The 57,073-nt window shown below is 63.7% G+C and carries 57 protein-coding genes and 1 tRNA gene (1 of these 58 only partly in view); 25 read left to right on the top strand and 33 right to left on the bottom strand.

The genetic code is table 11. From position 1 onward, the window contains the following. The 9 genes from AC6H0W_RS11135 to nth form a co-directional block, all read left to right on the top strand. Positions 1-360 carry the 3' portion of an arginyltransferase gene (locus AC6H0W_RS11135; RefSeq protein WP_497577224.1) on the top strand. It extends 372 nt beyond the left edge of the window, so 360 of the gene's 732 nt are visible here — the last part of the coding sequence; its start codon lies beyond the left edge, outside the window; it ends in the stop codon at positions 358-360. Positions 361-402: 42 nt separating this feature from the next. Further along, positions 403-1,440: a quinone-dependent dihydroorotate dehydrogenase gene (locus AC6H0W_RS11140; RefSeq protein ID WP_497577225.1), complete on the top strand. Its 1,038-nt coding sequence runs from the start codon at positions 403-405 to the stop codon at positions 1,438-1,440. 132 nt (positions 1,441-1,572) lie between these two features. After that, positions 1,573-2,157 carry an electron transport complex subunit RsxA gene (gene rsxA, locus AC6H0W_RS11145; protein WP_497577226.1) on the top strand — a complete coding sequence of 195 codons (585 nt, stop codon included), beginning with the start codon at positions 1,573-1,575 and terminating at the stop codon, positions 2,155-2,157. 10 nt (positions 2,158-2,167) lie between these two features. Beyond that, complete coding sequence (gene rsxB / locus AC6H0W_RS11150; protein WP_497577227.1) at positions 2,168-2,719, top strand: electron transport complex subunit RsxB; 552 nt, start codon at positions 2,168-2,170, stop codon at positions 2,717-2,719. Further along, complete coding sequence (gene rsxC, locus AC6H0W_RS11155) at positions 2,716-4,503, top strand: electron transport complex subunit RsxC (protein ID WP_497577228.1); 1,788 nt, start codon at positions 2,716-2,718, stop codon at positions 4,501-4,503. The genes rsxB and rsxC overlap by 4 nt, the downstream gene beginning before the upstream one ends. Then, entirely contained in the window at positions 4,500-5,504 is a 1,005-nt protein-coding gene (locus AC6H0W_RS11160) for an RnfABCDGE type electron transport complex subunit D (RefSeq protein WP_497577229.1), read from the top strand. Before rsxC ends, AC6H0W_RS11160 begins: the two co-directional genes overlap by 4 nt. Beyond that, the gene (locus tag AC6H0W_RS11165) at positions 5,501-6,169 is read left to right on the top strand and encodes an RnfABCDGE type electron transport complex subunit G (RefSeq protein WP_497577230.1); all 669 of its coding nucleotides are present in this window, start codon (positions 5,501-5,503) and stop codon (positions 6,167-6,169) included. Before AC6H0W_RS11160 ends, AC6H0W_RS11165 begins: the two co-directional genes overlap by 4 nt. A gap of 13 nt (positions 6,170-6,182) precedes the next feature. Further along, complete coding sequence (locus AC6H0W_RS11170; RefSeq protein ID WP_497577231.1) at positions 6,183-6,887, top strand: electron transport complex subunit E; 705 nt, start codon at positions 6,183-6,185, stop codon at positions 6,885-6,887. 9 nt (positions 6,888-6,896) lie between these two features. Continuing rightward, positions 6,897-7,529, top strand: a complete 633-nt coding sequence (gene nth / locus AC6H0W_RS11175; RefSeq protein WP_497577232.1) for an endonuclease III — start codon at positions 6,897-6,899, stop codon at positions 7,527-7,529. A gap of 788 nt (positions 7,530-8,317) precedes the next feature. Here nth and thpR read toward each other — a convergent pair. Genes thpR through ispD form a run of 3 tightly spaced genes read right to left on the bottom strand, consistent with a single transcriptional unit; the run spans position 8,318 to position 10,048 of the window. Then, complete coding sequence (gene thpR, locus AC6H0W_RS11180) at positions 8,318-8,857, bottom strand: RNA 2',3'-cyclic phosphodiesterase (RefSeq protein ID WP_497577233.1); 540 nt, start codon at positions 8,855-8,857, stop codon at positions 8,318-8,320. Beyond that, positions 8,850-9,338 carry a 2-C-methyl-D-erythritol 2,4-cyclodiphosphate synthase gene (ispF, locus tag AC6H0W_RS11185; RefSeq protein WP_497577234.1) on the bottom strand — a complete coding sequence of 163 codons (489 nt, stop codon included), beginning with the start codon at positions 9,336-9,338 and terminating at the stop codon, positions 8,850-8,852. Before ispF ends, thpR begins: the two co-directional genes overlap by 8 nt. Next, the gene (gene ispD, locus AC6H0W_RS11190) at positions 9,335-10,048 is read right to left on the bottom strand and encodes a 2-C-methyl-D-erythritol 4-phosphate cytidylyltransferase (RefSeq protein WP_497577235.1); all 714 of its coding nucleotides are present in this window, start codon (positions 10,046-10,048) and stop codon (positions 9,335-9,337) included. The genes ispF and ispD overlap by 4 nt, the downstream gene beginning before the upstream one ends. A gap of 179 nt (positions 10,049-10,227) precedes the next feature. On the opposite strand from ispD, the gene amrB reads away from it, so the two are divergent. The 6 genes from amrB to serB all read left to right on the top strand — a co-directional run bounded on the left by amrB (position 10,228) and on the right by serB (position 18,114). Beyond that, positions 10,228-11,061, top strand: a complete 834-nt coding sequence (amrB, locus tag AC6H0W_RS11195) for an AmmeMemoRadiSam system protein B (RefSeq protein ID WP_497577236.1) — start codon at positions 10,228-10,230, stop codon at positions 11,059-11,061. A gap of 17 nt (positions 11,062-11,078) precedes the next feature. Next, the gene (locus AC6H0W_RS11200) at positions 11,079-11,726 is read left to right on the top strand and encodes a dienelactone hydrolase family protein (protein ID WP_497577237.1); all 648 of its coding nucleotides are present in this window, start codon (positions 11,079-11,081) and stop codon (positions 11,724-11,726) included. After that, a complete protein-coding gene (locus AC6H0W_RS11205; protein WP_497577238.1) occupies positions 11,713-12,297 on the top strand; it encodes a hypothetical protein in 585 nt (194 codons plus the stop codon). Before AC6H0W_RS11200 ends, AC6H0W_RS11205 begins: the two co-directional genes overlap by 14 nt. A 55-nt stretch (positions 12,298-12,352) precedes the next feature. Beyond that, a complete protein-coding gene (mfd, locus tag AC6H0W_RS11210) occupies positions 12,353-15,817 on the top strand; it encodes a transcription-repair coupling factor (protein ID WP_497577239.1) in 3,465 nt (1,154 codons plus the stop codon). 393 nt (positions 15,818-16,210) lie between these two features. Next, entirely contained in the window at positions 16,211-17,290 is a 1,080-nt protein-coding gene (locus AC6H0W_RS11215; RefSeq protein ID WP_497577240.1) for a 3-deoxy-7-phosphoheptulonate synthase, read from the top strand. Further along, entirely contained in the window at positions 17,287-18,114 is an 828-nt protein-coding gene (gene serB, locus AC6H0W_RS11220; RefSeq protein ID WP_497577241.1) for a phosphoserine phosphatase SerB, read from the top strand. Before AC6H0W_RS11215 ends, serB begins: the two co-directional genes overlap by 4 nt. 138 nt (positions 18,115-18,252) lie before the next feature. Here serB and AC6H0W_RS11225 read toward each other — a convergent pair whose 3' ends face one another. From AC6H0W_RS11225 to AC6H0W_RS11240, 4 genes are all read right to left on the bottom strand, one after another. Next, on the bottom strand, positions 18,253-19,374 hold the full coding sequence (locus AC6H0W_RS11225) for a M14 family metallopeptidase (protein ID WP_497577352.1): 1,122 nt from the start codon (positions 19,372-19,374) through the stop codon (positions 18,253-18,255). A gap of 13 nt (positions 19,375-19,387) precedes the next feature. After that, the gene (gene yaaA, locus AC6H0W_RS11230; RefSeq protein WP_497577242.1) at positions 19,388-20,173 is read right to left on the bottom strand and encodes a peroxide stress protein YaaA; all 786 of its coding nucleotides are present in this window, start codon (positions 20,171-20,173) and stop codon (positions 19,388-19,390) included. A gap of 204 nt (positions 20,174-20,377) precedes the next feature. Further along, positions 20,378-20,704 carry a nuclear transport factor 2 family protein gene (locus AC6H0W_RS11235; protein ID WP_497577243.1) on the bottom strand — a complete coding sequence of 109 codons (327 nt, stop codon included), beginning with the start codon at positions 20,702-20,704 and terminating at the stop codon, positions 20,378-20,380. Positions 20,705-20,827: 123 nt separating this feature from the next. Next, positions 20,828-21,634, bottom strand: coding sequence for a Stf0 family sulfotransferase (locus tag AC6H0W_RS11240; protein WP_497577244.1), 807 nt, complete (start codon positions 21,632-21,634; stop codon positions 20,828-20,830). 271 nt (positions 21,635-21,905) lie between these two features. Here AC6H0W_RS11240 and bioA point away from each other — a divergent pair, with 271 nt between their 5' ends. The 8 genes from bioA to bioD all read left to right on the top strand — a co-directional run bounded on the left by bioA (position 21,906) and on the right by bioD (position 30,589). Then, a complete protein-coding gene (gene bioA / locus AC6H0W_RS11245) occupies positions 21,906-23,219 on the top strand; it encodes an adenosylmethionine--8-amino-7-oxononanoate transaminase (protein WP_497577245.1) in 1,314 nt (437 codons plus the stop codon). Continuing rightward, positions 23,216-24,376: an 8-amino-7-oxononanoate synthase gene (gene bioF, locus AC6H0W_RS11250; protein WP_497577246.1), complete on the top strand. Its 1,161-nt coding sequence runs from the start codon at positions 23,216-23,218 to the stop codon at positions 24,374-24,376. Before bioA ends, bioF begins: the two co-directional genes overlap by 4 nt. Next, the gene (locus tag AC6H0W_RS11255) at positions 24,376-25,119 is read left to right on the top strand and encodes an alpha/beta fold hydrolase (protein WP_497577247.1); all 744 of its coding nucleotides are present in this window, start codon (positions 24,376-24,378) and stop codon (positions 25,117-25,119) included. Before bioF ends, AC6H0W_RS11255 begins: the two co-directional genes overlap by 1 nt. Continuing rightward, a complete protein-coding gene (bioC, locus tag AC6H0W_RS11260) occupies positions 25,112-25,900 on the top strand; it encodes a malonyl-ACP O-methyltransferase BioC (protein ID WP_497577248.1) in 789 nt (262 codons plus the stop codon). Before AC6H0W_RS11255 ends, bioC begins: the two co-directional genes overlap by 8 nt. A 97-nt stretch (positions 25,901-25,997) precedes the next feature. After that, complete coding sequence (locus tag AC6H0W_RS11265; RefSeq protein WP_497577249.1) at positions 25,998-27,530, top strand: glucan biosynthesis protein G; 1,533 nt, start codon at positions 25,998-26,000, stop codon at positions 27,528-27,530. Between the two features lie 2 nt (positions 27,531-27,532). Further along, positions 27,533-27,805, top strand: coding sequence for a hypothetical protein (locus tag AC6H0W_RS11270; RefSeq protein WP_497577250.1), 273 nt, complete (start codon positions 27,533-27,535; stop codon positions 27,803-27,805). Beyond that, a complete protein-coding gene (gene mdoH, locus AC6H0W_RS11275) occupies positions 27,805-29,928 on the top strand; it encodes a glucans biosynthesis glucosyltransferase MdoH (RefSeq protein ID WP_497577251.1) in 2,124 nt (707 codons plus the stop codon). The genes AC6H0W_RS11270 and mdoH overlap by 1 nt, the downstream gene beginning before the upstream one ends. A gap of 10 nt (positions 29,929-29,938) precedes the next feature. Then, entirely contained in the window at positions 29,939-30,589 is a 651-nt protein-coding gene (bioD, locus tag AC6H0W_RS11280; protein ID WP_497577252.1) for a dethiobiotin synthase, read from the top strand. Here the strand turns inward: bioD and AC6H0W_RS11285 are convergent. From AC6H0W_RS11285 to rpsB, 17 genes are all read right to left on the bottom strand, one after another. Continuing rightward, complete coding sequence (locus tag AC6H0W_RS11285; RefSeq protein ID WP_497577253.1) at positions 30,586-31,371, bottom strand: TrmH family RNA methyltransferase; 786 nt, start codon at positions 31,369-31,371, stop codon at positions 30,586-30,588. The genes bioD and AC6H0W_RS11285 overlap by 4 nt on opposite strands. Further along, the gene (locus AC6H0W_RS11290; protein ID WP_497577254.1) at positions 31,368-31,823 is read right to left on the bottom strand and encodes a CopD family protein; all 456 of its coding nucleotides are present in this window, start codon (positions 31,821-31,823) and stop codon (positions 31,368-31,370) included. Before AC6H0W_RS11290 ends, AC6H0W_RS11285 begins: the two co-directional genes overlap by 4 nt. 1 nt (position 31,824) lies before the next feature. Continuing rightward, positions 31,825-32,412: a ribonuclease HII gene (gene rnhB / locus AC6H0W_RS11295; RefSeq protein WP_497577255.1), complete on the bottom strand. Its 588-nt coding sequence runs from the start codon at positions 32,410-32,412 to the stop codon at positions 31,825-31,827. Further along, entirely contained in the window at positions 32,409-33,566 is a 1,158-nt protein-coding gene (gene lpxB / locus AC6H0W_RS11300; protein WP_497577256.1) for a lipid-A-disaccharide synthase, read from the bottom strand. Before lpxB ends, rnhB begins: the two co-directional genes overlap by 4 nt. 4 nt (positions 33,567-33,570) lie before the next feature. After that, positions 33,571-34,341 carry an acyl-ACP--UDP-N-acetylglucosamine O-acyltransferase gene (gene lpxA, locus AC6H0W_RS11305; protein WP_497577257.1) on the bottom strand — a complete coding sequence of 257 codons (771 nt, stop codon included), beginning with the start codon at positions 34,339-34,341 and terminating at the stop codon, positions 33,571-33,573. Continuing rightward, positions 34,341-34,775: a 3-hydroxyacyl-ACP dehydratase FabZ gene (gene fabZ, locus AC6H0W_RS11310; RefSeq protein ID WP_497577353.1), complete on the bottom strand. Its 435-nt coding sequence runs from the start codon at positions 34,773-34,775 to the stop codon at positions 34,341-34,343. Before fabZ ends, lpxA begins: the two co-directional genes overlap by 1 nt. Positions 34,776-34,782: 7 nt before the next feature. Then, positions 34,783-35,805, bottom strand: coding sequence for a UDP-3-O-(3-hydroxymyristoyl)glucosamine N-acyltransferase (lpxD, locus tag AC6H0W_RS11315; protein WP_497577258.1), 1,023 nt, complete (start codon positions 35,803-35,805; stop codon positions 34,783-34,785). Between the two features lie 10 nt (positions 35,806-35,815). After that, positions 35,816-36,319 carry an OmpH/Skp family outer membrane protein gene (locus AC6H0W_RS11320; protein WP_497577259.1) on the bottom strand — a complete coding sequence of 168 codons (504 nt, stop codon included), beginning with the start codon at positions 36,317-36,319 and terminating at the stop codon, positions 35,816-35,818. A 31-nt stretch (positions 36,320-36,350) separates the two neighbouring features. Next, positions 36,351-38,660 (bottom strand): outer membrane protein assembly factor BamA, encoded by a 2,310-nt coding sequence (gene bamA, locus AC6H0W_RS11325; RefSeq protein ID WP_497577260.1) that lies wholly within the window; start codon positions 38,658-38,660, stop codon positions 36,351-36,353. A gap of 7 nt (positions 38,661-38,667) precedes the next feature. After that, positions 38,668-40,035, bottom strand: coding sequence for an RIP metalloprotease RseP (rseP, locus tag AC6H0W_RS11330; RefSeq protein WP_497577261.1), 1,368 nt, complete (start codon positions 40,033-40,035; stop codon positions 38,668-38,670). Then, complete coding sequence (gene ispC / locus AC6H0W_RS11335; RefSeq protein WP_497577262.1) at positions 40,032-41,228, bottom strand: 1-deoxy-D-xylulose-5-phosphate reductoisomerase; 1,197 nt, start codon at positions 41,226-41,228, stop codon at positions 40,032-40,034. The genes rseP and ispC overlap by 4 nt, the downstream gene beginning before the upstream one ends. Position 41,229: 1 nt before the next feature. Next, a complete protein-coding gene (locus AC6H0W_RS11340; protein ID WP_497577263.1) occupies positions 41,230-42,039 on the bottom strand; it encodes a phosphatidate cytidylyltransferase in 810 nt (269 codons plus the stop codon). Continuing rightward, positions 42,032-42,793 (bottom strand): polyprenyl diphosphate synthase, encoded by a 762-nt coding sequence (uppS, locus tag AC6H0W_RS11345; RefSeq protein ID WP_497577264.1) that lies wholly within the window; start codon positions 42,791-42,793, stop codon positions 42,032-42,034. Before uppS ends, AC6H0W_RS11340 begins: the two co-directional genes overlap by 8 nt. Before the next feature lie 36 nt (positions 42,794-42,829). After that, entirely contained in the window at positions 42,830-43,387 is a 558-nt protein-coding gene (gene frr, locus AC6H0W_RS11350) for a ribosome recycling factor (protein ID WP_497577265.1), read from the bottom strand. A 10-nt stretch (positions 43,388-43,397) separates the two neighbouring features. Further along, positions 43,398-44,114: a UMP kinase gene (pyrH, locus tag AC6H0W_RS11355; protein WP_497577266.1), complete on the bottom strand. Its 717-nt coding sequence runs from the start codon at positions 44,112-44,114 to the stop codon at positions 43,398-43,400. A 10-nt stretch (positions 44,115-44,124) separates the two neighbouring features. Then, a complete protein-coding gene (gene tsf / locus AC6H0W_RS11360; protein WP_497577267.1) occupies positions 44,125-45,018 on the bottom strand; it encodes a translation elongation factor Ts in 894 nt (297 codons plus the stop codon). An 87-nt stretch (positions 45,019-45,105) separates the two neighbouring features. After that, positions 45,106-45,867: a 30S ribosomal protein S2 gene (rpsB, locus tag AC6H0W_RS11365; protein ID WP_497577268.1), complete on the bottom strand. Its 762-nt coding sequence runs from the start codon at positions 45,865-45,867 to the stop codon at positions 45,106-45,108. A 357-nt stretch (positions 45,868-46,224) separates the two neighbouring features. On the opposite strand from rpsB, the gene map reads away from it, so the two are divergent. Next, positions 46,225-47,049, top strand: a complete 825-nt coding sequence (map, locus tag AC6H0W_RS11370) for a type I methionyl aminopeptidase (protein ID WP_497577269.1) — start codon at positions 46,225-46,227, stop codon at positions 47,047-47,049. 4 nt (positions 47,050-47,053) lie between these two features. Continuing rightward, positions 47,054-49,636 (top strand): [protein-PII] uridylyltransferase, encoded by a 2,583-nt coding sequence (locus AC6H0W_RS11375; protein ID WP_497577270.1) that lies wholly within the window; start codon positions 47,054-47,056, stop codon positions 49,634-49,636. On the opposite strand, the gene AC6H0W_RS11380 is transcribed toward AC6H0W_RS11375, so the two are convergent. The 9 genes from AC6H0W_RS11380 to AC6H0W_RS11420 form a co-directional block, all read right to left on the bottom strand. Continuing rightward, positions 49,633-50,226, bottom strand: a complete 594-nt coding sequence (locus AC6H0W_RS11380; protein ID WP_497577271.1) for an IMPACT family protein — start codon at positions 50,224-50,226, stop codon at positions 49,633-49,635. The genes AC6H0W_RS11375 and AC6H0W_RS11380 overlap by 4 nt on opposite strands. Further along, positions 50,226-50,783, bottom strand: coding sequence for an NUDIX domain-containing protein (locus AC6H0W_RS11385; protein ID WP_497577272.1), 558 nt, complete (start codon positions 50,781-50,783; stop codon positions 50,226-50,228). Before AC6H0W_RS11385 ends, AC6H0W_RS11380 begins: the two co-directional genes overlap by 1 nt. 66 nt (positions 50,784-50,849) lie before the next feature. After that, a tRNA-Leu gene (locus tag AC6H0W_RS11390) sits at positions 50,850-50,934 on the bottom strand. 60 nt (positions 50,935-50,994) lie between these two features. Beyond that, positions 50,995-51,378 (bottom strand): preprotein translocase subunit SecG, encoded by a 384-nt coding sequence (secG, locus tag AC6H0W_RS11395; protein WP_497577273.1) that lies wholly within the window; start codon positions 51,376-51,378, stop codon positions 50,995-50,997. A gap of 20 nt (positions 51,379-51,398) precedes the next feature. Beyond that, positions 51,399-52,154 carry a triose-phosphate isomerase gene (tpiA, locus tag AC6H0W_RS11400; RefSeq protein ID WP_497577274.1) on the bottom strand — a complete coding sequence of 252 codons (756 nt, stop codon included), beginning with the start codon at positions 52,152-52,154 and terminating at the stop codon, positions 51,399-51,401. A 209-nt stretch (positions 52,155-52,363) separates the two neighbouring features. Beyond that, entirely contained in the window at positions 52,364-53,185 is an 822-nt protein-coding gene (gene pstB, locus AC6H0W_RS11405) for a phosphate ABC transporter ATP-binding protein PstB (RefSeq protein WP_497577354.1), read from the bottom strand. Between the two features lie 8 nt (positions 53,186-53,193). Further along, complete coding sequence (gene pstA, locus AC6H0W_RS11410) at positions 53,194-54,561, bottom strand: phosphate ABC transporter permease PstA (RefSeq protein WP_497577275.1); 1,368 nt, start codon at positions 54,559-54,561, stop codon at positions 53,194-53,196. Positions 54,562-54,579: 18 nt separating this feature from the next. Next, the gene (gene pstC / locus AC6H0W_RS11415; protein ID WP_497577276.1) at positions 54,580-55,956 is read right to left on the bottom strand and encodes a phosphate ABC transporter permease subunit PstC; all 1,377 of its coding nucleotides are present in this window, start codon (positions 55,954-55,956) and stop codon (positions 54,580-54,582) included. Between the two features lie 85 nt (positions 55,957-56,041). Further along, entirely contained in the window at positions 56,042-57,073 is a 1,032-nt protein-coding gene (locus AC6H0W_RS11420) for a substrate-binding domain-containing protein (RefSeq protein WP_497577277.1), read from the bottom strand.

Raw genomic sequence — 57,073 nt, forward strand, 5'->3', positions numbered from 1 at the left:
GGCATGGATCAGGACAACCGCGAGCAATACACGCAGTTCCTGTTGCAGAGCCATGTTGATACGCATCTGGTGGAATTTCGCGAAGATGGCGAACTGCGCATGGTGTGCGTGATCGACCGTCTGATCGACGGTCTTTCCGGTGTGTATACCTTCTATGATCCGGATATAACGCACGCCAGCTATGGAACCTATGGCATTCTCTGGCAAGTCGAAGCTTGTCGCCGTCTCGATTTGCCCTATCTGTATCTCGGCTACTGGATTCGCGAAAGCCCCAAAATGACTTATAAAAGCCGTTTTCGCCCACTTGAAGGGCGAGTTGACGGTTATTGGATTCCGCTCGGAGACATTCCTGAAGACTGACTGGCCTCAAGCCATTCGGCGCCTAGTTGAAGTGATTTGCTCATGTGCTACCCCCTCGTTCGCCCCCTGCTCTTCTCCCTTGATCCCGAAACCGCGCACGATTTCACGATGAAATCACTGCGCACGCTCGGCCGCGTGCTGCCGGTAGCGCGTACGCCCGACGCCGGCCCGGTCCGCGTCATGGGCATCCGTTTTCCGAACCGCGTCGGGCTGGCGGCTGGCCTGGACAAGAACGGCGCGGCCATAGACGGCTTGGCACGCCTGGGCTTCGGCTTCATCGAGATCGGCACCATCACGCCGCGCCCGCAGCCCGGCAACCCCAAGCCGCGCATGTTTCGCGTTGCGCCGGCGCACGGCATCATCAACCGCATGGGCTTCAACAACGAGGGCGTGGATGCCCTGCTCGAGAATGTGCTGAGCTCACGTTACAGCGGGGTGCTGGGCATCAACATCGGCAAGAACTTCGACACCCCCATCGAGCGAGCCGCCGATGACTACCTCGCCTGTCTGGACAAGGTCTATCCGCACGCAAGCTACGTGACGGTGAATATCTCGTCGCCGAACACGCAGAACCTGCGTCAGCTTCAAGACGCCGACGAGCTTGACGAACTGCTCGGACGTCTCAAGGAACGCCAACAAGAGCTGGCCGAAGGCCACGGTCGTTACGTGCCGCTGGCGCTCAAGATCGCACCGGACCTCAATCGGGAACAGATCGAAACCATCGCTGAAGCGCTGCGCAGTCACGCCATCGATGGCGTGATCGCCACCAACACCACCACCTCGCGCGAGCGTGTGCTCGGCCTGCCGCACGCCAACGAGCAAGGCGGTCTGTCAGGCGCGCCGGTGTTCGACGCGTCGACCGAAGTCGTGCGCCAGCTCTCGAATTTGCTGGCAGGGGAAGTTCCGATCATCGCCGCGGGCGGCATCATGAGTGGCGATGATGCGCGCGCCAAACTCGATGCCGGCGCGCAGCTGGTTCAGGTGTATAGCGGCCTGATCTATCGCGGCCCGGGCCTGGTGCGTGAATGCATCCGGCGCACCCAGGACATCTCGGACTCCGCCGCCCTGGAGTCTGCCTGACGGCCCCCTCCGATGCCCTTTCATTCCCTTGAGCGCGCCAATCTGCGCTCAAGGGAATATTCCTATAACTGCGACAGGGTTGAGTGCCTAATTCCGTCGCGGGATAATCCGGCCTGATCTCCGGCCTTCAAAATGACCAGCTATTTCTTCCTCGTCGTCGGCGCGGTCCTCGTGAACAACGTGGTTCTCGTGCGAATGCTCGGGCTGTGCCCGTTCATGGGGGTTTCGAAGAAACTCGAAACCGCCATCGGCATGGGTGCCGCCACGACCTTCGTACTCACGCTGGGCGCCGGCAGCAGCTACCTGATTGATCAATACCTGCTGCAGCCCAACGATTTGTCTTACCTGCGCACGTTGTGCTTCATCGTGGTGATCGCCGCCATCGTGCAGCTCACCGAACTCGCCATCGAGAAGACCAGCCCGCTGCTGCACCGTGTGCTCGGCATCTACCTGCCGCTGATCACTACCAATTGCGCAGTGCTCGGCGTGCCGCTGCTCAACGTCGGCATGTCCAACAACTTCCTCGAATCGCTGCTGTTCGGCTTCGGTTCTTCGGTGGGCTTCACGCTGGCGCTGGTACTGTTTGCCGGCATCCGTGAGCGCCTGGACGGGGCCGATGTGCCGCTGCCGTTCCGCGGCACCGCCATCGCCATGATCACGGCCGGCCTCATGAGCCTTGCGTTCATGGGTTTCGCTGGCTTGGATCGTTTCCAGTGAGGGCGCCGCCATGCTGACAGCCATCCTGGTCATGACCGGCCTTGCCCTGCTGATCGGTGCCGCCTTGGGCTGGGCCTCGATCCGCTTCAAGGTCGAGGGCGACCCCCTGGTCGACCAGATCGACTCCATCCTGCCGCAAACACAGTGCGGCCAGTGCGGCTACCCCGGTTGCCGGCCCTACGCCACGGCCATCGCCAATGGCGAAGCCGACATTAACCAGTGCCCGCCGGGCGGCGAAGAAGGCATCCGCCATCTGGCCGATCTGCTGGGGCGCGAATTCAAGCCGCTGGACGAAACCCACGGCGTCGAGAAACCCAAAGCCGTTGCCGTCATCGACGAGCAGACCTGCATTGGCTGCACGCTGTGCATCCAGGCCTGCCCGGTGGATGCCATCGTCGGCGCCGCCAAGCAGATGCACACCGTGGTCGATCCGCTGTGCACCGGCTGCGAGCTGTGCGTGGCGCCCTGCCCGGTCGATTGCATCACGATGGAAACCATCCCCGAAACCGTGGAAACCTGGAAATGGCGCTACCCGGTGTTCAAGCTGGAGCACGCGGCATGATCGGCAAGCTCTTCGGCTTCAACGGCGGCGTAAAGCCCGACACCCACAAGAATGAATCCGCGCGTACCCCGATCGCGCGCGCGCCGCTGCCTGCACGCCTGATCGTGCCGCTGCGCCACAACACACGGGCGATTGCACGCTGCATCGTCGAACCCGGGCAGAAGGTCCTCAAAGGCGAGCGCATCGGCATCGCCGAGGGCGTACTGGGCACGGCCGTGCATGCGCCCACCTCGGGCACCGTGCTGGAAGTCACCGACCACGTCATGCCGCACCCCTCGGGCCTGCCGACCGGCTGCGTGGTGATCGAGCCCGACGGCGAAGAGCGCTGGATCGAGCGCGAGCCCTTCGATTACCGCAACGCCAACCGCCAGACCATGCTCGACCGCCTGCGTGACGCAGGCATCGTTGGCATGGGCGGCGCGGCCTTCCCGAGCCACATCAAGGTCGGCACCGAGAAGCACATCAAGACGTTGATCCTTAACGGCGCCGAGTGCGAGCCGTGGATCACCTCCGACGACCGCCTGATGCGCGAGCGCGCTCCGGCCATCCTGCGCGGCGCTGAGATCCTGCGCGAGCTGGTGGGTGCGGAGCGCATCCTGATCGGCATTGAAGACAACAAACCCGAAGCGCTCGCCGCCATGCGCGAAGCCGCCTCACAGCTGCAACCGGTGCCCGACATCGTCGCCGTGCCCACGCTGTACCCGGCAGGCGGCGAGAAGCAACTCATCCGTGTGCTCACCGGCATCGAAATTCCGCACGGCAAGCTCGGCACTGAGTTCGGCGTGCAGTGCTTCAACGTCGGCACGGCCGAGGCCGTGCATCACGCCTTCGACCTCGGCGAGCCGCTGATTTCACGCGTCGTCACACTCACCGGCAACGTCGCCACGCCCGGCAACTGGGAAGTACTGATCGGCACGCCGGTGGAAGACCTGTTGCCGCTGGTCGAACCGCGTACCGACACCGACCGCTATCTGCTCGGCGGGCCGATGATGGGCTTCGCCATGCCCGATCTGTCGGTGCCGGTGGTGAAAGGCACCAACTGCATCATTGCCGCCTCGCCGACCCTGTTCCCGCCGCCACCGCCCGAACAGCCGTGCATTCGTTGCGGCGCCTGCGCCGAAGTGTGCCCGGCGGATCTGCAGCCCTTCGAGCTTTACTGGTTCTCGCGCTCGCGCAACTTCGGCAAGGCGCAGGAATATCACCTGTTCGATTGCATCGAGTGCGGCTGTTGCGCCTACGTGTGCCCCTCGCACATTCCGCTGGTCGACTACTACCGCTTCTCCAAGAGCGAGATCTGGGCGCGCGAGCGTGAAAGCCGCGCAGCCGATCAGGCACGTGACCGCTTCGAGTTCCGCAACTACCGTCAGGAACGCGAAAAGGCCGAGAAAGCCGCCAAGCTCGCCGCCAAGGCCGCCGAGACCAAAGCCAAGCTCGCCGCTGCAGCCAGCAGTGAAGCGGCCGCGCCCGCCGCCGAAGCAACGGCCGAAGACGACCCCAAGAAAGCGCTGGTGGCCGCAGCCCTTGCGCGTGCCAAGGCACAAAAGGCTGAAGTCGCACCGCGCAACACCGAAAACCTGCCGCCGGCGACAGCCGCGGAAATTGCCGAGATCGACGCTCTGCGCCAGGCCACCGGCATCGAAACGCCTGCCCCCGAGGAAGTGGCCAAAGCCCGGCCTGAAGGCGTGCCCCCGCCCACCAGTGACGACGACAAGAAGGCCTTGATTGCCGCCGCGCTGGAACGCGCGGCACAACGCAAGGCCGCACGGGAGCAGGAAGAGCAATGATCCACTCCCCCTATATCCGCAGCAACGCCAGCGTTCAGCGCGTGATGCTGAAAGTGCTGCTGGCCTTGGTGCCCGGCATCGCGCTGTATGTGTGGCAGATCGGCGCCGGCATTCTGGTCAATCTGGCGATTGCCACCGTGGTGGCCGTGGGTGCCGAGGCGCTGGTGCTGAAGCTGCGTCGTCGCCCCTTGCTGCCCTCGGTCACGGATCTGTCTGCGGTGGTCACCGCATGGCTGATGGTGCTGTGCTTCCCACCCATCGTGCCGTGGTGGATGACCGCGCTGGGTGCCTTGCTCGCCATCGTCGCGGTCAAGCACCTGTACGGCGGCCTCGGGCAGAACCCGTTCAACCCGGCGATGGTGGCCTATTGCGTGATGATCGTCGCGCACCCATCGCTGATGTCGCAGTGGCCGCCGGCCGGCGGGCTGGATTTCGCCGCGCAACTGAACCTCATCCTGGGCGGCGCCCGCGAAATCGACGCCATCACCAGCGCCACCGCGCTGGACGCCCTGCGCACCGGCCTGCGTGCGGCCGACGCCACTGTTGCCGGCGTCACGCAGGGCGGCGCGTTCGGTGTGTTCGGCGGTCAGGGCTGGGAATGGATCGGCCTGGGCTACCTCATCGGCGGCCTGTGGCTGATGCAGCAGCGCATCATCACCTGGCACATGCCGGTGGCCTTTCTCGGCACGTTGGCGCTGATTTCCGGTGCCCTGTGGGCACTCGATGCCAGCCGCTTCGCCGACCCGCTGTTCCATCTGGCAACCGGTGGCGCGCTGCTCGCGGCCTTTTTCATCGTCACCGATCCGGTGTCGGCTGCCACCACGCCGCGCGGCAAGCTGCTGTTCGCCGCAGGCATCGCCATCATCGCTTACCTGATTCGCAACTTCGGCGCTTTCCCCGAAGGGATCGCCTTTGCGGTGCTGCTGATGAACATGTGCGTCCCGCTGATCGACATGAAGACGCAGCCGCCGGTGTTCGGCCACAAAGGGAGCCAGCGATGAGTGCAGACCCGCGCTACGGCGCCACGCGCACGGCTCTGCGCACCGCCGGCATCATGCTGGTGTTCACGATTGCCTTCACCGCCGTGATGGCGCTCACGCACGACGCCACCGCACCGACCATCGCGGCCTCTCGGCAAGCCGAGAAGATGCGCCTGATCGACGAGATCCTGCCGCGCGCAAGCTACGACAACGACTTGCTCGCAGACGACCTGCATCTCGGCCCCACACCCGCGCTCGGCCTCGACCGTGGCGGCCAGGTATGGCGCGCGCGCATGGCTGGTGAGCCGCTGGCCGTCGTGGTCGAAGCCGTCGCTCCGGACGGCTACGCTGGCCGCATCCAGCTTGCCATTGCAGTAATGGCCGACGGCCGGATCTCGGGCGTGCGAGTGATCGCCCATGCCGAGACGCCGGGCCTCGGCGATTACATCGACCCGAAGAAGGACCGCAACCGCCAGCGCCCGTGGATCACCCAGTTCGACAGGCTCGGCCTGAACGAAGTGCCGCTGGACCGCTGGCGCGTCGCACGTGACGGCGGCGAATTCGAGTACCGCACCGGCGCGACCATCAGCGCCCGCGCGGTGACCGATGCCACCGGCCGTGCCTTGGCGTGGGTACAGTCCAACCGCGACCGGCTGTTCGCTGCGCAGGCCGGCAGCGCGTTTTGAGCAAGGAAGCTCCATGAACTGGCAACGATTTCGCGAAACCAGCTACAACGGCCTTTGGAAACAGAACCCCGGCCTCGTGCAGCTGCTCGGGCTGTGCCCGATCCTCGCGGTCAGCACCACGCTGGTGAACGCCGTAAGCCTGGGGCTTGCCACCGTGCTGGTCATGGCCGTAGCCAACCTGGCCATTGCCAGCCTGCGCAACTTCATCCCCTACGAAATCCGCATCCCGGTGTTCATTCTGGTCATCGCCGCGCTGGTGACGGTGGTCGACCTCACGTTCAACGCCTACTTCCATGAGTTGTATCTGGTGCTTGGCATCTTCATCCCGCTGATCGTCACCAACTGCATCGTGCTGGCGCGCGTCGAGGCCTATGCCGCCAAGAATGACGCCATCTCTTCCACCATCGACGGCGTTGTCATGGGCTTCGGCCTGGTCTGGGTGCTGGCCGTGCTCGGCGGCGTGCGCGAGATCATCGGCGCCGGCACGCTGTTCGCCGGCATCGAGATGATCTTCCCGTCGCTGTCACACATCGACGTGTTCGGTCAGGACTACGGCGGCTTCCTCATCACCATCCTGCCGCCCGGCGCATTCTTCACGCTTGGCGTGCTGATCGCACTGTTCAACTGGATCAATTCGCGCGCCGCCGCGCGGGCCGCACGCCGACCCAAACCGGCCGCCCCTGAGCCCGCCCCCGACGCCGAACCGGCCGCCCACTGACGGCCAGCGATGAAGCGCGACGCAATACGCGAATTCTTCCGGCGCCTCGCCGAGGCCAACCCGAACCCGACGACCGAGCTGGAATTCGGCTCGCCCTTCCAGCTTCTGGTCGCCGTGGTGCTGTCGGCCCAGGCCACGGATCGCAGCGTAAACATCTGTACACGCAAGCTTTTCGCACTGGCACCGACCCCCGAAGACATGCTGACGCTGGGCGAGGAAGGCGTGGCCGAATGCATCCGCACGATTGGCCTGTTCCGCAACAAGGCCAAGAATACGGTGGCGCTGTCGCGCTTGCTGCTTGAGCGCCACGGCGGCGAAGTGCCACGCAACCGCGAAGCACTGGAAGCACTGCCCGGCGTCGGCCGCAAGACCGCAAACGTCGTGCTGAACACCATCTTCGGCGACCCGGTTATGGCGGTCGACACCCACATTTTCCGCCTCTCCAACCGCACCGGCCTCGCACCCGGCAAGGATGTGCGCGCGGTTGAAGACGCCTTGATGCGCCGTATCCCCAAGGAGTACCTGAAAGACGCGCACCACTGGCTGATCCTGCATGGGCGCTACGTGTGCACCGCACGCAAGCCGACCTGTGGCGCCTGTATCGTGCGGGACCTCTGTGATTATCGAGACAAGATCGATTGATGGTCGTGGTGCGGTGCTTTATGAGGCCGCGGACGCTGGGGTTTTTTTGCCTGTCGCTTCGGGAGTTCGTTGAGTTGAGCTTGACCGGCCGGGATTTCGCCCCGGCGGGCGACCTTCTTTCTTGTAGTGCAACAAGAAAGAAGGCGAAGAAGTGCACCCTCCTCACCGCCCCTTCGGGGTCCCTTCGCTTCGAGCACTCCCGGCGGCCGGCCTTGCAAACTCGCGTTCCGCTCAAACAGCAAGGCCGGACATCCCCGCCGTGAGCACTCTACGCTCAGCGGCTTAGAAGGGGTTTGAACACACGACGTGCGTTGGGGCAGCGGCTTTCGTAGTTGGCGCTTCGCCTCTACCCGTCATTGCGAGCGAAGCGCGGCAATCTGGTGACTGTGCAATCTGGATACGCTGCGAGATTGCCGCGTCGCTGCGCTCCTCGCAATGACGGTAGAACCGGTGTGCCCGCGGCACACCCGGCACTCCAACTCCGAGCACCCGAGCAATCCGAACCAAAAAAACGTGCCTCACAGCGCGCACCCATCCTCCCCTCAGAAGCGCCGAGCGCAGGGGGATTTCGCCGGGGCAGTCCGGTCCTGCTGTCCGAGCGAAGCGAGTTCAGGACCGGCCGGCGAAATCCCACGGAGCGAGGGAACCCCGAAGGGGCGCGGATGCGGGGCACGTTTCTTTGCCTTCTTTCTTGTCGTGTACCAAGAAAGAAGGTCGCCCGCCGGGGCGAGTCCCGGCCGGTCAAGGCCAATACAACGAACTAGCCTTAAAACAACGAACCCAAAAAATCACCACCGCCCCACCACCTCATACCTTGCCCCCGAAGCCAGCAGCTTCGACTCCACCAGCACAAACCCCTCCGACCGCCAGCGAATAACCTCGCCCAAAGAGGTCCGTTGCGTCACACACGCCGCATTGCGCAACAGGGTCACATGCGGCACGAACGGCCGCGACTCCATCGGAAAGCCAGCATCAACGAGACGCTGATGAAGCTCCTCCGCCAGCGCAGCCAAGGGCTCTGGGGTGGTGCCCGGCCCGACCCATACGAGGTGCTTGCGAGCCCACTCGCCCAGCACATCCAACGTGAGATCAAACGCCCGCGGGGCCACCGAGGCGCCAATGGCCAGCAGATCGAAGATACGCTCACGCGGCACGCTGCCGACAAACGCCAGGGTCAGGTGAAGCGAATCCAGGCGCATCACACGGCCACAGAAGCGCGACTTCAGTGATTCAGCCAACCGGTGCAGTGAATGCGCCGTAGCGGCATCGGGCCACAGCGCAAAGAAGACGCGGGCGTTCTCTTCGCCGCGACGGGCGGGATCAGCCACCACGCTGTTCGAGCAGCGCCACCACCTGCGCGGCAATGCCTTCGCCACGGCCGGTGAAACCAAGGTTTTCAGTGGTCTTGCCCTTGATGTTGATGCGCTCGGCCGACATGCCGAGATCGGCCGCGATGTTGGCGACCATGGCGGGCGCGTACGGCAGGATCTTCGGTGCGCCGCAGATCACCGTGGCGTCGATGTTCACCACATCAAAGCCCGCAGCGCGCACACGCGCAAAAGCCTCGCGCAGCAGCACGCGGCTGTCCGCACCGGCATGCTGCGGATCGGTGTCGGGAAACAGCCGGCCGATGTCGCCCAGGCCGGCGGCGCCCAGCAGCGCATCGGTCAATGCATGCAGCAGCACATCGGCGTCGGAGTGGCCCAGCAAACCCTGCGGAAACGGAATGGTCACGCCGCCGATGATCAGCGGCCGCCCCGGCACCAGTGCATGTACGTCGAAGCCCTGGCCGATGCGCAGATTCGTCATTGCCCTTCTCCCTCGCGACGGCTCGCGAGTATCCACTCGGCCATGTGCAGATCCACCGGCCAGGTCACTTTCAGATTGGTCGCGTCGCCCTGCACCAGCTTCGGATGCAGGCCGGCCGCCTCGATGGCGCTGGCTTCGTCGGTGACGTTGTGGGCGTCTTCGAGCGCCCGGCGCAGCATGATGTAGCGGAACATCTGCGGCGTCTGGGCCTGCCACAACGCATCACGTGAAACCGTCTCTGCCACACGCCCATGGCCGTCCGCCCGTTTGAGCGTGTCAGCCACTGGCACGGCGAGCAGGCCGCCCACTTCATCTCCCGCCAGCTCGGCCATCAGCCGCGCCACATGCCAAGGCGCGATGCACGGCCGAGCGGCATCATGCACCAGCACCCAATCGTGTTGCTCGACCTCGCCGGCAATCGCACGCAAGCCACCGAGCACGCTGGCCGCGCGCGTAGCGCCACCGCAGAACAGCGGCACGAGCTTGGGCCCGAGATACGACCAGTCGTGCGCACCCCACTCGGGGTCACTCACCGACAGCGCCACGAACACCTTCTCGATGCCCTCGACCGCACACAGCGCTTCCAGGGTATGGCCAATCAGCGGTCGGCCGGCCAGCGGCAGGTACTGTTTGGGGCGTTCGGCGCCCATGCGGCTACCGACACCGGCAGCGGGAACGAGCGCGAAATGGCGGGCAGTTGTGCGTTGCATGGGGCGGATTCTAAAGCACGGCGCGGCCTCCCGGCAGGCCGAATGCAAAGCACATGAATCGGCCAAGGCACCCGCAAGATGCGTTTGCGCAGCGCACAAAGCAGGTGCCAAACGGCCTCCTATAATGAGTTTCTCCCCGGGTTTTGCCGCGCATCCGACCCGCTTGTGCAAGGAACGCCATGGCCATCACCGCGATACGCCCGGCAGCCGTTGCCGGGCATCTGTACCCGTCCGACCCCGAACTGCTGCGCAACCAGATCAGCGAAATGCTGGCAGCCGCCATGCCGGCCGAAGACCTCATGACTGCCCCGAAGGCCTTGATCGCGCCACACGCGGGCTACATGTACTCCGGCGCCATCGCGGCCAACGGATACGCCTCCGTGCAGCGCTTGAGCCGGCAGATTCGCCGCGTCGTGCTGCTCGGGCCGGCGCACCGCAGCGCCGTGCGCGGCTTTGTGCTGCCGGCAGCGCAGGGCTTTGCAACGCCGTTGGGCGTCGTGCCGGTAGACCTGCAATGTGGCGCGATGCTGCAGACCCTGCCCGACATCCGCGCCGACGATCACCCGCACGCGCAGGAGCACTGCCTCGAGGTGCATCTGCCGTTTCTGCAGATGCTGTTCGAGCAGTTCCAGATCGTTCCCTTGCTGGTGGGCGAAGCAACGCCCGAAGAAGTGGCGAACGTGCTCGAGCTGCTATGGGGCGGGCCGGAAACGCTGATCGTGGTCAGCTCGGATTTGTCGCATTACCTCGGCTATGACGACTCGCGCGCGCTCGATCGCTCCACCGCGCGCCAGATACTTGCGCTCAACCCGCGACTGCGTGGCGAACAAGCCTGCGGCGCCTGTGCGGTGAACGGCTTGCTGAGCCTTGCCAGCCGCCGCGGCCTGGAACCCTATCTGCTCGATCTGCGCAGTTCCGGCGATACCGCGGGCGACCGCAAGCGCGTGGTGGGTTACGCCAGCGTGGCCTTCGTGGAATTTCACGCCGAATCCATGCATGCTGTGTTGCACTGACCTCAGGACGCCCTGCCGTGAAACTGCGCGACTCCCGCCTCGCCCTGCCCGCCGATGGCCATTGGCTGACCGCCCGCCTCCAGCATTCGCCGGACGTGCAGGGCCTGGTCATCGTCATCGGTGGCGACGACGCGCACGAGCCGCCGGAGGCGCCCGGCCTGCTCGACACCTTGCACCAACACGACTTCGCCAGCCTGCTGCTCGAATTGCTCAGCGATGCCGAAATTGCGCGAGATGCCGACACCCCGTTCAACATCCCGATGCTCGCCGGGCGCCTGCAAGCCGCCGCCGAATGGTCACGTCACCAGCCCGACCTGAAAACCCTGCCGCTGTTCATCGTGGCGCGCGGCACGGCCTGCGGCGCAGCCGTGCGAGCCGCCAGCCGCAACCCGCAGGATTTTCGCGCCATCGTGTGTCTGGGGGGGCGCATGGACCTGGCCGGCGCGCGGCCGCTGGCCACCTTGCAGGCCCCGACGCGCATCATCGTGTCGGCGGACAACCCCGAGCTTGCCATCCTCCAACGTGCGGCCGAAGCCCTGCCAGCCGGTCACGACATGCGCCTGCTGCCGGCCGACGACGCCCCGGCCCACGCCGCCACCCTGACACTTGAATGGATCGCCCACTGGCGGCACGCGCCTCCCGCGCCCAACGATGCTGAGGAATGATTTCGCCCGCATCCTGCTGTTGCTTGGCGTGGCGCTGCTCGTCGGGTGTTCGGCGCGTATCGTGCCGCCACCTGCACCGGAGCAGCCCGTCAGCGTTTTCGTGCTGGATCACGGCCGTCACTCCAGCCTGCTACTTCCTGTGCACGACGGCATGGCGCGCTATTCGGGGGGCGACCGCGACTACTACGCGCTCAGCCGCACTGACCTCGGCACCGGCTTTCGCGCCGTGTTTCTCGAAACGCCGTCGGTGATCGGCCGCCAGTCGCTCCCCGGCGCGCACGATCTTGCCAGCGCGCAGGCGCAGTTCAGCGTGGAAGTGGTCGAAGCCATCGAGATCCGCGTCGAGGCACTCAAGGCGCGGCAACTCGTGGCCTCGCTCGATGCCCACTTCGACAACCCTCCTGAGGTGCTGCGCAACGAGGCTTACCGCGTCGACTTCGTACCCGACACTCGTCCCTACACCTTCGGCGACAACTCCAACCACCGCGTGGGTGACTGGCTCGAAGCGCTTGGCTGCGAAATACGTGGCCACCCCTGGCTGTCGGCCTGGCGCATGGCCGAGCCCCGCTGAGGCACCCCGCTTCGCCTATAATTGGCGGTTTGCCTCCCGGCCCACCTTCCCGCTGATGTCGCTCAAGCCCGAATCGCTGCTCCCCGAGCTCGCCGCCCTGTCATTCCCGAAGGCCGGCGTGCGCCATACCTTGCCGCTGCTCGCCGGCTCGTCCGACGCACTGGCGGTGGCGCATTTCGCCGCGCGCGGGCGCACGCTGCTGCTGATATGCGCCAACCCGCCCGAAGCGCAGCGGCTGCATGACGAACTTGCCTGGGTGGCGCCGGAACTGCGCGCGCATCTTTTCCCAGACTGGGAAACCCTGCCCTACGACAGCTTCTCGCCGCACCAGGATCTGATCTCAGAGCGTCTGGCCACGCTGTATTCGCTCACCCGCGGCGAGGCCGACGTGGTGATCGTGCCAGCCTCCACGGCGCTGCATCGCATGGCGCCGCCGAGCTTTCTGGCGGCCTACACTTTCTTCCTCAAGCAAGGTGAGCGGCTCGACGTCGACAAGCTGCGCGCGCAGATGGCCACTGCGGGTTACGCGCATGTCACGCAGGTGGTCAGCCCGGGCGAATTTTCGGTACGCGGCGGCCTGATCGATCTGTATCCGATGGGTTCGAGCCTGCCGCTGCGCATCGACCTGTTCGACGACGAAATCGAAAGCATCAAGACCTTCGACCCCGACACGCAGCGCACGGTGTTCCCGGTACCGGAAATCCGTTTGTTGCCGGCGCGCGAATTCCCGCTCGACGAGAAATCGCGTACTGCCTTCCGCAGCCGCTTCCGCGAAACCTTCGAGGGTGACCCCTCGCGCGTGCAGCTTTACAAAGACGTCTCCAACGGCGTCGCGCCGGCAGGCATCGAATACTTCCTGCCGCTGTTCCACGACGAAGTCTCGACCCTGCTCGACTACCTGCCCAAAGACGCCGTGGTGATGCTGCACCACGATGTGCCCGCAGCCATCGACGAATTCTGGCGCGACACGCGCTCGCGCTACGACTTCTTCAAGGGTGATCGCAGCCGCCCGGTGATGAAGCCCGAGGCGCTGTTCCTGGGACAGGAAGAGTTTTTCACTGCCCTCAAAGCGCTCCCCGGCCTGACGCTGCCGGCCAACGAGAATGCAGCCGCCGAGGCTGAGTGTGCGTCCGAAGCGCCACCCGCCGTCGCCGTCGAACGCAAGGCCACCGACCCGCTGCACAAGCTCAAGGCGCTGCTGCAAAGCGACTGGGCACTCGAAGGCGGCCGCGTGCTGCTGCTGGCCGATTCACCGGGCCGGCGCGAAACCATGTCGGAGTACCTCGCCGAGTACGGCCTGAAGCCTGCAGCCAGCGCGGATTTCGCCGGCTTTCTGGCCACCGACGATGCTTTTGCGCTGGGCGTTTCGCCGCTCGCCAACGGCTTCATGCTGCCGCAGGCGCGGCTGGCGATCATCACCGAATCCGAGCTGTACGCCGCCACCGCCCGCCCGCGTGGCCGCCGCGAAAACCGCAAGGCCGCCACCGTTGAGGGCTGGCTGCGCGACCTGTCCGAACTCAAGCCGGGCGACCCGGTGGTACACGCCTCGCACGGCATCGGCCGCTACATCGGGCTGATACACATGGACCTGGGCGAAGGCGACACCGAATTCCTGCACTTGGAATACGCCAACGGCGACAAGCTTTACGTGCCGGTGTCACAACTGCACGTGATCACCCGCTACGCCGGCGCCGACCCCGAGGCCGTTTCGCCGCACCGCCTTGGCTCCGGCCAGTGGGAAAAAGCCAAACGCAAGGCCGCTCAGCAGGTGCGCGACACCGCCGCCGAGTTGCTGGCGCTTTATGCCCAGCGCGAATCCCGCCCCGGCCACCGTTTCGACTTCAAGCAGCATGACCTCGAAGCCTTCGCCGAAGGCTTCGGCTTCGAAACAACGCCCGACCAGCAGGCCGCCATCGACGCCGTCATATACGACATGAAATCGGGCCGCCCGATGGATCGCCTGGTGTGCGGCGACGTCGGTTTCGGCAAGACGGAGGTTGCCCTGCGCGCGGCCTTCGTCGCCGTGGCCGGCAGCAAGCAGGTGGTGGTGCTGGCACCCACCACGCTGCTGGCCGAGCAGCACTACCAGACCTTCGCCGACCGCTTCGCCGACTGGCCGGTGAAAGTCGCCGAGCTGTCGCGCTTCAAGTCCGCCAAAGAGCAAAGCGAAGCGCTCGCGCAGCTTGGTGAAGGCAAGGTCGACATCATCATCGGCACGCACCGCCTGCTGCAGAAAGACGTCAATTTCAAGCGATTGGGCCTCGTCATCATCGACGAAGAACACCGCTTCGGCGTGCGCCAGAAAGAGGCCATGAAGCGCATGCGCGCCGAGGTGGACGTGCTGACCCTCACCGCCACGCCCATCCCCCGCACGCTCGGGCTGGCGCTGGAAGGCCTGCGCGAATTCTCGATCATCGCCACCGCGCCGCAGAAGCGCCTCGCCATCAAGACCTTCGTGCATCCGCACAGCAAAGGCATCGTACGCGAAGCGGTCATGCGCGAATTCAAGCGCGGCGGTCAGGTGTACTTCCTGCACAACGAGGTCGACACCATCGAGAACATGCGCCAACAGCTCAACGAACTGGTGCCCGAAGCACGCATCTCGGTGGGCCACGGCCAGTTGCCGGAGCGCGAGCTCGAGCGTGTGATGCGCGAATTCACCCAGCAGCGCACCAACCTGCTGCTGTGCACCACCATCATCGAAACCGGCATCGACATCCCCAGCGCCAACACCATCATCATCAACCGCGCCGATCGCTTCGGTCTGGCGCAGTTGCACCAGTTGCGCGGCCGGGTCGGGCGCAGCCACCACCAGGCCTATGCCTATCTGCTGACCGATGCCGACGGCAAGCCCTCGTCACCGGCCAAGAAGCGCCTGGAAGCCATCACGGCGATGGAAGAGCTTGGCTCGGGCTTTTACCTCGCCATGCACGATCTGGAGATTCGCGGCGCGGGCGAAGTGCTGGGCGACAACCAATCCGGCGAGATGCAGCAGATCGGCTTCTCGCTCTACAGCGAAATGCTCAAGCGCGCCGTGCGCGACCTGCAGGCCGGCAAAGAGCCCAACCTCGCCGACCCGCTGGACGTAGTAACCGAGATCAACCTGCACACCCCGGCGCTGCTGCCCAGCGCCTATTGCCCCGACGTGCAGGAGCGCCTGACGCTTTACAAGCGCCTTGCCAACTGTGACACCGAAGACGAGTTGCGCGATCTGCAGGAAGAGCTCATCGACCGCTTCGGCGACATGCCGGCTCAAGCCATGGCCTTGCTCGAAACGCATCGCCTGCGCGTGCAGATGAAGCCGTGGCACATCCAGAAGCTGGACGCCTCCGAGTTCCAGATCTCGGTGCAGTTCGGCCCCGAGGCCCCGATCGACCCGGCCAAAGTCATCATGCTCATCCAGAAGGACCGCAACACCCGCATGACCGGCCCGGACAAGCTCGTGCAGAAAATTGCGCTGCCGGAGTTGCGCATGCGCGCGGCGGCGGTGCGCTTGCTGCTGGAAGCCGTGAAAGCCTGATCGGGTTCGCCGAGCATTGCTGCGGCCGCTCCGCAGGGCACGCTGAGCGCAGCGCATTGCGACGGCTGCGTCCATGCCATCGCTCAGCGTCGGATTTCGCCTGTGGCTCAACCCGACCTACTCACCCCGCATTGGTAGGTCGTGATGAGCGAGGCGAATTGCGACAGCGGCGCCCACCCCACCCCACCACCGCACTTTCACGTGCCCGACACCGAGCAGGCCCGGTTCCCCGCGGCAAAAATAGATCGTCCCTATCCCTGCAATCCGGCCAATCAATTTTCCGGCAGGCAGCCGGGCGCTTAACATCGAAGGCACTGTTGCGCCCACGCCCGACCCGTTGCAAAGCCGCGCGTTACAATGCGCCCCCTGCCCCACCTGAAATCGGAAGCCCGCATGTCTGCAGCCCAGACCGAAAACCTCGCCATCGCATCCCTTGATGCCATGCCCTCGCCCGACGAAATCAAGGCGCGCGTGCCGCTGACAGAACGCGCCGCGCAGACCGTGCTGGCTGGCCGCCGTGCGCTCGGCGACATCCTTGATCGCAAGGACCCGCGCCTGTTCGTCGTCATTGGCCCGTGCTCCATTCACGACCCGGTGGCCGGGCTGGATTACGCGCGGCGCCTGAAAAAGGTGGCGGACGAAGTCGCCGACACCATGCTCATCGTGATGCGCGTGTATTTCGAAAAGCCGCGCACCTCCACCGGCTGGAAGGGCTACATCAACGATCCGTACATGGACGATTCCTTCCGCATTGACGAGGGTATGGAAAAGGCGCGGCGCTTCCTGATGGACGTGAATGAAAGCGGGCTTCCCGCCGCCACGGAGGCGCTGGACCCCATCGCCCCGCAGTACTACGGCGACCTCATCGCGTGGACGGCGATCGGCGCGCGCACCTCGGAATCGCAAACCCACCGCGAAATGTCGTCTGGCCTGTCGACGCCGGTCGGCTTCAAGAACGCCACTGACGGCGACCTGGCGGTGGCCATCAACGCCATCGTGTCGGCCTCGGCGCCGCACAGCTTTCTCGGCATCAACAGCCGCGGCGTGACCAGCATCGTGCGCACGCGCGGCAACCGCCACGGCCATGTGGTGCTGCGCGGCGGCGCCGGCCGCCCCAACTACGACACGGTATCGGTGTCGCTCGCCGAGCAGGCGCTGGCCAAGGCCAAGCTGCCGCAGAACATCGTGGTGGATTGCTCACACGCCAACTCGTGGAAAAAGCCCGAGCTACAGCCGCTGGTGATGAAAGACGTGATCCACCAGATTCGCGACGGCAACAAATCCATCGTCGGCACCATGGTCGAGAGCTTCATCGAGGCCGGCAACCAGCCGATTCCGGCCGACCTGTCGCAGCTCAAGTACGGCTGCTCGGTCACCGACGGCTGTGTGGATTGGGACGCCACCGAAGCCATGCTGCGTGACGCGCACCGGGTGCTGTCGCAAGGCGACGTGTTGCGGAGCCGCCTGGGATGAACCTGATCGTGCAGGGCGCCCCGCTCGCGCCCGACACGCTCTCTGCCCTGCAACAAGCCTCCGGCGCCGTGGCGGTCACCCCGCTCGGCGCGCAGGCCTGCCGGCTTGAAACGGCCCACCACACGCTGCAACTGGCCGCCCTGTGCCGCAGCATCGGGCTGGATTGCTGCGCCACGCTGGACCGCCGCCTCGGCGATTTTGGCGTGTTCGTCACCGACATGGACTCGACTCTGATCAACATCGAGTGCATCGACGAGATCGCCGATCTGGCGGGCGTGAAGGCCGAAGTCTCGGAGATCACCGAGGCGGCCATGCGTGGCGAAATCGACTTCGGCGAATCCCTCACCCGCCGCGCCGCCCTGCTCAAAGGCCTGCCCGAGACGGCCTTGGCCGAGGTCTATGAGCAGCGCCTGCAACTCAACCCCGGCGCCGAGCGCCTGATGGCCGCGCTGAAGGCCGCCGACGTGCACACCGTGCTGGTTTCCGGCGGCTTCACCTACTTCACCGAGCGTCTCAAGGCGCGACTTGGTTTCGACGAAACCCACGCCAACGTGCTCGAAGTGCGCGACGGTTTCCTCACCGGCAAACTCGCCGGCCCCATCGTCGATGCCGCCTTCAAGGCCCAAGCTCTGCGCGATGCGCGCACCCGCCTGGGCCTTGCACACGAGCAGACCATCGCCATCGGCGACGGCGCCAACGATCTGCTGATGCTGCGTGAGGCCGGCCTTGCTGTGGCTTACCACGCCAAGCCCGTGCTGCGCGAAGCGGCTGACTGCACCTTGAATCACGCCGGCCTCGACGGCCTGCTGCACCTGCTGACTTGATACCTCCTGTTCAGCGAGCAAGGCTGCCCCCTCCGGCACCTGAAGACCGTCATTGCTAGCACAGCGAAGCAATCTCGCTTTTTTGCAATTGCCGCATGGGAAAAGCGGCTTCTGCCAGCCAAAGCGGCTGAACCAACGTCAGCCGCTCACGTGCCGCAGCATCGCCTCCAACATCGCCTCACCCAACCGTTTGCTGCGTGCGCCACTCCAGCCCGCACGCTCATCCGGCAAGTTGGCGTTGTCCTTGAAGGGCATTTCCAGCGTCAAAGACAGACACTGAAAGTGGTGGGCAGCCCACTTGCTGGCGAGCTTGAGCACATCTTCGCGAAAGCGCCCGTTCTCGTAACCGTACTCGGTTTGAAAATCCGGGCTCGCCGCCTGCACGGCGGCAATGAAGCGCGCCTGCTGCTCGGCCAGACCCGTCGGCAAACCGGGCACATCATCGGCGGTCGAGAAAAATACGTAGGGCAGCGCTTCGTCGCCGTGAATGTCCAGAAACAGCGTGCAGCCCGTGGCCTGCATCGTCTCGCGTACCAGAAACACCTCCGGGCTCGCCACCGTGTCGGGCGCCAGCCATTCCCGGTTCAGGTTGCGGCCAGCGGCATTGGTGCGCAGGTTGCCCAACAAGGCACCGTCCGGGTTCATGTTCGGCACCACATGCACCACCGCCCGCTCGCGAATGCAGCGCGCCACCGGGTCGGACGCGTCCAGCAGCCGATTCACGAAGCCCTCCACGAACCATTCGGCCATGGTCTCGCCCGGATGCTGGCGCGCAATCACCCACACCGGCACTCGCCCCGGCAAGGCTTCGCCAATCACCAGCCGATCCAGCTCGCGCCCTTGCACCGTGGCGCCCAGACTGTCGAGCGTGGCAAACGGTGACTGCGCCGCCTGCGCCACGAAATCCAGATGACGCTCGTGCGAATACGGCTCGAAGTACGCGTAAAACACACTGCCCTGCTCCGGCGTGTGTTCGATGATGAGTTGCCCGTTCTCATAGCGCGTGGGCACGCGAAACCAGTCCTGCCGATCATACGAAGCCACCGCCCGATACCCCGGCCAGCCGTCCGCATACGTCGCCGCCGATGCGTTCTCGAACACCATGCGCACCGCCTGTTGTGCGGCACCCAGCAGACGGAAGTGGAACCACTGGCGGATATCCGCCGCATTGTCATCCCGCAGACGCAGGCGGATGTTGGCCGGGTCGCTCAGATCGACGACTTCGACACTGCCCGAGTCAAAGCCGCTAACGATGCGCAAGGTGTCGGCCATCTCAATCCACCCTTCGACGGAACACCAGTCGGTCGGCATCCGAGGCGTCCGGCACGAAGGCATAGCCCTCGGCATCGAAACCCTTCAGGCCTTCCACAGCGGTGATGCGCTGCGTGATCGCATGCCGCGCCATCAAGCCACGCGCGCGCTTGGCGTAAAAACTGATGATCTTGTACTGCCCGTTCTTCCAATCCTGGAACACCGGCGTGACGATGCGCGCCTTGAGCTTTGCAGGCTTGACCGACTTGAAATACTCATCCGAAGCCAGATTCACCAGCACCGCCGGCTCATCGGCCTTGGCGCGCTCGGCAATCACCTTGTTCAGCGCCTCGGTAATGCGCTCGCCCCACCACGCATACAGCGTCTTGCCCGCCGGCGTTTGCAGCTTCGTGCCCATCTCGAGGCGGTAGGCCTGCATCAAGTCCAACGGCCGCAGCACGCCGTACAAGCCCGACAGAATGCGCAAATGCTGCTGCGCCCACTCCAGGTCCTTCGCCGCCAACGACGGCGCATCCAGCCCCTCATACACATCCCCGTTAAACGCCAGCACCGCCTGCTTGGCGTTATCCGGCGTAAAGGGCTGCGACCACTCCTGATAGCGCGCCACATTCAACGACGCCAACTGGTCGGACAGGCTCATCAGCTTGCTGACCTCCTGCGGCGAAAGCTCACGCAGGATTTCGATCAACTCGGCAGAAGCGTCAAGGTGTTCGGGTTGGGTGTGCTTGGCGACCGTGGGCGGTGTTTCGTAGTCGAGGGCTTTGGCGGGCGAGAGGACGAAAATCATGGGGGCGTGGGTGACAGTGAAGGTGCCCAGATGGTAGCAAACGGCGGGCAGGATGGAGGCGTGGGCTGGAGACAAACCAAGCGCTTGACGTTGCCGCGTCAGACAGTTGCTGTGGAGCTCAATCGAGCTATCCCCTCCACCTACCTCAAGCATCCGTCGCGGGCCACAACCGCCGAGGCGAGACGCCTCTCGTGCTGCCAACCCTCATGCCTTGATGAGCAGCGTGGCAATCCTGTCATTTTTGAGCGTGAAGTAATAACGAAGCACAACCGGGCTGCCCGGGAAATTTCCGCTGAGGTTGGCTGTAACCACAAACCGCTCGCTCTCAGCTTCGACGCTCGTTATGTCTGCAGTTGGCTTCGTAGCCGCTGTTGCCTGATCGACCCACGTCGCTATTTCCTCACCGTAGTGATCGTTCGCCTCGTCATTCACGTGAGCATCAGGAGTGAACAACGAAAGGAAATCGGTGAAATCACGCGCGTTGGTTGCGCGGAAAAACTCAGCGATAACGGGCGGACAAGCGAGACTCATGGTGTTCTCTTGGAGGCTGGGGTCAGATGACTGTTCTTCGACAAGCGGAGCATGCACACATTTTTCAGAACGCTGGACAATTCACGTTCAAGAAAGACACCTTGCCGATTGGATGCTTTGCCCTCACGCCCGCATCAACCGCTTCACCTCGGCCTTCACTTTGTTCATCAGCCCCGGCTCGTCGTTGCTGACCAGCTCGCGTGAGGTGTTGAACTCGGCCATGAAGCGGCGCGCCCATTCGGCGTTGCGGTCGTTGCCCTGGCGTTTGGTGACTTGCTCTTGCGGGATGTCGAGGGCGTCGACTTCGACGTCCATGAAGCGGGCGATGCGTTCGATGGACACGACGGGGTCGCGGCGCACCTGGTCGAAATCCATTTCGATGTAGTTGGCGCCGCTGGCAGCAAGGGTGTAGCGCCAGGAAGCGGTCTGCAGAATGGCCTGGCGCAGGCAGCGGTCGATTTGCTCGAAGTCGTATTTGGGGTCGTCGGTGACGGGCTGCTGGCCGGCGATCCACACGCCGGTCTGACTGGCGATGGCGTGCGATACGGCTTGGCTCAACACATCACGGCGCGACAAGATGACGTAGTAGGCATTCGGGAAGAGCTGATTCAAGCGCTCAAAACTGCCGAATTGCTCGATGTGGGAATAGTGGATCTTGATGCCGAACACGCCGTTGGCGGATGTCCGGCGTTGCTGGATAGCGTGCAGCACGTGCTCGAAGTCATTCACGCCGAGGCGCTTGCGCCATTCGCCAAGGTTCACCGGGTTGGCGTATTCGAGCGGGAAGCCGAAACGGCCAGTCTGGTGCAGCGCATGGCCCAGCATGTGGCTGCCGCAGCGCGCAGTGGAGGCGATGATCAAGACCTTGGACGGATTCTCGACGGCGGGAAGATCGTGCTCTTCGGAGAACTGGTTCTGGTACAGATGCATGGCAATACCTCGTCTGTTTCTGCAAAGGCCGTATCGCCGCGAACACGCCGCCCGCGGTGGGTTGGTGCCAGTTCAACGGATCACTTCGCACCGGGCAAGCCTCGAAACAGACCGTTACCCGGTTTCAGTCGGGGCATCAAAATCCGGGGCAGATGATCGCGGCAGACGCAGCGGTAGCGCCCCGCTCCATCAAGCCAATGCGATAGCGCGTTTGACACCCCACCCAGGTTTGCGGAACATCGCGCAGTTACGCAGCACCCACAGGTTTTCCATGCCCTCCCCGACTTTGCTCGACCGCTCGCTGGCCAGCGTCTGGCATCCGTGTACGCAGATGAAGGAACACGAGCGCTTTCCGCTGGTGCCCATCGCGCGTGGCGAAGGTGCCTACCTGATCGACACCGATGGCCGGCGGCTGATCGACGGCATCAGCTCGTGGTGGGTGAACCTCTTCGGCCACAGCAACCCGCGCATCAACGCGGCGCTGCGCGAGCAGCTCGACACGCTGGAGCACGTGATGCTGGCGGGCTTCACGCATGAACCGGTGGTGCAGCTGTCGGAGCGGCTGACGGCCTTGACTGATCAAAGCCTGGGTCACGCCTTTTACGCATCGGACGGCGCTTCGGCCACCGAGATTGCGCTGAAGATGGCGGCGCACTACTGGCGCAACCTGGGCCGGCCGGAGAAATGCGGCTTCGTAGGCCTGGCCGGCGGCTACCACGGCGAAACGGTGGGCGCACTGGCGGTGACCGACGTACCCATCTTCCGCGACGCCTACGCACCGCTGTTGCGCAGCGGGCACGCCGTGCCCTCGCCCGATGCGCGCACGGCACGAGATGGCGAGAGCGCCGCAGACGTGGCCCGCCGCGCTGCCACTGCGCTGGAAGCACATCTGGAACAACAACACGCCACCACGGCGGCGTTGATCGTCGAGCCGCTGGTGCAAGGCGCCGCCGGCATGGTGATGTACGACGCCGAATACCTGCGGCTGGCGCGCGCGCTGTGCGACCGCTATGAAGTGTTGTTGGTGGCCGATGAAATCGCGGTAGGTTGCGGGCGTACGGGCAGTTTCTTCGCCTGCGAGCAAGCGGGCATCTGGCCCGATCTGCTGTGTCTTTCCAAAGGCATTTCGGGCGGCTATCTGCCGCTGTCACTGGTGCTTTCCACCGACGCCGTCTTTGATGCGTTTTACGCCGACGAAGCCAGCCGCGCCTTTCTCCACTCGCATTCCTACACCGGCAACCCGCTGGCTTGCCGGGCTGCGCTGGCCACTCTGGACATCTTCGAGCAGGATGACGTGATGACCGCCAACCAGACGCGCGCCGCGCAACTCGGCACTGCCCTGGAAAAGCGCTTTGGCGAGCACCCGCGCGTGCGCCATTTGCGCCAGCAAGGCATGATCGCCGCCTTCGACGTGGCCGATGCCGCGCCGGACTTCGCGCGCAGCTTCTTCGCTGCCGGCATGCAGCACGGCGTGCTGCTGCGCCCCATCGGCAACACCGTGTATTTCATGCCGCCCTACATCGTGGATGAGGCCTTGATCGAGCACCTTGCAGACGGTGCCGCGCACGCACTGGAGGCAGCATGAGCCTGCTCGACCATCTGCGCAGTGAGCTTGCCGCGCTGGACGCAGACAGCCTGCGCCGCGTGCGCCGCGCCAATGAGATCCCCTGCGGCGCCAGGATGCGCGTGGCCGGGCGAGAGATGCTGTCGTTCTGCAGCAATGACTACCTGGGCCTCGCCGCCGACCCGACCGTGGCCAAGGCGCTGATCGAAAGCGTGGTGAAGTACGGCGTGGGCTCAGGCGCCTCACACCTGGTGAGCGGCCACTACGACGTGCACGACCAGCTTGAAGAGCGCCTCGCGCGCTTTCTCGGCTGCGAGCGTGCGCTGTACTTCACCACTGGCTACATGGCCAACGTAGGGGTGATTCCGGCGCTGGTCGGGCGCGGCGACGCGGTGTTTGCTGACCGGCTGATTCACGCCTCATTGGTGGATGGCGCCCTGCTCTCGCGCGCCAACCTCACGCGCTACCCGCACAACGACATGGCCGCGCTGGAGACCGCGCTGCAGGCCTCGACCGCCCCGCGCAAGCTCATCGTCACCGATGGCGTGTTCAGCATGGATGGCGACATCGCGCCGCTGGCCGAGCTGCTGACGCTGGCCGAGCGCTTCGATGCCTGGCTGCTGGTGGACGACGCCCACGGCTTCGGCGTGCTCGGGCCGCAGGGGCGCGGCGCGCTGGCCGAGGCCGGGCTGGCCTCATGGCGCATCATCCTGATCGGCACGCTGAGCAAGGCCGCCGGCGTGTCCGGCGCGTTTGCCGCCGGCCACGCCGATGTCATCGAGTGGCTGATGCAGAAGGCGCGCACCGGCATCTTCACCACCGCATCGCCGCCGGTGCTCGCCGCCGCCCTGCTCGTCAGCATCGAGCTGATTGAGCAAGGCGACTTCCGGCGCGAGCGCCTGAACACCATGATCGATGCACTGCATGGCACGCTGAAGCTCAAGCGCTGGCAGTTGCTGCCCTCGCGCACGGCAATCCAACCGGTGCAGATCGGCGACAACGCCGAGGCGCTGCGCGTGGCCGCGGCGCTGCGCGATGCCGGCGTGCTGGTGCCGGCCATCCGCCCACCCACGGTGCCCAAAGGCACGGCGCGGCTGCGCATTTCGCTGTCGGCGCGGCACGAGGTGGAAGACGTGCTGCGCCTCGCCAACCTGCTCAACGCCCTGGAGGGCTTTTGATGCGCCGTGCCGAAGAAACCCCGCTGGTGCTGCTGCACGGCTGGGGCATGACACCGCGCGTCTGGAATGGCCTGCGCATCTGCCTGTCGCCACGCCTCGTGGCCACGCCAGCGCTGCCCGGCCACGCTGGCACGGCCTCACCCGGCAGATGGCTTGAAGCCTGGAGCGAAGCCGTACTGGCTGACCTGCCGCAACGCTGCGTTCTGGGGGGATGGTCGCTGGGCGCCATGCTGGCGCTCGATCTGGCGCACCGTCACCCCGAGCGCATTGCCGCGCTGGTGCTGTTCGGCGCGACCCCGCGCTTCGTTGCCGGCCCCGACTGGCCGAACGGGCTGGACGCCGCCACCGTGACCGGCTTCAACGAAGGTTTCGCCACCGACAGTGAAGCCACGCTGCGCCGCTTCATGGCGCTGCAGGCCATGGGCGAGAGCCGTCGACGGGGCGTGGTGCATTCGCTCGGGCAGGCAGTGGTGAGCAACGAGGAATACCAGGCCGACAACCTCGCCGAAGGGCTCGACATTCTCACCCACTGCGATCTGCGCGACATCGCACAACACATTGCCCAGCCGGTGCGCCTGATCCACGGCCGCGACGACGCCGTGATGCCGCTGGCCGCCGCCGAATGGCTGGCTGAGGAGTTGCCGTACGCAAGGCTCGACGTGCTCGACGGCTGTGGCCACGCGCCGGTGGTGTCGCAGCCCGAAGCCTGCGCGCGCATCGTCGAGGAGGCCCTGCGTGGCTGACAGCGTGCAAGCGCGCCGCGCCGTGCGGCATGCCTTCGACCGCGCGGCAGCCAGCTACGACACCGCCGCCGGTGTGCAGCGCGAAATCAGCACGCGCCTGGGCAAGCTGATCGAAGCGCAGCCGCCACGTGCCGCCCCTGCACGCCTTCTGGATGCCGGCTGCGGCACGGGCTACGGGCTGGACGTGCTCACGCGGCACTTTCCCGCGGCGCAGTGCCTTGCGCTGGATTTTGCGCCTGCCATGCTGGAGCGCGCACGCAGTCGGCCGGCGGTATCGCCGTTGTGTGCCGATCTGCAGGCCCTGCCGCTGGCCGATGGCAGCATCGACGCGGTGTGGTCTAGCCTGGCATTGCAATGGTGCGACCCCACACGCGCCTTCGCCGAATTCGCGCGCGTGCTGGCGCCCGGCGGCACGGCCTGGATCGCCACGCTCGGCCCGGCCACCCTGCACGAACTGCGCGCGGCCTTCACGGCGGTAGACGCCGATGAACATGTGTTGCATTTTCGCCCGCCGGAAGACTGGATTCGGATGGCAGAATCATCAGGATTCTGGATTTTGAGCACGCAGCTTGAACAAACCTGCGTTCGGGCGGTCGATTTGCGCGGAGTCATAGGGCATCTCAAAAGCATCGGCGCACACCGTGTCAGCTCCACGGCACGCCGGCCGTTGCGGCGTTCTGAATGGCGCGTGCTTGAGGAGGCCTATGAAACCCACCGTGATCATGACGGTTTGCTAACGGCAACCTACGACGTGATCCTGCTCGCGCTGCGTCGGCGCTGAAAAAACGGCCGTGCGCCTTTGGCAGACGGTCGTTTCGCCCGGCGCCGGCTCACGATAGAATCATCAACATTTCCCACTGCGGACGAAGGGTTCTCTGATGCGTCACCTCCTGGCTGGCCTCGCGCTTGGCTGTATGTTCACCGTGCAAGCGTCTGCCGCCCCTTTTGGCTTCGAAAACGTCATTGAAAGAGCCCGGACGCTTTCGGGCGAAACCTACAACGCCCCGCCCACCGTACCGCGCTTCATGCGCGACATCGGGCACGAGGCTTACCGCAACATTCGTTTCGACCCTGCACGCAGCCTGTGGCGCGAAAACGATTCGCGCTTTCAGGTACAGATGATCTCGGCCGGCCACATGTACGCACACCCGGTGGCCATCAACATCGTTGAAGCGCAAGGCGTTCGCCGCGTTCAGTATCAGAAGAGCAACTACACCTTCGGCAACGCCGACATCGAACGTCGCATCCCGGCCGACCTCGGCCATGCCGGCTTCCAGATCGCCTTTCCGCTGGCCAGCGGTCGTGAGCACATACCGTTCATTTCATTCGCCGGCGCCAGCGCTTTTCGCGCCGTCGGGCGCAACAATGTCGGCGGTGCTTCGACGCGCGGTGTAGCCGTCAACACCGGCTTGATGGCCGGCGAGGAATTCCCCGCCTTCACCGAATTCTGGCTCGAGCGTCCGGCACCTGATGCGCCTGCCATGAAGTTCTACGCGCTGCTCGACGGACGCTCCCTGGCTGGCGCCTACCAGTTCACCGTCTGGCCGGGCGACCCCACGCGCGTTCAGGTGGACGCCGTGCTGTTCCCGCGCGGCGGCATCGAGCGCCTGGGCATTGCGCCGATCACCGGCATGTTCTTCCATGGCGAGAACACCGGCCGGCCGCCCGGCGCCTGGCGCCCGGAGGCGCATGATTCCGACGGCGTGCTGATCAACGACGGCAAGACCGGCGAGTGGCTGTGGCGCCCGCTGATCAATCCGTACTCGCTCCAGGTCGACAGCTTCCACACCGAGAACGTGCGCGGTTTCGGCCTGCTGCAGCGCGACACTTCATTCGCCAGCTACCAGGACATCGCCGCAAGCTTCGAGCGGCGTGCCAGCGCGTGGGTGGAGCCGCGCGGCGATTGGGGCAAGGGCCGCGTCATGCTCGTGCAGTTGCCCACCCCCGACGCCACCAACGACAACATCATGGCGTTCTGGACACCTGACGCCGCCCCGCAACGCGGCCAGCCAATTCGCCTCTCGTATCAGTTGAGCTTCGGCAGCCCGGAAGTCACGCGCAGCCCGCTCGGGCGCACCGTGAACACCTTCGTGGGAGACGGCACGGTAACCGGCGACGAAGCCGGCACCTACCGCTTCCACATCGACTTTGCCGGCGGTGCGCTGGAAAAGCTGCGCCCGCGTGCAGCGGTCACGGCCAACGTCTCGGCCGGTGACGATGGCCAGGTGCTGGAGCATTTCGTCGAGTACAACGAAGCCATTCGCGGTTGGCGCCTGTCGGTGCTGGCACGCCCGGCCAACGGGCGTGCGCTGTCGCTGCGCGCCTTCCTGCGCGAAGGCGAAAACACGGTCAGCGAAACCTGGTCGTACATGCTGCCCACGCGCAACGACGTGCAGCGGACGGCCCGCTGAACATGTCGAGAACACTCGTCGAAGAAGCCGTTTCGCGCGTCATGCACTATCTGACCAGTGCCGGCGTGACACCCACGCCGGACGTCATGCGCGAGGCGCTGGTGATGATCACCGAAGTGCTTGAAGAGGCCTCGCCTATCGGGACGCCGGACAGCACGGCACTCATTGCTGAGGCCATGAACCGCCTGCCGGCTCGCTTCTCGCTGCCCGACCCGCTGTTGCCCCCCGCAAGCCCGCCGCTCGAGCGCGGCAGCATCTATTACGGCGAAAGCTGATGGACCAGAGCGAACTCGTTAACCACGCCGGCGACGAACGTGCGCCGCGCTCGCGCATGCGCTGGCGGCTGATCGCCAACCTCCGCCGTTTCATTCTCACCTCCATCGTGCTGACGCAGACCGTCTTCGCCACTGAGGTCATGCGTCAAGTGCTGCCGTACAAGGGCGGCAACTGGGTGGAGATCGGTCTGATCGCGCTTTTTGCGTTGATGTTCACGTGGATTTCGGTCGGCTTCTGGATGGGCATGACGGGCTTTTGGCTGCGCCGCTTCGGCGGCGATCGCCGCTCGCTGCTCAAGCGCCACCCTCTTGCAGAGCTGGACGCCACCACCCTTGCCCGCACCGCCATCGTGATGCCGGTGTACCACGAGCCGGTGGAGCGCACCCTCGGCGGGCTGCGCGCAATCTACCGCTCGCTCGAGCAGACCGGAAAGATCGCCCACTTCGACTTCTTCATCCTCTCCGACAGCCGTGCTCCGGGCTACTGGATGGCCGAGAAAGAGGCCTGGTACCGCATGTGCGACGAGTTGGGTGCGGCCGGGCGGCTTTTCTACCGCCGTCGCTCGCTCAACATGAACTACAAGAGCGGCAACATCGCCGACTTCCTGCGCCGCTGGGGGCGCCGCTACGAGTACATGATCGTGCTCGACGCGGACAGCCTGATGGAAGGCGACACGCTGGTGAAGCTGGTCCAGCTGATGCAGCTCGAACCACAGGTGGGGCTGATCCAGACCAACCCGGTGCTGGTGAACGCCAAATCGCTGTTTGCCCGGGCGCAGCAATTCGCCAACCAGGTGTATGGTCCGCTGTTCAGCACCGGTCTGGCCGCCTTCCAACTTGGCGAGGCCGCCTACTGGGGGCACAACGCCATCATGCGCACGCGCGCATTCATGGCGCATTGCGGCCTGCCCAAGATGCGTGGATTCGGGCTGTTCAAGGGCCCGATCGCCAGTCATGACTTCGTCGAATCGGCCTACATGGCGCGCGCAGGCTACGAAGTCTGGCTGGAACCCGGCCTGGGCGGCTCGTTCGAAGAGTCTCCCCCGACAGTGGTGGATGAACTTACCCGCGACAAACGCTGGGCCAAAGGCAACCTGCAGCATCTATGGGTGTTGCTGACCACGCCCAAGCTGCGCTGGGCGCATCGCATGGCGTTCATCAACGGAATCATGTCTTACTGCGCTTCGCCGCTGTGGCTGGCGTTTCTCGCGCTGTCGACGATCAGCGCGGCGCGGCTGGTGCTGAAGCCCATCGAGTATTTCCCTCAGGCCCATAGCCTTTTCCCGCAATGGCCGCAGTGGAACCCGCTGACCGCATTGATGCTGGTTGCTTCCACGCTGTTCCTGCTGTTCTTCCCGAAGATTCTGGCGATTTTCGACGTGATGCTGTCGCGCCGCCGCAAGGCACACGGCGGCTTCTTCCGCATCACCTTCAGCGTGCTTTTGGAGATGGTGGTATCCACCCTGCTCGCCCCCATCCGCATGCTGGCGCACAGCCGCTACGTCATCGAAGCCATCTTCAACGTCTCACTGCGTTGGGCCGGCCAGAACCGCGGGGATGAGACCTCGTGGGGCACCGCATTGGCCAACCAGGCACCGGGCTCGATCCTGGCGGCAGGTTGGGCAGCCTTCGCCTGGTGGCTCGATCCGATGTTCTTCTACTGGTCGCTGCCGGTGGCGATTCCGCTGATTCTTGCCGCACCGACCTCGGTGCTGTTCAGCCGCACCGGCGCTGGCGACTTCCTGCGCCGCATGGGCTTGTTCCTCGTGCCGCAAGAGCGCCACGGAAGCCGTCTCATCGAAGACCTCGAGACCGGTGCGCCGTTGGGTCCGCGCCAGAGCGATGACGACACCAGCGCGTTTGTGGAAGCCATCATCGACCCGGTGCTCAACCGCATGCACGCCGATGCGGCACGCGGCCGTGCGTCCGGGGCCAAGCGCGAGCACCTGCGGCATCTGTGCGGGCGCTGCATGCTCAACGGCCCCGGCGCGTTGACACCCAAGCAGCTCTCGCTGCTGGCGCATGATCGCGAATCCCTGCAATGGCTGCATCAGGCGGTCTGGCGTGCGCCGCGGGACTCGTTCTGGGGTCATGAACTGCATACCCGCAGCTGTGCCCTCTGAGGCTGCTGGCGTGACCAAAGCGTGGTTCGTCACCGGTACCGACACCGGCATTGGCAAGACTTTCGTGACGTGCGCCCTGCTGCGCGGCGCGGCAGCACGAGGGCTGCGGGCCATCGGCATGAAGCCTGTGGCCGCAGGCGCCGACCTGATCGACGGCCGCATGATCAACGAAGACACTGCGCAACTGATCGCCGCGGCAAACGTTCGCGCAGCCGAAGCCCTGATCACGCCGTATTGCCTGCAAGCACCGATTGCCCCGCACCTGGCGGCCGGCGATGAAGGCATCAGCTTCTCCTTCGAGCACATCGCCAGCGCACTGCAGCAACTGCGCTCGCAAGCCGATTGCGTTTTCGTGGAGGGCGCGGGCGGTTTGATGGTGCCGCTGGATGCCGAGCGCGATTACGCCGATCTGGCGCTGGCGCTGGACTTGCCGGTGATTCTGGTGGTGGGAATGCGCCTGGGCTGCATCAATCACGCCTTGCTGACCGTAGCCGCCTTGCGCTCGCGCGGCCTGCACCTGGCCGGCTGGATAGCCAACTGCATCGACCCGGCCATGCTCCGCCTGGAAGACAACCTTGCCAGCCTCAAGCAGCGTATCGATGCACCGCTGCTCGCCGTCATCCCCTACGGCGACACTACCGCTGAAATCGAGGTCGGCTAGGCCTTCACTGCCCGCTGGCGCACCTGCTCGAACAGGCACACCGCTACCGCGGCACCGACATTCAGCGACTCGACCACACCCGGCATGGGAATGCGCACGCCGTGTGTTGCCAGAGAGGCGACGGCCTCTGACAGCCCTGCGCCTTCGGCGCCAAATAGCCACGCCACCGGGCCGGAAAGGTCTTGCGCGTACAAAGAGGGCGTCGCAGCTTCCGGCAGCGTCGCCACGATGGCACCGGAGAAGCCGCCCAGCACGACGGGAATATCCACCCGCTCACGAATGCGCAAACGGAAATGCCCGCCCATGCCGGCCCGCAGCACACGCGGCGACCATGCTTGCGCGCACCCGTGGCCGAGCAACACGTCTTTCACTCCAGCCGCGGCCGCCGTGCGCAAAATGGTGCCGAGATTGCCCGGATCCTGCACACCGTCAAGCACCACCAGAGTGTCGCTCAGCGGTGCCGCCGGCTGAGCCGGCGTATCGATGACCGCAAGCAAGCCCGAGGGCGTCTCGACCGGGCTGACCTGGGCAAAGATCGCATCGGGCAACAGACAGGTGGACACGTCTTCGCAAGCATCGATCAAGGCGATGATCTCGGTGCGCGCCATGCCCGACTCGCTCACCGCCAACTGCTGCAGCAGCACGCCCGCGGACAGCGCCGCTTCCACCAGATGCGCGCCGTCGAGCACGGTCTGACCACTATCGCGCCGCTCACGCGGCGAATCGGCCAGCGCCCGGAGGCGTTTGACGAGCGGGTTATCGCGTGAAGTGATGTGCTTCAAAACAGCGCCAACCCGAGCGTTGCTGTGGCGATGGTGAGCAGCGCCAACACCAGGTTGACGGCTACGCGATGGCGAATGCGTCCGAGCGCTGCAGCGCCGTTGGCCCAGTCTTCCACGGCGACGGCGCGCTTGAGCGCAGGCCACGGGCCGAACCAGATCGACACGAACACGGCCACCATGACCAGCCCGAGCAGCATCATGACGTGCCATGCCGTCGGTGCATTGCCGAAACCGACAACACCCAACTTGCCGAAGCCGCTCAACAAGATCACCACGATGCACGCCCACACCAGAGGAAAGAAGCGCGACAAGACGCCGACCCACAAGGGCAGCCGCTGAGCAGGCGGTAGCGCCACTGCAGCCGGGCGCAAACAGAAATACAACAGGGCCATGCCGCCCACCCAGATGACGACACCGATCAAATGGGCGAACAGACCGAAGTGCTGACTCATATCAATCTCCGAACAAGGTGGCCTGCGCGATCAGCTCGCGCACCGGACCAAAGCTTTTGCGGTGGCATGCAAGCACGCCGTGAGCGCGCAATGCCGCGAGATGTTCGGGTACAGGATAGCCCTTGTGGCGCGCGAAACCGTACGCCGGATACGCGCGATCCAGCTCGACCATCGACGCGTCGCGCACGGTCTTGGCGAGAATCGACGCCGCGGATATCTCCATCACCAGCGCATCCCCACCGACGATGGCTTCGCACGGCAGGCTCACGTCAGGGCAACGATTGCCATCCACCTTGACGATGTCGGGCTGCATCGAGAGCGCCGCGACGGCGCGCGACATGGCCAGCATCGAAGCATGCAGGATGTTCAGGCGATCGATCTCTTCGACGCTGGCTTCCGCCACGGCCCACGCCAGAGCCTTGGCACGAATCTCCTCGGCCAGGCGTTCGCGACGCTTGGCCGAGAGCTTCTTGGAGTCGTTCAAGCCGGCAATCGGGCGCGCGGGGTCGAGAACGACGGCCGCAGCCACCACCGTTCCGCATAACGGCCCCCTGCCCGCCTCATCGACGCCGCAAACCAGCAAGCTCACCGCGCGGCCTCGACGCCATCGAGGTAAGGCGCAATCGCCTCGGCCGCACGGCTGGCCGTATCCTGACGCAACTCAAGATGCAACTCGGTAAAGCGTTCGGCCAATCGGGCACACGCCTCCGGGTCATTCAGCCAGCCATCCAGCGCATCCGCCATTGCCTGCGGCGTGGCAGCATCCTGAATTAACTCAGGCACCACAGTTTCGTTGAACAGGATGTTGGGCAAGCCGATCCATGGCAGGTAGGCCATGCGCTTCATCAGGCGGTACTGCCACTTGCCGATGCGGTAGCAGATTGCCATGGGCCGCTTGAGCAGCGCGGCCTCGAGGCTTGCCGTGCCGCTCGCCACCAGCACCACATCCGCCGCCGTCATGGCATCGACAGCGTGCCCGAACAGGATGCGCAACCGCAGTTCACCGGCATCGGCCTCACGCACGGCCTGCTCGAAAATCTCGCGTGTGGCGCGCGTGGCCAAGGGCACGAGAAAAACCGCATCCGGATGACGCTCGGCAAGCAGCTTCGCGGTTTCGACGTAAAGCGGCGCGAGATTGCGCACCTCCGACTCACGGCTGCCGGGCAACATGGCAATCACGGTGGCGTCGGGCCGAAGCACCAGCCGCTCGCGCATGCCCGCCTTGTCCGGCTCCACCGGGAATACATCGGCCAGCGGGTGCCCGACGAAACTCACCGGCACCCCTGCACGCTCGTACAGAACCGGCTCGAACGGAAACAGGCACAGCATGTGCGACACCGAACGCGCGATGCCGCGTATGCGCCCGCCGCGCCATGCCCAGATCGACGGGCCGACAAAATGAATGGCCGGCATGCCGGCCTCGCGCACGCGGCGCTCCAACCACAGGTTGAAATCAGGTGCATCCACGCCGATGAACGCATCCGGCCGCTCGGCCAGAATGCGAGCCAGAAGACCACGACGAATGCCCGACAACTCGCGGTAGCGCCGCAAGGCATCAACGTAGCCATGCACCGCAAGACGCTCGCACGAAACCAATGCCTCGAAACCTTCGCGTTGCATCAAGGGACCACCGATGCCGAAGAACTCGGCGTCGGGGTAACGTGCCCGCAGGGCGCGAATCAGGTGACTGGCAAGAAGGTCGCCGGAGGCCTCTCCGGCGACCATCGCAATGCGCTTGGGCATGATTTCAGCGGACGATGCCGCGTGAAGAAGTCGCGATGAATTCCTGGAACGGCACGACCTCAGCGGCACCGGCAGCGATCTCTGCGATGGCCTGACGTGCCTCGTCCAGACTCATGCCGGAACGGTACAGCGCGCGATACGCACGCTTGATGGCGGCAATGCCTTCGGCACTGTAACCACGGCGGCGCAGCCCTTCGCTGTTGATGCCATGCGGCTTGGCCGGATTGCCGGCCACCGTCACGAACGGTGGCAAATCCTGCAGCAATACCGTGCCCACGCCGCAGAAGCTGTGCGCACCCACACGAACGAACTGATGCACGCCCGTGAAGCCGCCCAGAATGGCCCAATCGCCAACGTGCACGTGGCCGGCCAGCGTAGCGTTGTTGGCGAAGATGGTGCGGTCGCCCACCACGCAGTCATGCGCGATATGCACGTAGGCCATGATCCAGTTGTCGCTGCCCACGCGGGTCGCACCGGCATCCTGCGCGGTGCCCACGTTGAACGAGCAGAATTCGCGAATGGTGTTGCGATCACCAATTTCGAGCCGCGTCGGCTCGTCGTCGTACTTCTTGTCCTGCGGCGCGGCGCCAAGCGAGCAGAACTGGAAAATCTCGTTGTCGCAGCCGATGCGTGTGCGCCCTTCGATCACCACATGCGGCCCGACACGCGTGCGATCACCGATCTCGACGTGCTCACCGATGATCGAATACGCGCCGATCTGAACGTCGGCCCCGAGCTTGGCGCCCGGATGAACGATGGCAGTAGGATGAATCATCACTTGGTCTTGATCGCACACATCAACTCGGCTTCAGCCGCAATCTGGCCGTCGACGCGGGCGACACCCTTGTATTTGTAGATGTTGCGTTTGCTCTGCAGCGTCTCGACATCGAAAATCAGTTGATCGCCCGGAACCACCTGACGCTTGAAACGCACGGCATCGATGCCGGCGAACAGCACCACGGAGTTTTCGTCCGGCTTCACGCCCAGGCTCTTGAACGACAGCAGCGCTGCAGCCTGCGCCATGGCTTCGATGACCAACACCCCCGGCATGACCGGATGGTTCGGGAAATGCCCCGGAAAGAACGGCTCGTTCATCGTCACGTTCTTCAGCGCGAGAATGCGCTTGCCGTCATGAATTTCCAGCACGCGATCCACCAACAGGAAGGGATAGCGGTGCGGCAGGTATTCCAGAATTTCGTTGATGTCCATCATGGCTTCAGGTGTCCGAACGCTCGGCAAGGAGTTTTTCAAGGCGGCGTACTTTATCCGCAAGATTGTCGAGGTGACGCAGATGCGCGAAATTGCGCACCCAATCGCCATGCTGTTGGAGCGGCAAGGTCGCGGTATACACACCAGGCTCGCGCACCGACTTTCCGACCAGCGTCCAAGCTGAAATCACGACATCGTCGGCGATCTCGAGGTGGCCCGAGATACCTGCCTGCCCGCCGATCAGGCAACGCTTGCCGATGGTCGTGCTGCCCGCCACACCCGCGCAGCCAGCAAACACCGTGTGGTCGCCAATGCGCACGTTGTGGGCGATCTGCACCAGGTTGTCGAGCTTCACGTCGTTGCCGATCACCGTGTCGCCCATGGCGCCGCGGTCAACCGTGGTGTTGGCGCCAATCTCGACGTCATCACCGATCAGCACCCGCCCGATCTGCGGAATCTTGACCCAGCTACTGTCGCGCTCGCGCGCGAAACCGAAACCGTCCGCACCGATCACCACACCGGAGTGGAGGATGCAGCGCTGCCCCACCACGCAGTCGTGGTAGATGTTGACATTGGCGTAGAGCACCGTGCCGTCGCCGATCTGCACGCCGTCACCCACGTGACAGCCCGCGCCGATCACGACGCCTTCACCCAGCGAAACGCCCTTTCCTACAACTGCACCCGCAGCGATGCTGACCGAATCCGGCACCTCTGATTCGACCACCGCCGAGGCCGCCACCCCGGCCGCTGGCAGTCGTGGCGGATTGAGCAATTGCGAAACCCGTGCGAAATACACGTACGGATCGGGCGTGACGATGCGCGGCAACTCGGTGCGTTCGCGCGCGGCCGGCGCGAGAATAACCGCGGAGGCATTGCATGAAGCGAGTTGTGATGCGTACTTGGGATTCGCGAGAAAGCCAATGCTGCCCGCATCGGCATTCTCGAGCGTGGCGACGCGCTCGATCAGTGTCGAGCCGTCTCCTTCAAGTTCTCCGCCGAAGCGGGCGATGATCTGGTCAAGCGTGAACATACGGCCGCCATCACCGGCCGTTCGCGAGAGCCTTGATGACTTTCTCGGTGATATCGACCTTCGGGCTGGCGTAAACGGCTTCCTGCAGCACGACATCGAACTTCTCGGCTTCGGCAACCTGCTTGATCGCAGCATTGGCACGATCGAGCACAGCAGCCAGCTCTTCGTTGCGGCGCTGATTGAGATCCTCTCGGAACTCACGCTGCTTGCGCTGGAACTCGCGGTTCATGTCGTTGAACGAACGCTCTTTGTCACGACGCTGCGACTCGCCCATGGTCAGGGCATTACGCTCCAGATCTTCCTGCAGCGTTTGCAGCTCGCGCGCCAGACGCTGCAGCTCTTGATCACGCTGCTCGAACTCTTTCTCCAACCGCTGTTGCGCGCGGACCGCCGGAGCCGCTTCACGCATGAGGCGATCGGAATCGACAAAACCGATTTTCGCCTGCGCAGCAGCAGCCAACGGGAATGCACTTGCGAGCGCTACCAGAACAACGGGAATTACCTTGAATTTCACTTAAAACCTCCGGGATGCCGCCACTCGGCGCTCAGAACACCGAACCAAACTGGAACTGGAACCGCTCAACTTCGTCCACCGACTGCTTCTTGATCGGGAAACCAAGACTGAACTTCAGTGGCCCCAGCGGAGAAGACCACGAAAACGCCACGCCGGTACTGTAGCGCATGTCCTTGAACTCGAAACTGGTGTCCTCATCCCAAATGTAACCGGCGTCGAAGAACACCGATGCCCGGAATGAACGATCCAGCCCGGAACCGGGCAACGGGAAATAGTACTCGGTGTTGGCCACGAGCATGCGCGTGCCACCGATCGGATCATCGTCGGTGGTCCGCGGGCCGATCGAGCTCTGCTCGAAGCCACGTACCGAGCCGATACCGCCCGCATAGAAGTTCTTGTAGAACGGCACCGGCTTGCCGCCCCAGCCTTCGGCAATGCCAACATCCATGTTCAGCATCAGCGCTTCGCTGGAACGGATCGGAAGCCAATACTGATACTGATAGTTCAGGCGAGAATAACGCAGTTCGCCCGGCGGAATGGCCGTTTCGAACCCCACACGCTGGAAAGTGCCGGCACGCGGGTAGATGAAGCTGTCACGCGTGTCGCTTGACCAACCAGCGGTAAACAACAGGCTGTCGACCTCTACTGTGCCGACGCCAGCCGGGCCGGAGCAACCGAAATCGCGGCAGAAATCCTTGTACAGATCCGGACTGTTCGAGAAGGTCGTGATTTCGGTGCGATCAACCGCCAGGCCGAAGTTGATGCGGTCGTCTTCGCCGATCGGATAGCCGAGGCGGATACCCGCGCCCGTTGCCACCGACTTGTAGCGCGCGATGCTGGTGGTGCGCGACGGATCATACGTGCGGCGATAGACGTCGTAGCCAAGGCTCATGCCGTCCACCGTGAAATACGGGTCGGTGAATGACAGGGAGACCGTACGACCCGAACGCGACGTGTTCAGGCCGACACCAAGCGACTTGCCCGAACCGAACAGGTTGTCCTGCGAAACGGACCCTGACAGCACGATGCTTTCCGAGCTGGAGAAGCCCAGACCCAGCGCGAGGTTGCCGGTGGGACGTTCTTTCACGTTCACGTTCACGTCGATTTGATCGGTAGAACCCGGCACAGCCGGTGTCTGGATCAGCACTTCGTCGAAGTAGCCCAGGCGCTCGACGCGAGTGCGCGAACGACGGATCAATTCAGCGTCGTACCACGCGCCTTCCATCTGGGTGACTTCACGGCGCACAACCTCGTCGCGGGTGCGCACGTTGCCGCCCACGTTGAGGCGGCGCACATACACCCGCCGGCCCGGATCCACGAAAATGGTAAAAGCCACCTCACGCTTCTCGGCATCGACTTCCGGAGCGGCGTTGACGTTGGCGAAGGCATAGCCTTCGTTGCCCAGACGGTTGGTTACCGCGTCGGTGGTCTCGGTCAGCTTGGCGCGCGAGAAGATGTCGCCCGGTCGCAAGGTTGCGAGCTTGAGGTATTCCTCTTCCGGCACGATGAGATCACCGGCGAAGCTCATGCCGGACACCGTATAGCGCTCACCCTCGGTGAGGTTCACAGTGATGTAGATGTCGCGCTTGTCCGGCGTGATCGAAACCTGCGTGGAATCGATGTTGAAATCGAGGTAGCCCTGATCCAGATAGAACGAGCGCAGATTCTCAAGGTCGGCAGAGAGCTTCTGGCGCGAATACTGGTCATTCTTGGTGTACCACGTCAGCCAGCCCGGAGTGCGTGACTGAAAGACTCCGAGAAGCTCTTTCTCCTTGAACTTCTCGTTGCCGATGATGCTGATCTGGCGAATCTTGGCGACCTGCCCTTCGGTCACGGTGAAGTTGATGCCGACGCGGTTGCGCTCCAGCGGCGTCACCGTGGTCACGACTTCAGCAGAGTACTTGCCACGCCCGAGGTACTGGCGCTTGAGCTCTTGCTCGGCCCGCTCCAGCAAGGAACGATCGAAGGTGCGCGCTTCAGCCAGACCGATGGCACGCAGGCTGTCCTTGAGCGCCTTGCTGTCGAATTCCTTGACGCCGACGAAGGTGATGTCGGCGATGGCCGGGCGTTCATCGACGAGCACGACGATGACGTCGTCTTCAACGTCGATGCGTACGTCACTGAAGAAACCGGTCGCGAAAAGATCGCGAATCGCGCTGGAAGCCTGCTCTTCGGTGAAGGTGTCACCCACCCGCACCGGCAGGTAGTTGAATACCGTGCCGGCTTCGGTACGCTGGATACCCTCGACACGAATGTCCTTGACCGTGAACGCGTCAAAGGCCATCGCCGGGCTGGCAACAAAAAGGGCTGCCACCAGCCCGCTCAATAGTTTCAATCTCATTACGCTCTCAACCGGGAATCAGCCGCATGATGTCGTTGTAAAAGGCAAACACCATGAGCGTCGCCAGCACGATCAGACCAAACTGTTGGCCAAGCTGCATGACTCGCTCGGACACCGGGCTACCCTTCAGAATTTCCACCACATAATACAGTAAATGCCCGCCATCCAGCACCGGAATGGGCAGCAGGTTGAGCACCCCCAGACTGATGCTGATCAAGGCCATGAACCCGAGGTAGTGAGCCAGACCAAGCTTGGCTGTTTGCCCCGCATAATCGGCGATCGTGACAGGTCCGGAGAGATTCTTCCACGAGACTTCACCGATGAGCATCCGCCCGATCATCTTCAGCGTCAGCACGCTGGTGTCCCAGGTTTTGACGGCTGCTCGCTGAAGCCCTTCGAGCGGCCCGTAACGCACCACCGTGAACATCTGATCACGCAACCCCGGCACATCGGAGGCAGACACACCAATGCGCCCCACCGTGCGGCCATCCACCTGATTTTCGTCTGGCACGAGCGACAGCGTGATGCGCGCATCGTCACGCACGATCACAGCCGGCATGGAGACGCCGGCACGATCGCTCACGGTCGCCACCAGTTCATCCCACGATTCGAGGGGGATTCCGTTCAGCTCCACGAAACGGTCACCGGGCTGCACCCCGGCGCGCGCCGCGGCGCTGTTGTCGAGCACATTCCCCACCACCGGGGGAATCACCGGACGCCACGGCCTGAGGCCCACCCTGGCGATCAGATCTTCGTCCGAGTCATCCACGCTGACACCGCGAAAATCGAGGGTCAAGTGATTCACCCCGCCACTCTCGCCGCGCACCACGACATCCGCCTCGCGGCCATCGAGCACGGCCCGCAGCATGTGCCAACGCAGGTCGGACCAACTCCGAACGCCGGCCCCGTCGATGGACATTACGGTATCGCCCTCGCGCACGCCGGCTTGCGCCGCGATGGAATCCGTAGCCTCCACCAGCGCAACACGCGGGCGCAGCTCTTCCGTACCGGAGGCGAACAGCCCCCAGTACAGAACGATCGCAAGCAGGAAATTGGCGAGCGGCCCGGCGGAGACGATGGCGAAACGACGCCACACCGATTGGCGATTGAATGAACGCGGCAGATCGCTCTCGGCAACGTCGCCTTCACGCTCGTCCAGCATCTTCACGTAGCCCCCCAGCGGGAAGGCAGCCAGCACCCATTCGGTGCGATCACGCCCCACGGACCACTTGAGCAGCGGCCGACCGAAGCCGACAGAGAACCGCAAGACCTTTACGCCGCACCAGCGCGCCACAAGATAGTGGCCCAACTCGTGAATGAAGATCAGCACGCCGAGCGCGATGACGAAGGGAATGATGTATTCGAGAAGGTTCATCTACGTTGGCGGGCCGCAATAAACTCGTGCGCGATCTCGCGCGCACGTCGGTCGGTGTCCAGAATCGAATCGATCGATTCGACCGGGAGCGCACCGGCGCGTTCCAGCGTGTCGGCGATCACCGCACAGATCGCCCTGAAGGGCAGACGACCGGCCAGGAACGCCGCCACGGCCTCTTCGTTGGCTGCATTCAACACCGCAGCCCCGCAACCTCCCGCGCGCAGCACATCGTACGCCAGCCCGAGGCACGGAAAACGCTCCAGATCGGGTTCCTGGAAGGTCAGCTGACCGATACGGAACAAGTCGAGGCTGCTCACGCCTGCTTCGATTCGCTCCGGGAAGCCCAAGGCATGCGCGATGGGCGTGCGCATGTCCGGGTTTCCGAGCTGAGCGACCACCGAGCCATCCACGTATTCGACCATCGAATGGATCACGCTCTGCGGATGAACCACCACTTCGATGCGCTCGGCCGGGGCCGAAAACAGCCAGTGAGCCTCGATCACCTCGAGCCCCTTGTTCATCATCGTGGCCGAATCCACCGAGATCTTCCGCCCCATCACCCAATTGGGGTGGGCACAGGCCTGCTCGGGCGTCACGGCATCGAGCTCGCTCACTGGAACATCCCGGAAGGGTCCGCCCGAAGCCGTCAGCAGGATGCGCCGCACCCCTGCCCCGTCCAAATTGCGGTAAGACTCCGGCAAGGCTTGAAACACCGCATTGTGCTCGCTGTCGATGGGCAGCAGCGTCGCCCCGCCTTCACGCACGGCCTGCATGAACATGGCGCCGCCAAGCACCAGCGCTTCCTTGTTGGCGAGCAGCACCCGCTTGCCGGCGCGTGCCGCAGCAAGCGTTGGCGCCAGCCCGGCTGCTCCCACGATGGCAGCCATGACCACATCAGCGTCGGCATGGCCCGCGACCTGTGACAGCGCCGCCTCGCCATGCAGCACTTCGGCCCGGCACCCAGCCGCACGCAAACGCATCGACAAGGAATGCGCGTCATCTGCACGGTCGACTACCGCGTAACTGGGGGAAAACTCGAGACATTGCTCGTACAGGCGATCAATCTGGCGATGCGCGGTGAGCGCAAACACGCGAAAGCGCTGCGGATGACGTGCCACGACGTCCAGCGTGCTCACACCGATCGACCCGGTGGCCCCGAGCACGACCACATTCTGCACGACCGACTCGCTCATCTCACCACCCGGCCAGGAGGGCAATCAGGCCGGCCAGCGGCATGGTGGATGTCAGGCTGTCGATACGATCGAGCACCCCGCCGTGACCGGGCAACAGCGTGCCGCTGTCTTTCAGGCCTGCCTGACGCTTGAGCAGAGACTCGAACAGATCGCCTTCGATGCTCAGCGCGGTGAAGATCGGCAGCAGAACAACCAGCCCGAAAGAAGAGATGCCGTCGGCGCCGCCGTCGGTCATCAGGGACAGGATCAAGCCACAGACGAACACGCCGATGAACGCACCATAGGCACCTTCACGCGTCTTGCCCGGGCTGATGGTCGGCGCCAGCTTGACCTTGCCGAATGACTTGCCGGCGAAATAGGCGGCAATGTCGGCCACCCACACCAGCGCCATGACGATGAGCAACAACCAGACGCTAACGGCTCTCAAGTGCACCAGCGCCACGGCCACCGGCAGCAGCACGACCCAGCCGGTGATCAGCCCCGCCGGCGGGCCGGGTGTCCAGCGAAAACGGAACCAGGCGGGCACGACCAATGCCCAGAACAACAAGCCCGTGACATACAGTACGACTGTCGAATAGCAGCCACTGTCACTCGTCGCAAGATACCCGAGCAAGGCGGACGCAACTGTGGTGGCCGGCACGAAAAACGCCCGGAACGAAGGCGCCATGCGCACGAGGCCAGCCCATTCCCAGGCCGCCACGCCGGCCACGGCGGCAATCAACAGCAACCAGAAGACATCCGGGCTGAAAAACAGCGCGCCCAGGAAACCGGCAATCAGAACGATTGCAGTGAGTACTCGCTGCTTAAGCATCGCCATCCGCAAGTTGTTCGCTCGTGCGGCCGAAACGGCGCTCACGCGAACGATACGATTCGAACGCCTTGTTCAGCGCGAACTCATCGAAGTCCGGCCACAGGGTGTCGGTGAAATACAGCTCAGTGTAGGCGAGCTGCCACAGCAGGAAATTGGAAATCCGCTGCTCTCCGCCGGTACGGATGAAGAGATCAGGCTCGGGCGCGTAGCTCATCGCCAGCTCGGCACTCAATTCCTGCTCGGTGAAATCGCTGCGGCCGGGGTGCTTCATCACCAGCGCATTGAGCGCCTCGGTGATGTCCCAACGCCCGCCGTAGTTGGCGGCCACCGTGAGCGTCAGGCGCTCGTTGTCTTTCGTGAGCGCCTCGGCTTCGCGAATCAGTTCGATGATGGAAGCGTCGAAACGCGACAGATCACCCACCACACGGAAGCGCACGCCGTTCTCATGCAGGCGTCGCACCTCGTTCTTCAGGGCGCGCATGAACAACTGCATCAGAAAGGAAACCTCGTCCGCAGGACGACGCCAGTTCTCGGAACTGAACGCGAACAAGGTGAGATACGAAACGCCGCGCTCCATGCAGGTGCGAATCACCGTACGAACGGCCTCAACGCCGCGGCGATGCCCTGCAATGCGCGGAAGATAACGGCGACGTGCCCAGCGGCCGTTGCCATCCATGATGACCGCGAGATGGGTCGGCACGGAGCCGACCTCAGGTATCTCGCGTGTGGAACTTGAAAACGTGGCTTGCGCCATCGTGTAGCCCTCGTCGTTGCGTTGCGCAGGCGAGGCTCAGATCTGCATCAGCTCTTGCTCTTTCTCGGCGAGCAGCTTGTCGATCTCGGCGACGTATTTGTCGGTCAGCTTCTGGATTGCATCCTGACCACGGCGCTCGTCGTCCTCGGAGATTTCCTTCTCCTTGACGCCATCCTTGAGGCTCTGATTGGCGTCGCGACGCAGATTGCGGATGGCCACTTTGGCCGCCTCGCCTTCGTTGCGCACGACCTTGATCAGCTCCTTGCGGCGCTCTTCCGTCAGTGCGGGCATCGGCACGCGGATCATCTCGCCTTGAGCCGCCGGATTGAGCCCCAGGTCGGAATCGCGAATGGCTTTCTCGACCTTCTGCGCCATGCCCTTTTCCCAAGGCTGGACGCCGATGGTGCGCGAATCCACCAAGGTGATGTTGGCGACCTGGTTGACCGGCACCATGCTGCCGTAATAGTCGACCATGATGTGGTCCAGAAGCCCGGTGTGTGCACGGCCCGTGCGCACCTTGGCGAGGTCCGATTTCAGGACCTCAATGGACTTCTGCATTTTCTGCTCGGCGTTCTTGTTCAGATCGGAGACCATCGTCGAATCCTCAGGAATGAACGAGCGTACCCTCGTCCTCACCGGTCACGACGCGCTTGAGCGCACCCGGCTTGAAGATCGAGAACACGTTGATCGGCAGCTTCTGGTCGCGGCACAGGGCAAAGGCCGTCGAGTCGAGCACTTCGAGATTGCGGCCGATGGCCTCGTCGAAGCTGATGCGGTGGAAGCGCTTGGCGTCGGGAAACTTCTTGGGGTCGGCAGTGTAGATGCCGTCGACCTTGGTTGCCTTCAGCACGATCTGCGCTGCCATTTCCGACCCGCGCAGTGCGGCTGCCGTGTCGGTGGTAAAGAAGGGGTTGCCGGTGCCGGCCGCGAAAATCACGATGCGGCCCTCTTCCAGATGGCGAATGGCACGACCGCGAATGTACGGCTCAACCACCTGGTCGATGCGCAAAGCCGACTGCACCCGTGCGGACAAGCCTGCGCGGCCCATTGCGTCGGCCAGCGCCATGGCGTTCATCACGGTGGCCAGCATACCCATGTAATCGGCCGTGGCGCGGTCCATGCCCGCCGCCGCGCCTTTCATGCCTCGGAAAATGTTGCCGCCGCCAATAACCACACCCACTTGAACGCCCAGTGCAACAACCTCCCCGATTTCGGAAACGATGCGTGACACAACGTCGTCGTTGATGCCGTACGGGTCGTCCCCCATGAGGGCCTCACCGGACAGCTTCAGCATGATGCGTTTGTAGGCGGCGACACTCATTGCCGACCTCTTACTTCTGCGCAGCAGCGGCTTGGGCTGCCACTTCGGCTGCAAAGTCGGTGACCTGCTTCTCGATGCCCTCACCCACGAGGAACAGCTGGAAGCCGGCAACGCTGGCGCCACGCGCTTTGAGCAGTTGCTCGATGGTCTGCTTGCCGTCTTCCGCCTTGACGAAGACCTGGCCCAGCAAGGTCACGTCTTTCAGGTACTTCTGCACCGTGCCTTCGGCGATCTTGTCGAGCATGGCTTCCGGCTTGCCGGATTCACGCGCTTTCTCGATGGCGATACGGCGCTCGGTGTCGAGCAGCTCGCTGGAAACACCGGAAGCGTCGAGGGCCTTGGGCTTGGAGGCAGCGATGTGCATCGCCAGATCCTTGCCGAGCTGTTCGTCACCGCCGACGAGATCGATCAGCACGCCGATCTTGGAACCACCGTGGATGTACGACTGCAGCGCACCTTTGGCTTCGATGCGGGCGAAGCGACGCAGCGACATGTTCTCGCCGATCTTGCCGACCAGAGCGGTGCGCACCGACTCGACCGTGCCGCCGTCGAGCGGCAGCGCCGACAGGGCAGCCACGTCGGCCGGGTTCTTCTCGGCAACGAGCTTGGCGCAGTCGTCGGCGAGCTTGAGGAATTCGTCGTTCTTGGCAACGAAGTCGGTCTCGGAGTTGATCTCGAGGATGCTGCCCAGCTTGCCGTCAGCGCTGATGTAAATGGCGACAACGCCTTCAGCCGCGACACGCGAAGCGGCCTTGCTGGCCTTGTTGCCGAGCTTCACGCGCAGGATCTCTTCAGCCTTGGCCATATCGCCAGCGGCCTCGGTGAGAGCCTTCTTGCATTCCATCATCGGTGCGTCGGTCTTTTCGCGCAGTTCTTTGACCATGCCTGCGGTAATGTCCGCCATGCTGACTCCTGAAATTCTGAAATTCTGTGGGAAACGGGTCGTGCTACACCCGCAAAACACCGGGGCGGCTTGCGCCGCCCCGTTTGATCAAGCTTCCTCGTTGGAAGCTGCTTCCTCTTCGACTTCGACGAAATCGTCTTCGCCGGCAGCAACGATGTCCTGCAGGGCCATGTTACGGCCTTCCAGCACGGCATCGGCCGCACCGCGAGCGTACAGGCGGATGGCGCGGGAGGAGTCGTCGTTACCCGGGATCACGTAATCGATGCCGTCCGGCGAGTGGTTGGTATCCACCACGGCGATGACCGGAATGCCGAGCTTCTGAGCTTCCGCCACAGCGATCTTGTGGTAGCCAACGTCGATCACGAACAGCGCGTCAGGCAAGCCGTTCATGTCCTTGATACCGCCGATGCTGGTCTGCAGCTTGGCGAGCTCGCGGCTGGCCATCAGGGCTTCTTTCTTGGAAACCTTGGCCGTCGTACCTTCTTCGAGCTGAGCTTCCATGTCTTTCAGGCGCTTGATCGACTGCTTGACCGTCTTGAAGTTGGTCAGCATGCCGCCGAGCCAACGCTCATCGACGAAGGGCATGCCTGCGCGGCCGGCTTCTTCGGCCACGATTTCACGCGCCTGACGCTTGGTGCCGACGAACAGGATGGTGCCGCGGTTGGACGAAAGCTTGCGCACGAAGGCCATGGCTTCGTTGTACTTGACCATCGTCTTTTCGAGGTTGACGATGTGAATCTTGTTGCGCTGACCGAAAATGTAGGAAGCCATTTTCGGGTTCCAGAAACGGGTCTGGTGGCCAAAGTGGACGCCCGCCTCGAGCATCTGACGCATCGTTACGTTAGACATTTACTGCTCCAATAAAGGGTTTTGCCTCCGCCCTGCGCTGTAATCGACAACCTTTGCACCGCCATTCCGAATCTAACGGATTGAACGGACCCCACAGGTGTCACGCCGAGCGTGCGGATTTTTGACCGCGACATGCGATCAAGCCTGCGATTATAGCGGCAAACCCCAAGCGGGCTCAACAAGCAAACGCACACCGATACAGCCGCAATTGCCCGTCAGACGCGCATGCGCTAGCCTGTCAACCTTAAGCAATTCCCCAGAACCAGTGCGCGCGCATCGACTTCCGTCGGGTGCTGCGCGGCACCTCTTATATATGTGAGGCGCGCATCCGGCGCCTTGCGCAACGGACTCCCCCGAATGAGCGTCAAGATCAAAAGCCCGGAAGAAATCGAGAAGATGCGCGTGGCCGGCCGGCTCGGCTCTGAAGTACTCGACTACATCACTCCGCACGTGCAACCGGGCATCACCACGGCCGAGCTCGACCGGCTGTGCCATGAATACATGGTGAACGTGCAGGGCACCATCCCGGCCCCGCTGAATTATTGCCCGCCGGGCTACACGCCGTTTCCGAAGTCGGTCTGCACGTCGGTGAATCACCAGGTGTGCCACGGCATCCCGGGCGACAAGGCACTGAAAAAGGGCGACATCGTCAATATCGACGTAACCGTCATCAAGGACGGCTTTCACGGCGACACCAGCCGCATGTTCATCGTCGGCGGCGAAGAAGCCGGAAGCATCCAGGCACGCCGCCTGTGCCACATCACCTTCGAATGCATGTGGCTGGGCATTGCGCAGATTCGCCCGGGCGCTCGCCTGGGCGACATCGGTCACGCCATCCAGAAGCATGCCGAGGGCAACGGCTTTTCGGTGGTGCGCGAATTCTGCGGTCACGGCATCGGCTCGACCTTCCACGAAGACCCGCAGATTCTGCATTACGGCCGCCCCGGCACCGGGCTGGAGCTGAAGGCCGGCATGATCTTCACGGTCGAACCGATGATCAATGCCGGCAAGGCGGCCATTTCCGAACTGCCCGACGGCTGGACCATCATCACCAAGGATCGCAGCCTCTCGGCGCAGTGGGAGCACACCGTGCTGGTGACGGAAACCGGCTACGACATCCTCACCACCTCCGATGGCTGCCCTCAACCGCCTGCCATCATCGACCCCAAGATCGCCGCCTGAGCCCATGCCCGAAGCCGTCGCCACCGACCCGTTCCAGAGCCAACTTTCCAATCTGCGCTCCCGTCTCGTAGACGAGTCGAAAAGGCTGCGGGCCGAATACGAGGCCGAACCTTCGGGCAGCAAACTGCTACGCGGCCGCGCACGCCTGGTCGACCAGACCATCCTCGACCTGTGCGCGCTGTGCCACGTGCCGCAAGACGTGGCCATCGTCGCGGTCGGTGGCTACGGCCGCGGCGAGTTGTTCCCCTACTCCGACGTCGACCTGATGGTGTTGCTGGCCGACAGCCCCAGCAAGGCCCTCGAGGCGCAACTGTCGTCACTCGTTGGCGCGCTGTGGGACGTGGGGCTGGAAATCGGCATGAGCGTGCGCACCGTAGACGAGTGCCTGGAAGCTTCGCGTGACGACATCACGGTGCAGACCAACCTGCTCGAGGCACGCCTGATCGGGGGAAACGCGACGCTTTTCACCGATTTCCAGAAACGCTACCGCTCGGAACTCGACCCGCGCGCGTTCTTCCGCGCCAAGCTCGTGGAGCAGCAGCAACGCCACGCGCGGCACAACGACACCCCCTACTCGCTCGAACCCAGCTGCAAGGAGAGCCCGGGCGGGCTGCGCGATCTGCAGATGCTCGGCTGGATCGCGCGCGCCGCAGGGTTGGCGCGCAATTGGCGCGATCTCGCGCATAAACGCCTGATCACTGGCGCCGAGGCCGGCGAACTGCGGCACATCGAACGCTTTTTGCAGCATGTGCGCATTCGCCTGCACTACCTGGCCAACCGTGCCGAAGACCGCCTGCTGTTCGACCATCAAGAAAGGCTCGCCAGCGCACTGGGCTTCACCGCCACGAACGCCAAACGCGCTTCCGAAGTGATGATGCAGCGCTACTACGTGACGGCCAAGAAGGTCACGCAGATCAACACCATCCTGCTGCAGAACTTTGCCAACGAGATTCTTCCGGAGAATGTCGCCCCGGAAGAAATCGTCAATGACCAGTTCCAGATCGTCCGCGACCTGCTCGACATCCGCGACGAGAACGTCTTTGAGGAGCGCCCCTCGGCTCTGCTCGAGTGCTTTCTGATCCTGCAGCAACGCCCCGAACTCAAAGGCATGACGGCGCGCACGCTGCGCCTGCTGTGGAGCAGCCGCCGCCTGATCAACGCGAAGTTTCGCGCCGACCCCGAAAACCGCGCGCTCTTCCTGCAGATCCTGCAGCAAAAGCGCGGCATCGTGCACGAGCTGCGGCGCATGAACCAGTACGGCATTCTCGGCCGCTACCTGCCCGCCTGGCACAAGATCGTGTGCCAGATGCAGCACGACCTGTTTCACGTGTACACCGTCGACCAGCACATCATGATGGTGGTGCGCAATGTGCGGCAGTTCGCCATGGGCAAGCACGCGCACGAATACCCGCTGATGACGCGCCTCATGCTGGGCTTCGAGAACAACTGGCTGCTGTATATCGCCGCACTGTTCCACGACATTGCCAAGGGCCGCGGCGGCGACCACTCCAAGCTCGGCATGAGCGACGCCCGCGCGTTTTGCGAGGCACATGGCCTGTCCGCCGAAGACACCGACCTTATCGTCTGGCTGGTCGAGCATCACCTGACGATGTCGCACGTGGCACAGAAGCAGGACACGACCGACCCCGAAGTGGTGAAGCGCTTCGCCGACATCGTCGGAAGCGAGCGACGCTTGATCGCGCTGTACCTGATCACGCATGCGGACATCCGCGGCACCAGCCCCAAGGTATGGAACGGCTGGCGTGCCAAGCTGCTGGAAGACCTGTTCTTCGCCACTCAACGCCTGATGCGCGGTGCCACGCCGCAACAGGCGCTGGGCCTGGATCAGCGCCAGGAGAACGCGCGCGCCCTGCTGCGTTACCACGGCCTGCGTCCGGGCGTGGAGGACGAACTGTGGTCGCGCCTGGATGCGGTCTACTTCATGCGTAATTCGGCCGAAGACATCGCATGGCACACGCGTCAGCTGTATTTCCGCCCGAACGACAGCGACCCGATCGTCAAAGCACGCATCTCGAGCGAGTATCAGGGCGTTCAGGTGCTGGTTTACACGCCAGACCGCAAAGATCTCTTCGCACGCATCACCGGCTTCTTCGGCAAGCTGGGGTTTTCGATTCTGGAAGCCAAGGTGCAGACCACGCGCCACGGCTATGCGCTGGACAGCTTCGTACTGCAGGACCCCGGCAGCGAATCGCGCTACCGCGACGTGATCACGCTGATCGAACACGACCTGAGCGAACGCCTGCGCAACGACGCCCCACTGGACCGTCCGAGCAACGGTCGCCTGTCACGTCAGGTGCGCTACTTTCCGGTCACGCCCAGCGTCGCCATCCGCCCGGACGATGCCGCGCGCCATCACATCCTTTCGATCTCGGCGGCCGACCGGCCGGGGGTGCTGTTCGGCATCGCGGAAGTCCTGGCCAATCACGGCATCACGGTACACACCGCCAAGATCTCGACGCTGGGTGAGCGCATCGAGGATACCTTCCTGCTGTCAGGCTCGGCACTGACGCAAGAGAAGCATCTGATGCGCATCCAGCGCGAGCTTGAAGACCTGCTGCAGGTCTAGGGCTCATCCAGCCATGCAACCTGCCCCTGCGCCAGATCATCGAGGCGCAGGCGCAAGACGGCGATGTCGTCCTGCACCACGCTGAAGCTCAGCACGACGTTCGCTGCATGCGAGCTTTCGAGCAAAGCAGCACCTGCAGACGCGATCTCTCGACGGAAGGCCCCTTCGAGCGCATACGGAATCTCGCACGCCAAGGTGCTCACCGCCCGAATGGCGACTTTCTCTACCCCGAGCAAGGCCTGCGCCACTGCGTCGGTGTAGGCCCGCACCAGGCCGCCCGCCCCGAGTTTCACCCCGCCGAAATAGCGCACCACCGTGGCCAGCACACCGTCCAGATCCTGATGGCGCAGCACCCGCAGCATCGGCTGACCAGCCGTGCCGCCCGGCTCGCCGTCGTCGTTGGCGGCGGACTGGCCGCCAGCGTGTAAAGCCCAGCACACGTGCGCCGCACCGGGGTGCAGTGCGCGCAACGCCGCCACCCGCGCCACAGCCTCCTCTCGAGACCCCATGGGCTCGACGCAGCCGATGAAGCGACTCTTCTTGATCAGCAGATCGCTATGGACCGCAGCGGACAAGGTGAGCGGCGGCATCAGCGCAGATGCGGCAACGCCATGAACAAGGCCGAAATGGTCTTTGAATCGGTGATCGTGCCATTCAGCACGCCCTGCTCGGCCTCATGCACCGGCATCGCCAGCACTTCGAGGAACTCCTCTTCGTCGAGTTGATTGCCCACCTGCGTCAGCCCGCTGGCAAGAAAAACCTCAATGCGCTCATCGGAATAGCCGATGCACACATGAATGACGCCAAGGTGCCGCCACTCCGACGCCTCGAAGCCCGTTTCCTCACGCAACTCTCGCTGGGCACACTTCTGGATGTCTTCACCCGGGTCGAGCTTGCCCGCCGGGAACTCGATGAAGCTGCGACGCAAGGGATAGCGGAACTGACGCTCCACGACAAGCTGCCCGTCAGCCTGGACGGCCACCACGACCACGGCGCCCGGATGACAAATGTACTCACGCGTGGACTCGCCTCCGTCGGGCAAGCGCACGCGATCACGACGCACGTCCAGCAGAACGCCTTTGAATACCTGCTCTGAATCCAGAGTAGTTTCGGTGAGCGGATCATCGGAAACACGGTTTTCTGTCATGCATTTTCCTCCAGATGGATCAGGCAAAAAAAAATGCCCGCGTATGCGGGCATTCTTTCCGATTTATGGTGCCGACGATGAGACTCGAACTCATACGGCTTGCGCCACCACCCCCTCAAGATGGCGTGTCTACCAATTTCACCACGTCGGCCCTGATTTCTCGGGAACGCGCATTATACGGATTTGCACGCCCCACGCAAGCTTGTCTGGCTTAGTTTTGCGACGCCGGAGCCGTCGGGACGTCGGCCGGCGGCGCAGCCGGTACGTCGCCCTGCATTTGCGGAGCGGCCGGCACCGGAATGGCGCTGTCCATCACGCTAGTCGGAGCCGACGGCTTGCTGCCCGCAAGATAGGCCAGGCTGAGACTGGTAACGAAAAAAGCCGTGGCCAAAATAGCCGTCGCGCGGCTCAGGAAGTTGGCCGAGCCGGACGAGCCGAACACACTGCCGGCTCCGCCGCCACCGCCACCGCCGCCACCACCGAACGCGGCGCCTGCGTCCGCACCCTTGCCGTGCTGCATCAGCACCAGGCCGATGACAGCGATACCGACCACCACATGGATCGCCAAGACGATCGAGAACAGGTAACTACCCATCTTTTTATGTCACTCCAGATTCAAACCGCCCGATTTGCCGCAGCCCGGCAGATCGCCACAAACTCTTCCGCGACCAGTGACGCCCCACCCACGAGCACACCATCCGCATCCTCCAGCTCGAACAGCCAGCCCGCGCTGTCGGCCTTCACACTTCCGCCGTACAGGATGCGCGTGTGCTGCACCCCTTCAGTTCTCTCGAGCGCCCAGCGCCGCACCAGCGCAAGCACTTCGGCCACCTGCTCTGGCGTTGCCGCTCGCCCGGTGCCGATGGCCCAGACGGGCTCATACGCCAGTACGATGCGACCGACATCGGCCCCCGCCAGCTGCGCATCCAGCGCGTCGAGCTGACGCAGCAACACCGACTCCACTTTGCCGCTCTCGCGCTCTTCGAGCGTTTCACCGATGCACACGATGGGCGTGATGCCAGCCGCCAGCGAGGCTGCAGCCTTGGCCGCCACCGAAGCGTCGCTCTCGGCCAGCAAGGCACGGCGCTCTGAGTGCCCGACGATTGCATAAGCGCAGTCGAACTCGTTGAGCATGCCTGCGCTGACCTGCCCGGTGAAGGCGCCATCGGCGTATTCACTGACGTCCTGCGCACCCACTTTCACGGCCTGACCGCGCAATTTCGCAGCCACCAGAGGTAAATAGGGAAACGGTACGCACACTGCCACAGCCACCTGCTGCGGAAGCTCCGGCAGCATGTTGGCGAGCAGAGCCTCAGTCGAGGCGAGGCGCCCGTTCATCTTCCAGTTACCGACGACGAGCCTGTTTAGCATTCCGGGCGCACAAGTAAATAGGCGATTCTAACCTGCGGCCGAGGCAGCAGCAATGTCGGCAATAGCATGCACGCGTTGCCATCCCTCTTACGGGCTGCCGAAACACGGCAGTCTTGAATGGAGAAAAGCCGGTTGCAGCGAACCGAATCGCTGTAACCGGCTACCGGGAACTGCGCGCATCCGGCGCGGCAACCTCCCCTTCTTGCCCTTCAGCCGAAACGACCGGTGATGTAATCCTCGGTGCGCGTCTGCTGCGGGCGCGTGAAAATCTCCGTGGTCGGTCCGACTTCCACCAGATCACCCAGGTGGAAGAACGCCGTGCGATGCGAGATGCGCGCGGCCTGCTGCATGTTGTGGGTGACCACGACGATGGTGTAGAGGCTCGACAGCTCTTCGATGAGTTGCTCGACCTTGCTGGTGGCGATCGGGTCGAGCGCCGAGCACGGCTCATCCATCAGGATCACCTCGGGGCTCACGGCAATCGTGCGTGCAATGCACAGGCGCTGCTGTTGCCCACCCGACAAGCCAGTGCCGGGCTGATCGAGACGATCTTTCACCTCGTCCCAAAGGCCTGCACGGCGCAGGCTCTGCTCGACGATATCGTTGAGCTCAGCCTTCGTGGAGGCCAGACCATGCAGGCGCGGGCCGTAGGCCACGTTCTCGAAAATCGATTTGGGAAACGGGTTCGGCTTCTGGAACACCATGCCCACCTCGGCACGCAGCAACACCGGATCGAGCGAACGGTCGTAGATTTCCTTCCCGTCGAGCAGGATTTCGCCCGTCACGCGGCAGCCATCAATGGTGTCGTTCATGCGGTTGAAACAGCGCAGGAAGGTTGATTTGCCGCAGCCCGAAGGGCCGATGAAGGCAATCACCTCGTTCTCGACGATGTCCAGACTCACACCATGCAAGGCTTCGTGCTCGCCGTAGAAGACTTTTACGTCACGCGCACTGATCTTGATCTTTTGATCGTCGGCTGTTGCCTGAGCACCTGACTGCGGCAGATTCACCTGAATCGACGGATTTTCCATTTTCATGCTCACCACCTTCTCTCGAATTTCCTGCGCAGCAGCACGGCCAAGGCGTTCAGGCTCAGCATCAGTGCAAGCAGCACAATGATTGCAGCCGAAGTACGGGCTTCGAAGAAGTTCCGAAGCTCATTCCCCTGCCACAGATAGATTTGCACCGGCAGCGCAGTGGCCTGATCCAGCGGGGTCGCCGGAATCGACGCCACGAAGGCACTCATGCCGATCAACAACAAAGGCGCGGTTTCACCGATGGCCTGCGCCACCCCGATGATTGCGCCGGTCAGGATGCCGGGCAGCGCCAGCGGAAGCACATGGTGGAACACCGTCTGCACCTTCGAGGCGCCAATACCCAGGGCGGCCTGACGGATTGAGGGCGGAATCGCCTTCAACGCAGAGCGGGTGGCGATGATCACTGTCGGCAGCGTCATCAAGGACAGCACCAGACCGCCCACCAGCGGTGCCGACAGCGGCATGTGAAACCAGTTGATGAACACCGCCGCGCCGAGCAGGCCGAAGATGATCGACGGCACGGCCGCAAGGTTGTTGATGTTCACCTCGATGAGATCGACCAGACGACTCTTGGGAGCGAACTCTTCGAGGTAGATCGCACTGGCCACGCCGATCGGCACCGCCAGCAGGATCACGATGCCCATCATGAACAGCGAGCCCATGAACGCCCCGGCCAGACCAGCCGAAGCCAGCGAACTGCGCGAATCCGGGTTGAGGAATAGACCCGTGCTGAACTTCATCTGGATCACGTCACGCTCGTACAGATCATCCGCCCATGCGCGCACTTGCGGCTGCAATTGCTGCTGACGATCCGGCAAGGTCCGATCGATATTGCCTTTGAGCCACACATCCACGTTGGCATCTGCCAGCAACTTCACCGACACGGTTTGTCCGATCAGGCTGGGGTTCTCGGCCACCATGTCACGCAGACGGAAGCGCTCGGCGCTGGTCACCAGTGCGCGCAGCCGGGCACGCTCGCGCGAGTCGCCGACATCCGGCAAATGGCTGGCCAGCGCATTCTCGATCAAGCGGTTCCAGTTGATCATGCCGAGCTCGGTCAGCCACTCGACATCGCGCTCGCGGAATGCCGCAGGCGACTCGCCGAGTTGCGCCACCGGCCGCGCCTGGATCTGCACCACCTCGGGATCAAAGTAGATGTCGGTGACGATGGTCGCCTGCCAGAATGCCGGCAAACCTTTGCTCAGAATCGACACGAACAGCAGCGCCACCACACCCAACCCTGCCAACGTAGCCAGCAGGCCCGTGCGGTGGAAGCGGCGCTCGCGCCCGTGACGCTTTCTGAGCGAGGTTTCGATCTGCATGCGACGACGCCCTCGCAGGCTGTCTTCGTTCATTTCATTTGTAGTCACGTTTGATTCACTCCGCGCTCATTCGTACTGTTCGCGATACTTGCGCACGATGTAGAGCGCAATAACGTTCAACCCCAGGGTGATCACGAACAGCGTCAGCCCGAGGGCAAACGCCACCAGCGACTGCGGGCTGGCGAAGTCCTGATCGCCGGTGAGCTGGTTGACGATGGTCACGGTCACGGTTGATACGGCTTCGAGCGGATTGGCGTGCAGCACCGGGCTGTTGCCGGCTGCCAGCACCACGATCATGGTTTCGCCGATCGCACGGCTTGCGGCCAGCAAAATGGCGCCGACAATACCTGGCAAGGCCGCCGGCAACACCACACGACGAATGGTCTCCGAGCGTGTCGCCCCGAGACCGAGCGAGCCATCCCGCATGGCTTTGGGCACCTGGGTGATGATGTCGTCCGACAGTGATGAGATGAAGGGCACAATCATGACCCCCATCACCACACCCGCCGTCAGCGCGCTGGTGGCGCGGATATCCACCCCGATCGACTGCCCGAGGTTGTAGAAGAACGGCCCCACCATCACCAACGCGAAGAAGCCATACACGATGGTCGGGATGCCGGCGAGCACCTCGATCACCGGCTTGGCAAATGAGCGCAGCCAGCCCGGCGCATACTCGGCAAGATAAATTGCTGTCATCAACCCGGTCGGCACGGCAACGATCAACGCGATGATGCTGACCATCATCGTGCCCCACAGCAGCGGCAACAGGCCGAACTGCCCTTGTGCTCCCGAACCTACGGTTGCGAAACGGGGATTCCACACCGTGCCGAAGAAGAATTCGGACGGCGGTACAAAGCTGAAGAAGCGAATGGCTTCACCGATCATCGACATGACGATGCCGATGGTGGTCAGGATCGCGATCGTCGAACACAAGATCAATCCGATGCGAATCACCACCTCGACTTGATTTCGAGCGCGCAGCGCAGGGTCGATGCGTCGCCCCGCATGAATCAGCCCGAACACTGCCAACGCGGCGACCAGCGCAATCATTGCCGACTGGGCGAACACCTGCAGTCGCTGCATTTGCTCGGCCGCGGCCAGTTCAATATCGCTCGCCACGCCGGAAACACCAACGCCGGAAGCAATCGATTGCACCCTGCGCAGCAGAACCTGCAACTCTTGAGCACTCAGCGCTGCCACCTCGGGGGGGAGCTGATTCAACACCACCATGCGCACGATGCCGGGCTCGAAGAGCCACCACAGCACCAGTACGAGGAGCGCCGGAACGCCGCACCACAGCGCCACCAGCATCCCGTAATAACCTGGGCGTGAGTGCATCCGCACGCCACCCGCGGTAGCCATCTTCCTGCTGCGCATCAGGCCGAACTGATAGGCCAGTGCCGTCAGCATCAACAGCGCGGCGACTACGATCCAGTTGCTCATCTGGGCTCCAAACGTTTCGGGCCCGCTTCGGCCCGAACAGACAAGGGCCGCTCGGACATCCGTCCTCGCGGCCCTGCGTCACCGATTACTTGACCGTTTTACCGGCCTTGATGTTGGCCAGCACGCCGGCGCGCTCTTTGTCGCTGAGCGGGATCAGGCCAGCGCTCTCGAGCGCACTGCCAAAGCCCGAAACCTGCTCATTGACGAAGTACTCGGCGTACTGCTGCAAGCCCGGAATCACGCCGACGTGCTCACCCTTGACGTAGAAGAACAGCGGACGGGACACCGGGTAGTCACCGGAGCCGATGGTTTCCAGGCTGGGGGTCACGCCATTTACGGTTGCCACTTTCAGGCGGTCGCGGTTCTGGTCGTAGAAGCTCAGGCCGAACACGCCAACCGAATCCGGCTGTGCATCGAGACGGGCCAGGGTTTCGGTGTAGTCACCGGCGATTTCGACGATACGGCCATCACCGCGCAGCGTGTTGCACACCTTCTTCTTGTCGTCCGAGCCCATGGCCTTGATTTCGGAGAAGGATTCGCAGCCCGGGTGAATCACCTTCTCTTCGAAGACTTCACGCGTGCCGTGGTTCGAGGCCGGAATCACCAGCACGATTTCCTGGTTCGGAAGCTTGCTGTCGATCTGGTTCCAGCGCGTGTAGGGGTTCGCCACCAGCTTGCCGTCACGCACGACTTGAGCGGATGCCGCTGCGAACACGTGCGCCGGGGTCAGCTCGAATGAGCCTTTGTCGGCACGCGAAGCGAACACGATGCCGTCATAACCGAAATGCACTTCGATGATCTTGCTCACGCCAGCCTTGGCGCAGGCCTCGACTTCGGCAGGGCGAATCGGGCGCGACGAGTTGGCGATGTCGATGGTGTTCGGGCCGACGCCCTGGCAGAACTGGCGCAGACCGCCGCTCGAGCCACCGGAGCCGACAACCGGCGTCTTGAACTGAGCAAATGCATTGCCGAACTCTTCGGCGACGATACTGGCGAACGGCAGAACGGTCGAAGAGCCGGCGATCTGCACCGTGTCACGGGCGACGGCGGACGTCGCGAAACCCAGAGTCATCGCAGCCGCGGTGGCCGCACAAAGAGCGTTCAGCTTGAATTTCAT

The sequence above is a fragment of the Pseudazoarcus sp. NS20 genome (assembly GCF_059703745.1).

Excerpts from the sequence above, each read along its gene's own strand:
- AC6H0W_RS11140 (WP_497577225.1), top strand. The coding sequence starts at position 403 with ATGTGCTACCCCCTCGTTCGCCCCCTGCTCTTCTCCCTTGATCCCGAA.
- rsxA (WP_497577226.1), top strand. The coding sequence starts at position 1,573 with ATGACCAGCTATTTCTTCCTCGTCGTCGGCGCGGTCCTCGTGAACAAC.
- rsxB (WP_497577227.1), top strand. The coding sequence starts at position 2,168 with ATGCTGACAGCCATCCTGGTCATGACCGGCCTTGCCCTGCTGATCGGT.
- rsxC (WP_497577228.1), top strand. The coding sequence starts at position 2,716 with ATGATCGGCAAGCTCTTCGGCTTCAACGGCGGCGTAAAGCCCGACACC.
- AC6H0W_RS11160 (WP_497577229.1), top strand. The coding sequence starts at position 4,500 with ATGATCCACTCCCCCTATATCCGCAGCAACGCCAGCGTTCAGCGCGTG.
- AC6H0W_RS11165 (WP_497577230.1), top strand. The coding sequence starts at position 5,501 with ATGAGTGCAGACCCGCGCTACGGCGCCACGCGCACGGCTCTGCGCACC.
- AC6H0W_RS11170 (WP_497577231.1), top strand. The coding sequence starts at position 6,183 with ATGAACTGGCAACGATTTCGCGAAACCAGCTACAACGGCCTTTGGAAA.
- nth (WP_497577232.1), top strand. The coding sequence starts at position 6,897 with ATGAAGCGCGACGCAATACGCGAATTCTTCCGGCGCCTCGCCGAGGCC.
- ispF (WP_497577234.1), bottom strand. The coding sequence starts at position 9,338 with ATGACGAATCTGCGCATCGGCCAGGGCTTCGACGTACATGCACTGGTG.
- ispD (WP_497577235.1), bottom strand. The coding sequence starts at position 10,048 with ATGCAACGCACAACTGCCCGCCATTTCGCGCTCGTTCCCGCTGCCGGT.
- amrB (WP_497577236.1), top strand. The coding sequence starts at position 10,228 with ATGGCCATCACCGCGATACGCCCGGCAGCCGTTGCCGGGCATCTGTAC.
- AC6H0W_RS11205 (WP_497577238.1), top strand. The coding sequence starts at position 11,713 with ATGCTGAGGAATGATTTCGCCCGCATCCTGCTGTTGCTTGGCGTGGCG.
- mfd (WP_497577239.1), top strand. The coding sequence starts at position 12,353 with ATGTCGCTCAAGCCCGAATCGCTGCTCCCCGAGCTCGCCGCCCTGTCA.
- AC6H0W_RS11215 (WP_497577240.1), top strand. The coding sequence starts at position 16,211 with ATGTCTGCAGCCCAGACCGAAAACCTCGCCATCGCATCCCTTGATGCC.
- serB (WP_497577241.1), top strand. The coding sequence starts at position 17,287 with ATGAACCTGATCGTGCAGGGCGCCCCGCTCGCGCCCGACACGCTCTCT.
- yaaA (WP_497577242.1), bottom strand. The coding sequence starts at position 20,173 with ATGATTTTCGTCCTCTCGCCCGCCAAAGCCCTCGACTACGAAACACCG.
- AC6H0W_RS11235 (WP_497577243.1), bottom strand. The coding sequence starts at position 20,704 with ATGAGTCTCGCTTGTCCGCCCGTTATCGCTGAGTTTTTCCGCGCAACC.
- AC6H0W_RS11240 (WP_497577244.1), bottom strand. The coding sequence starts at position 21,634 with ATGCATCTGTACCAGAACCAGTTCTCCGAAGAGCACGATCTTCCCGCC.
- bioA (WP_497577245.1), top strand. The coding sequence starts at position 21,906 with ATGCCCTCCCCGACTTTGCTCGACCGCTCGCTGGCCAGCGTCTGGCAT.
- bioF (WP_497577246.1), top strand. The coding sequence starts at position 23,216 with ATGAGCCTGCTCGACCATCTGCGCAGTGAGCTTGCCGCGCTGGACGCA.
- AC6H0W_RS11255 (WP_497577247.1), top strand. The coding sequence starts at position 24,376 with ATGCGCCGTGCCGAAGAAACCCCGCTGGTGCTGCTGCACGGCTGGGGC.
- AC6H0W_RS11265 (WP_497577249.1), top strand. The coding sequence starts at position 25,998 with ATGCGTCACCTCCTGGCTGGCCTCGCGCTTGGCTGTATGTTCACCGTG.
- AC6H0W_RS11270 (WP_497577250.1), top strand. The coding sequence starts at position 27,533 with ATGTCGAGAACACTCGTCGAAGAAGCCGTTTCGCGCGTCATGCACTAT.
- mdoH (WP_497577251.1), top strand. The coding sequence starts at position 27,805 with ATGGACCAGAGCGAACTCGTTAACCACGCCGGCGACGAACGTGCGCCG.
- AC6H0W_RS11290 (WP_497577254.1), bottom strand. The coding sequence starts at position 31,823 with ATGAGTCAGCACTTCGGTCTGTTCGCCCATTTGATCGGTGTCGTCATC.
- lpxB (WP_497577256.1), bottom strand. The coding sequence starts at position 33,566 with ATGCCCAAGCGCATTGCGATGGTCGCCGGAGAGGCCTCCGGCGACCTT.
- lpxA (WP_497577257.1), bottom strand. The coding sequence starts at position 34,341 with ATGATTCATCCTACTGCCATCGTTCATCCGGGCGCCAAGCTCGGGGCC.
- fabZ (WP_497577353.1), bottom strand. The coding sequence starts at position 34,775 with ATGGACATCAACGAAATTCTGGAATACCTGCCGCACCGCTATCCCTTC.
- lpxD (WP_497577258.1), bottom strand. The coding sequence starts at position 35,805 with ATGTTCACGCTTGACCAGATCATCGCCCGCTTCGGCGGAGAACTTGAA.
- bamA (WP_497577260.1), bottom strand. The coding sequence starts at position 38,660 with ATGAGATTGAAACTATTGAGCGGGCTGGTGGCAGCCCTTTTTGTTGCC.
- rseP (WP_497577261.1), bottom strand. The coding sequence starts at position 40,035 with ATGAACCTTCTCGAATACATCATTCCCTTCGTCATCGCGCTCGGCGTG.
- ispC (WP_497577262.1), bottom strand. The coding sequence starts at position 41,228 with ATGAGCGAGTCGGTCGTGCAGAATGTGGTCGTGCTCGGGGCCACCGGG.
- AC6H0W_RS11340 (WP_497577263.1), bottom strand. The coding sequence starts at position 42,039 with ATGCTTAAGCAGCGAGTACTCACTGCAATCGTTCTGATTGCCGGTTTC.
- uppS (WP_497577264.1), bottom strand. The coding sequence starts at position 42,793 with ATGGCGCAAGCCACGTTTTCAAGTTCCACACGCGAGATACCTGAGGTC.
- frr (WP_497577265.1), bottom strand. The coding sequence starts at position 43,387 with ATGGTCTCCGATCTGAACAAGAACGCCGAGCAGAAAATGCAGAAGTCC.
- pyrH (WP_497577266.1), bottom strand. The coding sequence starts at position 44,114 with ATGAGTGTCGCCGCCTACAAACGCATCATGCTGAAGCTGTCCGGTGAG.
- tsf (WP_497577267.1), bottom strand. The coding sequence starts at position 45,018 with ATGGCGGACATTACCGCAGGCATGGTCAAAGAACTGCGCGAAAAGACC.
- rpsB (WP_497577268.1), bottom strand. The coding sequence starts at position 45,867 with ATGTCTAACGTAACGATGCGTCAGATGCTCGAGGCGGGCGTCCACTTT.
- map (WP_497577269.1), top strand. The coding sequence starts at position 46,225 with ATGAGCGTCAAGATCAAAAGCCCGGAAGAAATCGAGAAGATGCGCGTG.
- AC6H0W_RS11375 (WP_497577270.1), top strand. The coding sequence starts at position 47,054 with ATGCCCGAAGCCGTCGCCACCGACCCGTTCCAGAGCCAACTTTCCAAT.
- AC6H0W_RS11380 (WP_497577271.1), bottom strand. The coding sequence starts at position 50,226 with ATGCCGCCGCTCACCTTGTCCGCTGCGGTCCATAGCGATCTGCTGATC.
- AC6H0W_RS11385 (WP_497577272.1), bottom strand. The coding sequence starts at position 50,783 with ATGACAGAAAACCGTGTTTCCGATGATCCGCTCACCGAAACTACTCTG.
- secG (WP_497577273.1), bottom strand. The coding sequence starts at position 51,378 with ATGGGTAGTTACCTGTTCTCGATCGTCTTGGCGATCCATGTGGTGGTC.
- tpiA (WP_497577274.1), bottom strand. The coding sequence starts at position 52,154 with ATGCTAAACAGGCTCGTCGTCGGTAACTGGAAGATGAACGGGCGCCTC.
- pstB (WP_497577354.1), bottom strand. The coding sequence starts at position 53,185 with ATGGAAAATCCGTCGATTCAGGTGAATCTGCCGCAGTCAGGTGCTCAG.
- pstC (WP_497577276.1), bottom strand. The coding sequence starts at position 55,956 with ATGAGCAACTGGATCGTAGTCGCCGCGCTGTTGATGCTGACGGCACTG.
- AC6H0W_RS11420 (WP_497577277.1), bottom strand. The coding sequence starts at position 57,073 with ATGAAATTCAAGCTGAACGCTCTTTGTGCGGCCACCGCGGCTGCGATG.